Raw genomic sequence first — 57,671 nt, 5'->3', positions numbered from 1 at the left:
AAGGTTTGAACATCACCAATGAAACAACTCGCGTACATGGTCGTGCAACTGAACAGGTCTTAAACTACACCCAAACCGGTGCACGTTATGGATTAGGTGCACGTTACACCTTCTAAAACATAGCTCATTCAATTCTGTCCAATTGAATGAGCCGCTTTTCCCTTTAGGTCGTTTGAGGTGGCCACAACCACCTCTTTTTTTTACATGGATAATAAAACTCGGCAATAGGGATGTTGCCTATTTTTTTAAATTCGAAACAATCAAATTAACACTTGAAAGTGCTTACATTTTAATGAATTCTAAACTAACCAATGTTTTAACGTGCTTAGTGAGTTCATTAACCTGTGAGTATTACAGCACCATGCTGATGCCAAACATAAGCACCAAAACAAAATAACAAAGCAGTAACGGTAGGCAGAGTCCATGCAAAAAGCAGTAACCAAAATAGTCATCGTCGGTGGTGGCACCGCAGGTTGGATAACTGCGGGATTAATTGCAGCCGAACACAATGCTGATAATGGTCGTCTCTCCCCTTCTCCTAAATTAGACATCACCTTGATAGAATCTCCCGATGTACCCACTATTGGTGTAGGTGAAGGTACATGGCCATCGATGCGCTCAACCCTGCAAAAAATAGGGATCGATGAAACCACTTTTTTACTGCAATGCGATGCTAGCTTCAAACAAGGCTCACGTTTTATTGACTGGCAAATAGCATCTAACCACGCTGTTACAAGCAATATGCCAAATGGACTGCACAGTTATCTGCACCCTTTTACCCTACCCATTGGTGAACCACAATTTGCTATTGCCCCTTTTTGGCTACCACACAAAGATCAGGTCAGTTTTGCTGATGCGGTTTGCCAGCAAAATAAAGTCAGTCAACTGGCGTTGGCACCGAAACAAATTTCCACACCTGAATACAGCTTTATCAATAACTATGGCTATCATTTAAACGCAGGTAAATTCAGCCAATTATTACAGCAACATTGCACTAAAAATTTAGCGGTAAAGCATATTACCGACCACGTCACGGATATTGTTCTGGTGGATGAAACAACACAAACAGATTTACCAAAGGGTGATATTAGCCATGTGCTAACTCAGCAACACGGGCAAATTCATGCCGATTTATTTATTGATTGCACTGGCGTTAAGTCTTTGCTGCTGGGTGACAAGTTAGCCGTACCTTTTATTAACCAAAAACATGTATTGTTTAATGACTCTGCACTTGCGATACAAGTCCCCTACGCCGACGATAATAGCCCTATCGCTTCTTGTACTCATTCAACGGCACAAACAAATGGCTGGATTTGGGACATTGGTTTACCTACCCGTCGTGGTATTGGCCATGTTTATTCGTCATCACATACAGATGACGATCAAGCTTTGCAGCAACTTATGGCCTACCTAAAACCTGATTTAGGCACAAAAGCAGCCGACATATCGCCACGAAAATTGAATATCACACCGGGTCATCATCAGGTATGTTGGAAAAATAATTGTGTTGCTATCGGTATGGCAGCAGGGTTTATTGAACCACTTGAAGCCTCGGCCCTTGCGCTTGTGGAATGGACAGCAAAAGCCGTCGCAACCCAATTACCGCAGACCCGCGATACTATGGACATCATAGCCAAAAGGGTTAATCAACAATTTCAGCATCATTGGCAACAAATTATTGAATTTATAAAGCTACACTATGTGATTAGCAACAGAAGCGACAGCGACTATTGGCACGACCATAGAACGGCCAATTCAATACCCACTGCATTAACAGAGCAGCTGGCGTTATGGCAACACCAAGCCCCTAGTCAGCATGACTTTATCTATCGCGAAATGTTGTTTCCGGCGGCGAGTTATCAATTTGTGCTTTACGGCATGCAATTTGATACCCGACCTCAGGTTCAACTTAAACCGTCAATGAAGCAACAGGCACAACAGTTATTTACCGAAAACAGCCAAAGAGCCTCTCGTTTAAGCCAGGTATTGCCAACCAACAGAGCGCTGTTAAACCAACTAAAATTAAACGGATTTTCAAAAATATAGTACTCAGGGCTTTAATGAATTAGCACAATAGTCAACGCTCAAAATAACAATAAACATAAATAGGACAACAACATGACCCAACATGTATTACTGAACAGTGTGGAACACAAAGACCTAAAAGTGATCACTGACCGCTCAGCAAAGTATGGTGACAATGTATGGTATTCGGTCACCTTCCCGCTTGAATTTCGTAGTGTACAAGCTCACTACCCTATCTTTTTCCACAAGGATGCTACTACGGGTCAATTTTACGCTGTCGCATTATTTGGGTTTAGAAATGAAGATAACCTGTTTTTAACTGACAAGGGTTGGGAGGCATCCTATGTTCCACTGACATTACGCCGCCAACCATTTTTGATCGGTAAACAAGTGGTACGTGAAGATGGCATCGAACAAGAGCAACATGTCATTCATATCGATATCGACCATCCTAGAGTCAATAAAGAGCAAGGTGAAGCTGTATTTCACCCTTTTGGCGGCAATACCGATTACTTAGATGAAGTTGGCGATATGTTAGCTGCAATTCATCAAGGCTTGAATGATAGCAAAGTATTTATTGATGTATTACTTGAGCATGATTTGTTGGAATCATTCACTCTCGATATTGAATTAGATAACGGTGAAAAACATCAAATGATTGGTTTTTACACCATCAATGAAGAAAAGCTCAATATGCTAGCGGGCGCTGTACTGGCAAAACTTCATGAACAAGGCTACCTACAAGCTATTTACATGTCGATGGCGTCTCAATCTAACGTGCGCGATTTACTAGACCGTAAAAATGCACAGCACCAAAATAGAAAAGCATGATGGAGAAAGGGTTGAATACCAATACCACATCAGATACTGAACTCAGGATGCAAAATTGCGTACCTGAGTATACTGATTGCACACTTGATCAACTATATCAACGAATAGAATATGCCGACACACCTATGGTTTTTAAAGGTCTTTGCCGTCACTTTCCACTCGTTAAAGCAGGGCTTGAATCAAACAAAGTGGCAATGGATTATTTGTTACAACACTACGCAGGTCAGCCTGTCACCGCATATTATTTACCGCCAGAACAGCAAGGGCGTGTCTTTTATAATGAGCAGGTTGATGGCTTTAACTATCAAGCTGGACGACTCGATTTAGCACAAATATTCCAGCGTTTACAAACTGAATCACAACAACAAACCCCAGCAAGTGTGTATATGGGGTCAACCAATATCCAACAATATTTCCCTGGCCTTTTTGCAGAAAACTGCTTGCTGTTTTCACAAGTTAATCCGATGGCAAATATTTGGTTAGGCAATCAAACCCGCGTGGCAGCACACTTTGATTTCCCACACAATTTAGCCTGTAACATGGTCGGTAAACGCACATTTACTTTATTTCCCCCAGAACAAATTACCAATTTGTATATTGGTCCGATGGAATTTGCTCCCGGCGGCCAAGAAATCAGCATGGTCAATTTTGACCAGCCCGATTATAACCAATTCCCTAAATTCAAAGATGCACTTGCGGCCTCTTTTACCGCAGCACTCGAGCCCGGTGACGTGCTATTTATCCCAAGTATGTGGTGGCACCATGTACGAGGTGTTGACGATTTTAATGTACTCATTACCCATTGGTGGCGTGATACCCCAGCATTTTTGGGACGCCCCAATAATGCCCTATTGCACAGTATGCTCAGCCTGAGATCATTGCCAAAAGCGCAGCGCAAAGCCTGGAAAGCGTTATTTGATTATTACATTTTTGACCACGATGAAGTTGATGAAAGCCATATCCCTGATAATGCCAAGGGCATGCTCACAAAGCCGATTGATGAGTTAAATGCGCGAAAATTACGCGCCGACTTAACCAATAAATTAAAACGCTAACTGAATAAGAATAAACATACCCCAGAGGTAACCCTAATGAAGACAGCAATAAAAAAAGTAGTCATTGCCGGTGGCGGCACAGCAGGATGGATGGCCGCTGCAGCGTTAACAAAATTGATGGGTAAACACATTGAAGTAGTATTAGTCGAATCGGATGATATAGGCACTGTGGGTGTTGGCGAAGCCACTATACCAACGTTGCATATTTTTCACCGCCTATTAGGTTTAAAAGAACAGGACGTGATGGCGGCAACCAACGCCACATTCAAGCTAGGCATTAATTTTGAAAACTGGCACGACGTAGGAAAAGATTACCTGCATTCATTTGGTTTTTTAGGAAAAGACTGCTGGGCTTGTGGTTTTCAACACTTTTGGCTTAAGGGCAAGCAACAGGGTATGGTCAGCGAAATAGGCGACTACTGCACCGAACATTTAGCTGCTCGTCAAGGCCGCTTTGCCATATTACCGAATCAGGACTACAACCACGCTTATCATATGGATGCCAGCCTCTATGCGAAGTTTTTACGTAAAATGGCTGAGGCTAATGGTCTGACTCGAATTGAAGGTAAAATTACTGATGTACAATTGCACAACAGTAATGGCTATATCAAAGCGCTTCAGCTTGATAATGGCGAAATAATTGAAGGCGATTTATTTATAGATTGCACTGGCTTTAGGGCGCTACTGATAGAACAAACCTTAAATACTGGTTTTGATGATTGGAGCCATTACTTACCTTGCGATAGCGCGATTGCCGTGCAAACAAAATCAGTTAATACCCCATTGGCTTATACCCGCTCAATTGCACGTGAATCGGGTTGGCAATGGCGGATCCCTTTGCAAAGCCGTACAGGTAATGGTTTTGTATTTTGCAGTAAATACATGACAGATGAGCAAGCCATCGACACCTTAATGGCCAACATTGAAGGCGAACCCCTTAATAAACCAAGAGTGATCAAGTTTAAAACAGGATCACGCCGCAAACACTGGAATAAAAACTGCGTGGCTATCGGCCTATCATCGGGATTTTTAGAGCCTTTAGAATCCACCAGCATACATCTTATTCAACGTAGTATTGTGCGATTAATGCAGCAATTTCCTTCTCAGGGCATTGATGACACAGACATCAACGAATTTAACCAACAACTTAAGTTGGAAATGGATAATATTCGCGATTTCATTATTTTACATTACAAAGTCACCGATCGAGAAGACAGCCGTTTTTGGCGTTACTGTAAGAACATGCCTATTCCTGCATCACTGCAGCATCGTATAGATATGTTTAGCCAGACGGGTAAAGTGTATAAATACGGCAATGAATTATTTGGTGAAAGCTCATGGATCCAGGTGATGATGGGCCAAGGGATTATGCCAAAAGAGTATCATCCAATTGTGGATATGATGGAAAAAGAAGAATTAGCAAGTTTTTTAAATAACATCAAATCAACAGCAAAGCGTAAAGTAGAAACCTTACCGCCACATTTCGATTTTATTAATCACTATTGTAAATCAAACATTGTGTAAATAACCTTGAGTGAACAGCAATCAAGTTACTCATAACCAACAAGGATAGAGACCATGTCGTCCATTACGACTAACTCGAATCATGTTAATCAACAGCAAAACACCACTGACAGTATTATCAATGTCAGTGGTATAAAGCCCGAGGTTTATTCTATCGGCCAAGAGCAGACGCCTGTGATTATTATCGACAACTTTGCTGATGATTTATTCACGTTACTGGATATTGCTCGTCAACAGGTCCAGTTTACAAAAGATGACGGTTCATACTATCCGGGCGTACGCGCCCCACTACCTCAACGCTATGCTATTGAAGTCATCAATCAGGTGTTTCAGTTGATTTATGATGTCTATCGTGTTCCGCACCACTTAAGGATTAAACCGCAAATTTTATCGTTTTCGTTAATTAGCCAAGCACCTGACAGTTTAATGCCGCTGCAGCGTTTACCGCATTTTGACACACCAGAGCCGTACTATTTTGCTATATTGCATTATCTTAACGATGGACCTCATGGCAATACCGCATTTTTTAGGCACAAAAATACCGGTTTTGAACGAATTAATGAAGCCAGAATGGAGCACTACTTTACATCAGCAAAAGCATTTTTAACTGACCATGCTAAGGACACCCCCGAGTATTTTGTCAAAAGTGATCAACATTACGACATTTATCATCAAATCGAATACCGCCCTAACCGCCTAGTCATTTACCCGGGCAACATGCTGCATTCAACTTTAGTCGATTTACGCACAGATATTGATGATAACCCTAATACCGGCCGCCTCACTGCCAACATCTTTATAAATTTCAAATAACAAAGGGAAAAGTTATGATTAAGGCTTACAACGTTTTAACTAAAAACAAAATGAAAGCGCTTACAGTCAGCCTTGCTACCTTCTTATGTTCAGGTATGCTCAATACAGCATCGGCGGCTCACCCCAGTATTACCCCGCAAACAATACACAGCCTAAGCGTGCTACCTGACAGTGAAAAACAGCGTATTGGTGAGCGCATAGCAAATGTGGAAGCAGAAATAAAACGCTTATTACCCTTACTCACTTTAGAAGAAAAAATATCGCTAGTTCACGCTGCGGGTAAGTTTCATATACCCGCAATTGAACGCTTGGGTATCCACGAAATGTGGATGTCTGATGGCCCCCACGGCGTACGCTACGAAATTGATCGAGACTCATGGGCCCCTGCGGGTTGGACAAATGACTATTCCACATATCTGCCCCCCCTTACCGCCGTTGCTGCAAGTTGGGATGAACACATGGCAAGCTTGCATGGCAATGTATTAGGTGCTGAAGCACGTCACCGGAATAAAGACTTAATTCTTGGCCCTGGAGTAAACCTTGCTCGTCTGCCGCTATATGGACGCAATTTTGAGTACATGGGGGAAGACCCTTTTTTAGCGTCAAAACTTGTGGTGCCAACAGTAAAAGCGATTCAAGCTAATGACGTGGGCGCGACAGTTAAACATTATGCATTAAATACCCAAGAGCTTAACCGCATTGGCGTGAATGCCACACCCGATGAACGCACCTTACGTGAAGTGTATTTACCGGCGTTTGAGGCAGCGGTAAAACAAGCTAATGTGCATGCTATTATGGGGGCCTATAATGAATTCAGAGGCACAAACGCTAACCAAAGCGAACACTTAGTCAAAACCATTTTAAAAGGTGAATGGGGTTATCAAGGAGTACTGTTAACTGACTGGAATGTTGACATCAATACCTATGATGCTGCGATGAATGGTCTTGATATTGAAATGGGTACTGATGTTGCCAGCTTTGATGATTACTTTATGGCAAAGCCACTCTTAGAGATGATCAAAAATGGCAAAATACCTGAATCTGCTTTAGACGATAAAGTGACTCGTATCTTAAGGGTTCAATTAAGTATCGGCATGATGGACAAACAACGCTTATCTGGCGAACGTAATACTGATGCCCATCGCCAAGATGCACGCACCATAGCGACCAATGGGGTTGTATTACTTAAAAATGATAATCAGGTTTTACCTTTACAGGCCAATAAAATAAGCAACATATTGGTACTTGGGCCCAACGCCGATAAACGTCATGGCTTTGGTGGCGGGTCTTCTGAAGTAAAAGCATTGTATGAAATGACCCCGCTTGACGGCTTAAAAGCTAAATTAGGCGATAAGGTCAGGATAACCTTAATGCGTCCTGCTAGCAGCCAATTTATGCCCATTCCAAACGACTACCTCACCACGCGCCACTGGACAGGCACGCCATCTTGGCAAATAAATTATTATCAGGATGCTGCAATGACGCAGCTAGCAAGTGAATCCTGGATAGCCGACCCGCAATTTAATGCCAAAGGGCAAACACAGTCGCTAGAAATAAAAGCCAATATCAAACCTATGGCTACAGGTAATCACAGTTTCAACATTAAGGCAGATGGGCAGGTTGCGCTGTTTATTAACGACAAACCGTTAATTTCTCCATCAAAGGCACACGCAAATAAGGTCATCTCTAAATCCATGCCATTAGTGGCTGGAGAAACTTACGCAGTCAGTTTCCGTTACCAAGGCGATAAGCAAGCCACCTTAGGCTGGGAAACACCCAATAGCTTATATAACAGCGAAAGTGAATATTTAGCGGCAGCTAAAAAAGCCGATGCAGTGATTTATTTTGGTGGGCTTAGTCATGCTGATGATAGAGAGTCTATCGATAGACCAAACATGGTATTACCCGGACAGCAGGATGAAGTGATCTCCAAATTGCTTAGCGTAAACCCGAATACCATAGTGATGATGATTGGCGGCTCAGCAGTAGAAATGCCCTGGGCCAAAGAAGCTAAGGTATTACTTTGGGGGTGGTATGGTGGCATGGAGGCCGGCAATGCTTATGCCGACATTTTGTTTGGTGACGCAAATCCAAGCGGAAAAATGCCCATCACTCTGCCGAAAAAGCTGACCGACACGGCTCCCATAGCACTAAACGATTACAATGCTGAAACCTCACGGTATAGCGAAGGCGTTTTCATTGGTTATCGCTGGTTCGAACAACAAGACATTGAACCTGAATTTGCATTTGGTCACGGCTTGTCATACAGCCAATTTAATTATACTGACATGAGATTATCCAGTACCAGCATCCGCGGCAATAATAGCTTAAAGGTGTCGGTAAACATCACTAATACCAGTAAAGTAGATGGCGCTGAAGTGGTGCAGTTGTATCTACGAGATATGGATTCTAGTGTGCCCCGCCCCATAAAAGAACTAAAAGGTTTTGACAAGGTTTGGTTAAAAGCGGGTGAAACCCAAACGGCACAGTTCACTTTAACTCAACGAGACTTGTCGTTTTGGGATGTTAAAAGTAATAATTGGTTAGCAGAATCTGGGGAGTTTGAAGTCATGCTTGGGGCTTCGGTTAATGATATAAGATTAAGCAAAAAATTCGACTACCAAGCGACAAAATAAAGACGATTGAGAAATGCTATAGCCAAAAAAGCCGGCCTATTTGCCGGCTTCTTTGTAAGGTTATCTTATGCTATTTGGGCTAAGATTCATTTAATACTTTCTGCTCAGCATCAGCAATCATAGTGCTCAGCTTACCGGTTTTAACTAACGTTTTAATAGCGTTATCGATAATAGGAGCGAGTTCTTTACTATTGGGGTGAATATAAACATAAACGGGTTGCGTTTTTATGGTGGCAGATTGCACCGTCAAAGTATCCGCGTATCGTTTATTAATTGTCGCCATACCATCCATATAACTTGCAATGACAACATCGACTCTTTTCTTATTGAGTAAGTCCATCATCTTTTCTGTTGTTGCTGAATAAAATACTTTTTTAGGATTAAGCCCCAGATTTTGAGTATGTTTAACACCCGTTAATACGCCGACATTTAATTCAGCGATATCCGCCACAGAGGTGATGCTGAACTGAGTATCTTTTCGAGTAAAAAAAGCGGTTTTAATTTCATAATAGGACGTAGGCACTCGGATAAAGTCAGGATTATCTTCGCCATAACGCCATACTCGCATAATCTCACCACTTACCTGGCCATCGCGCATACTACGTTCGGCTCTTGGCGCAGGCAACATCTCAATATCGCACTGTAATTTTTGGGTAAAGCAAATTTCTTCTAATATGATTCTCCCAATATTTTGAATCGACGAGTCTGCCACCCCCACAAAATGGGTATTATTATCGTCACTAAAAGCTTGGGGACTCACAACCAGCACAAAGGCGAATAGCGCAGCGGTTAGTTTATTCTTACAATATCGATATGATTGAAATGGCTTAAATAATATAACCAATGCATCCTTCATCGGGAGGTCTCTTTTTGTTTCGCAACGTCATTACCTTTAGCGGTTGAAATACCTGCTGTCAAATTAAACCGCATAGCATCCTCAAAAGACCAGTCTACATTGATAAGTTCATCACGTTTTACCAAGGTTGTTATGCCAGCAACCTGATAGCTAAGTTGAAATAATACTGGAACCCAATCCCCTTCAGGTAATGCATCGGTTAACGGCTGAGGTGTATTATCGCTCATTATAAAACCAACAACATACCCTCCACTTGCCTGTTTAACAAGCACTGTTTTTTGTGTTTTCGGTTTACCGTCGCGATTCATTAAACCAGCGATATCTCGAATGCTGCCATAAACAGATTTAAACAACGGAAATTTCATGAGTTGGCGTTCTAACCAACCATATACCCAAACTATCGGACTTACGGAGAACAATAAACCAGCAATAAATACAATCACAGCAACTAAAATAAATCCTGCGCCAACGAACATAAAGGGGGCGCCAAGGCTGTTTAACAGCAATTGGCCAAGGCCATCGAGTGAAATAAACAGTGACCAAAATAACCAGATAGATAACACCATAGGTAATAAATTGGTTAGGCCACGCGCTAAAGTATTCTTCATAAAATGTCAGTTTCTTGATTGAAGTAAAAATTCCCCGTCATTAAAGCAAATAAAAACGCCTTAAGCGATAACTTAAGGCGTTTTAAACAGGATTACGAAAACTTGCCAATAATTGTTGCCAGTTTACTGATGTAAATCCTTTTCCATATCTTCGTATGATGTATGACGAACATCTTTACCCTTAACGTAATAAATAATGTATTCGCAAATGTTTTTACAGCGGTCACCGACGCGCTCAACAGCACGTGCGGCCCATAACACATCAAGTACACCCGGAATGGAACGCGGATCTTCCATCATATATGTCATTAACTGGCGAATAATGCCCTCGTATTCTTTATCTAACTTGGCATCTTCTTTGTGCAATTCAAATGCTTGCTCTGCATCCATACGGGCTAACGCGTCTAAAGTAGCATGTAATGTACGCGTGGCATGACGCCCCATACTTTCAATACTCACTAATAACGGCTCTTGGCTTTTAGCACGTTTATCAACAGCGGCTTTAGCAATACGTACACACGCATCACCAATACGTTCTAAGTCGGTAATGGTTTTTGAAATCGCTAAAATTAAGCGTAAGTCACTTGCTGCAGGTTGGCGTTTAGCAATGATGCGAGTACATTCTTCATCAATTGCCACTTCCATGCCGTTAACTTTATGATCACCATCAATAACGGTTTTTGCCAGTTCGGCGTCTAAGCCCGCTAAGGCATCAAGCGCTTGCTCTAATTGACGCTCAACTAAACCACCCATCGCCAACACGCGGTTACGAATATCATCAAGTTCTGCGTTAAATTGACCTGAGATATGTTTGTTTAAATTCATTTTTTCCATGTTAATAACCTTAAGCTAAAAATACTGAGTCGAGTTTATGACCTGATCTAAAATGGCGATCTATTCGAAAATTAACCATAACGCCCAGTAATATAATCTTCGGTTTTACGCTTTTTAGGCGTGGTAAATATGGTATTGGTATCGGCATATTCAACCAGTTCACCCATGTACATAAATGCAGTTTGATCTGATACTCGTGCCGCTTGTTGCATGTTGTGCGTTACAATCACCACGGTATACTTTTCTTTAAGTTCAGTGATTAACTCTTCAATCGTTAAGGTTGAAATAGGATCAAGTGCTGACGTTGGCTCATCAAGTAATAACACTTCAGGTTCAATGGCTATGGCACGTGCGATAACCAAACGTTGTTGCTGACCACCAGATAACCCAAAGGCATTATCGTGCAAACGATCTTTCACTTCGTCCCAAATTGCTGCTCCACGTAATGAGCGCTCTGCCGCTTCATCCAACTCTCGGCGGTTGTTCAATCCCTGTAACCGTAAACCATACACCACATTTTCATATATCGATTTTGGAAACGGATTCGGGCGTTGAAACACCATACCCACGTTACGTCTTAAGGCTGCCACATCGACTTTTTTATCATAAATGTTTTGACCATGAAGCAATATTTCACCATCAATTTTACAGGTGTCAACTAAGTCATTCATTCGGTTTATGCAACGTAATAACGTTGATTTACCACAACCACTGGGGCCAATAAATGCCGTCACCTGTTTTTTAGGGATCTTCATCGACACATTAAATAACGCCTGCTTTTCACCGTAGCGTAAATCAAGGTTACGAATTTCTAAGGCAGTATCCTGTGCGGGCAAGTTAGCTAAATCTACAGTATCTGTTTGCATGTTTGAACGATCAATCGAAATCATTTTTTCTTTCCTCAGGATATCGCTATTAGTGTTCTAGCGAACGGAATTTTTCACGTAAGTGGTTACGCACGCTAATTGCAGTTAAGTTTAACGCCACAATTACCGAGACTAATAAAAATGAGGTGGCGTAGACTAATGGACGCGCAGCCTCTACGTTAGGACTTTGAAAGCCTACGTCATAAATATGGAAGCCCAGATGCATGAACTTTCTCTCTAAATGTACAAATGGAAAATTCATATCGATTGGCAATGTCGGAGCCAGTTTTACCACACCAACTAACATTAAAGGCGCGACTTCTCCAGCGGCTCGGGCAACAGCAAGAATTAATCCGGTCATAATTGCTGGGCTTGCCATTGGGATCACAATGCGCCACAGGGTTTCAGCTTTAGTTGCGCCTAGCGCAAGACTACCTTGGCGAACCGCACTAGGGATCCGGCTTAAACCCTCTTCAGTTGATACAATAACCACTGGCAAGGTTAAAATAGCTAATGTCAATGCTGACCATATCACCCCTGGTGAACCAAAGGTTGGCGCGGGTAATGCTTCTGGGTAAAATAATTGGTCGAGTGAACCACCAAGCATATAGACGAAAAAGCCTAAACCAAATACACCATACACAATAGATGGCACACCGGCTAAATTGATCACCGCAATGCGGATCATCTTAGTTATAGGGCCTTTTTTAGCATATTCATGTAAGTATATCGCCGCGACTACCCCAAATGGTGTCACAATCACGGCCATTAACATCACCATAAATACGGTACCAAAAATTGCGGGGAATACGCCACCTTCCGTATTGGCTTCACGTGGGTCATGGCTAACAAATCGACCTAATCCCGTAAACCAGTGGCCAATTTTGCCGATAAACGACATGTGATTGACGTAGTTAACATCTAATATACTGTCTAACTTCAAGGTAACTTCTTCACCGCGCATGTCGCGGATAATCACCGAGTCACGTGCCGCTTTATCTCGTAACGCGAATAGCGATTTTTCTAGCACTAAATAGTCTTGATTCAGCTTGGCAATACCCGCTGCAATTTCGGCTTTACGTTCGGCCGTTAAGTTATTTTCTAATTCGTATTTGCGCTCTTTCAAGCGCAAACGTTCGATTTCATAGTTAATTGAGCCGATATCACTTTTCTGCAGATCTAGTGCTTCATTACTGATATCCACAGCACGATTGATATGCTCAATCAATGAGGTTTCTAGTGCCCCGCCCTCTAATGCTAAGCGCTGACCATCTTCAATTACCGCAATAGGATAACCATAAAAATTGCCGTTTTTGGTACGTTCAAACTTAGCCACATCCGCTGGTGTGCTGCGACTAACGATATCGGTTGCCAATATCCAACGAAAATCTAAGCCGACAAACTCACGGTTACCTGTTTTCACTAAGTAACGCGTCACAAACTCTCCTGGGGGTTGGTTAAATTGATGTCCCGCTGAAATCAAGCGCTCTGTGGGCACTTCTTCACGGTCATAGATTTCACCAATAAGCGTGCTTTTATTTCCCTGTTGATCCTGTAACTCCCACTGATAAACATCTGCAGGCCAAAAGTAACTTAGACCACGCCATGCAATCAGTAACAACAGTCCTAGTACGGCAATTAAGCTGATACTCACAGCACCGCCAGTCATCCATATCCAGGGTGAACCTGATTTAAACCACTTACCCATTGCATAAACCTCTTAAGACGACTGCTGAAATTGTATTGATAAATGTCATCATCATTCCTTAAAGTGAGCTGTAGCGGTCACGTAAACGCTGACGGACAACTTCTGCAATCGTGTTGAACACGAACGTGAAGATAAACAGAACAAATGCCGCTAAGAACAGCACACGATAATGTGATGAACCGATAGCCGATTCAGGCATTTCAACAGCAATGTTAGCAGCCAGCGTTCTCATCCCTTCAAACACACTCCACTCCAAAATAGCCGTGTTACCTGTTGCCATCAGTACAATCATGGTCTCGCCTACTGCGCGGCCTAATCCCATCATAATTGCCGAGAAAATACCTGGGCTGGCAGTTAATAACACCACACGAGTTAAGGTTTGCCAGTTAGTTGCTCCCAGCGCCAAACTGCCGTTAGACAAGTGACGTGGTACGGAGAAAATAGCATCTTCTGCGATAGAGAAAATCGTAGGAATAACCGCAAACCCCATCGCAATACCCACGACTAACGCGTTACGTTGGTCGAAAGTGATACCAAGGTCATTGGTAATAAATTGGCGGGTATTTCCATCAAAAAACATCACTTCAATGGTTGGGCTAATTGCAAACGACAACCAACCTACAAAGATAATAACTGGAATTAACATTAACTCTTGATAGGTTTCAGGTAAGCGTTGTTTCCACTTTTGCGGTAATTTACTCCAGCCAAAGGCGCTGACGAGAATCGATGTAGGCAGTAAAAACAGCAGTAATAAAATACCAGGCAAGTGATCTTCAATCAGCGGTGCTAACCATAACCCCGCTAGGAAACCTAAAATAACCGTAGGTAAGGCTTCCATAATTTCGATGGTCGGTTTAACAACATTACGCACTTTAGGCGTCATAAAGTAAGCGGTATAAATTGCGCCAGCAATCGCTAGAGGAACAGCAAATAGCATCGCATAAAATGCCGCTTTCATGGTACCAAACGCCAATGGCATTAAGCTTAATTTTGCTTCAAAGTCATCTGAACCAGAAGTTGACTGCCACACGTATTGCGGCTCAGGGTAACCTTCGTACCACACCTTTTGCCACATAGCGCTCCAAGAAACTTCTGGGTGGCTGTTTTCAACGGCAAACAGGTGTAATTTTTTGTCAGCTTCAATGATTAATGCGTTTGAGCGTGGGCTAAACGACATTAATCCCGGATTTGGTAGATCGAATTTCTCGTCAAATAACTCACGTTGACTGGTGGTATAAAGCAGTGTGAGTTCCCCCTCAGGGCTTAACACTGCAAAGCTTTTACGATAAAACTCAACCGCCATGGTGTCTATCGGCGCTAAATGATCAAATTCTCGAATGTGCTGATACAAACGGCCATTATCGCTGTTGACCTGAAAGTATTGACTGACAACCCCAGTGTTATAACTCACCAGTATTGAGCTTGCTCCTGCCAATAAATTAACTTGTTTAACAGTCGCCTCACCTCTTGTAACATCAACAACCTGTAATAACTCAACAGATTCGGCATCACGAATATCATAAACATACAGCTTATTAGCGGCAGGTAAAATCAATTGACGGTGATCGGGCGTCATTAAAGGTGTTAGTGATTTTGACGGCGCCTCTTCAATGACAGAATGATAAGCAGTCCATTCGACTTCTTCTGTCATCATATTTTCTTCGCCATCTTGGCGATTGATATTCCAAACACCATTTTGGTCTTGGAACACGAAACTCATGCGGCTATCTGAATAATCAAAAGCTAAGTGATACACTGCGCCATTGGGATTAATCAATAATGGCTTATCGTTTAAGTATTGCACTTTAGGGATGATTAAACGTTGGTTATCAGGATAAGTGACATTGAAATCAATACCAACAACGACAACCTCACCGCTGCTTAAGCCTAATGCAATGCGCTGCTCGTTTGGACTAGACTTCACACTACTAGTCACGGTAGTGCCTTCTGGGATCTTAATCGTATGAGATGAAATAAGCTGGTTAGTTACTGATGAGTAAAAGTCAATTTGACCATTATTGGCAACACGAAAAAGCACTTCATTTTGCTCGTCACTTCCCACCATTAATGTGGGTGAATCAGTATGCTGAAGCTCAACTTTTGTAACGGGTTGAATATCAGCACCATCAAAAATGGGTTTAATAACATAAAGCAGATAGAAAAAAATCAACAATAACGCGACAAACACCATAGTGCCGCCAACCGTTACGCCAATTTGTGCTGCCTTATCCTTAAATGCCCTACGGGTTGCATAGCGATCTACGAGTAGACTTTTAGCCGCAGAACCAGGCTGACTTACCTGACTTTCCATTAAGAACCTCTATATTTAATCATTCACTAGCATTAGCGCTTTGATTGTGTAAATTACTGTGTTAACAATAAATAATTCAAAACAACAAATCATTTATTATTAACCCAATGATAAGTGGCTGCGATTATATTACGTAAAGATGACAGTAGTGTTACAGTCAACGGTTTAATTTTTTGTAGGAGAAAACATTTATGATGCGATATTTAGTCACTCTGCAAGCACCTGATAGAAAAGGTTTAGTTGAACAAATTGCCAATGCGGTTAGCCGAAATAATGGTAATTGGTTAGATTCAGAAATGCGTCATATCGACGGTATATTTGCGGCAATATTACAATTAGAGCTTCCACTGGAAAAATGGGATGAACTGGTCGATGCCCTTGAATGCATAGAGGGTTTATCACTAACTTACTCGCAAGCTAGCCAAGTGGCACAACCCATTAAGCATGTAAGTTATCAATTAGTTGCCTATGACCGTCCTGGATTAGTATTGCAAATTTCCAATAGCCTTAACGCATTAGGGGTAAATATTGAGCAGTTTAGTAGCCAGTATGAAACCGCTGGTCATACCGGTGTCGCCTTGTTCAGAGCCAATATGCGCCTAGGGCTAACTGAACTGACTCAAGAAGAGCAAATTATCGAACAACTTTATAAAATGGGTGATGATGTTGTACTTGATAAAGTCAGTAAGGCAACGGCTTAGTCGCTAAATAACTGCTAAAATGAATTGAAAACACGATTTACCCTCGTAAATAAGTACTTATTAGGATAAACAAGACTATTTTCGAGGGTTCCTCTTTAACCTCTAGTTTACACCTAAAGCACAACATACTGTTAACCACACCAGTTTTAGTGTTTCCCCCCGCAATATAAGCTTAGGCAGAGCTATGCACTAAAACTGACTAACCTTGATTAAAACATCTCAAACACTGGTCTAATCACTATACAAAACATGTATTTATGATAATCTTCATTAGCCAACTAAAAGGACACTTAGTGCTGAGGAATACATGGAAAGACACATCTCCCAAATGATCATGACTTTAGTCGCTATTGCTACAGCACTTTTTTGTGGTTTATCGCATGCCAATGATGTTTTAACTGAGTTAAAAAACTACGCTAGTACCCATTCTGCTGAACAAAGCATTGCTCACCTCAATCAATTCGATTTGGATAACAGTGGTTTTTCAGCTGAAGATAAAGCCAAATTTTATTTTCAATACGGGCAGTTGTTTGAACAAACCCGCCAACTCGATTTATCAATAGCCAGCTATGATAAAGGCATTTCATATGTTGAATCGCTTCCTGTCACTGACATTCTTATCGACAGCCATCTTGAGCGATCTTTTGCCAATTACCTTAAAACCAATGACCCTGCGGTCTATTGTATCGACAGAGTCAAAGCACTTGATTACGCAAGGCAGCACAATAATATGGAGCTGCTCACCAAAACCCTTACCCAAAATGCTTTTTGCTATGAAGACGCGAGTAACTTTCATATTGGTATTGCATTACTCGATGAAGCATTAGCCATTGTCGATAAAAGCGATCATTTGAACGCTAACCGTAAAGCCATGATTTATAATGCCACAGGTAGCCTATATCGTAATATAGGTATGCACCAACAAGGTTATGATAATTTTGAAAAAGCCTATCAAACTTGGCAAACCATAAACGATAAACAAGACATGTTTAACATGTTACATAACATGTTTAGCCAGAGTATTAAATTGAGTAATTGGATACAAGCTCAAGCAAATATCGACCAACAGTTTCAATTAGCCCATGATGCTCCAGAATTTAAAGATTTATATTTTTTTGCCAATTTAAATGCCGGGAGATTAGGATTAAGAACCTACGATTTTCAGCAAGCTATATTTCATTTAAACAAAGCTATCGAACTCAAGCACACCACTCAAGAACATTACTTTGTTAGCAGCAGTTATTTGTTTCTCGCATTAGCCTATATGCGAAACGGTCAGGCCATACAAGCTGCCGAAATGGCACATGTATTTAAGCAAGATGGATCGTTTAGAGCTGACAAAAGTGAAATGATTTTAAAAGCCGATGCCATTATAGCTTTTGGCAATAAAGATTATTTAACAGCAACCAACTTGTTATTTAAATTGATTGATGAAGAGCGTGAAAAAAATCAAAGTATGTTAAATAATGAAGTCATTAACTCCGCATTAAAGCATCAAAACAACGTGACCGAATTTGAAAAACAATTGTTAGTAAATAAACTGGCAATCAATGAACTCAAATTAGCGGCCATTCGAGATAAAGAACACATCAACGATTTAACCCTCACCATCATCGCGCTACTGGCATCAACTCTGGGTATTTTACTGATATTTTTCCTCAACACTTATAAAAAGCGCTCTCAAACTGATTTTTTAACAAAAATTGCTAACAGAGGTTATACCTATATCAAAGGCGAGCAACTTGTTAAGCGCTGTATTAAAACGAATAAACCTGCATCGGTGATCATTTTTGATATTGATAATTTTAAAGAGATCAATGATAAGTATGGTCATCATATTGGCGACTTAGCCATAAAGTCGCTAGCAAATAAAGCCAAAAGCAGCATCAAAAAACAAGATTTAGTCGGTCGTATAGGCGGAGAAGAATTCTTAATTGTGCTACCCAATACCTGTGAACAAGAAGCGGTAGCGATTTCGGAACGCCTCAGAAACAGCATTGCCGAAAAAACCTTTATCTTCGGAGACATAAAAATTAACTTTACCATTAGCTTGGGCGTATCAGAAATTGAGCCATCGTCCTCTGCACTGCAAGATCTTGTAATGCAAGCGGATAAGGCCTTATATCAAGCCAAGTTTTTCGGTAAAAATAAAGTCTATTTAGCTAGACAATGTGCTTACCTCTATGAGGAACAAGCAAGATACTCGGTTAAATCATCACCAGTATTTCTTTAGAGGTCCAATATCAGGGTTAATTGCTTCCTATTTTCAGAATGAATTCTGTTAAACTAGGCTGCAAAGCTGATTATTGGAACGCGAATGTTAGGTACTCTGTCAAAACTTAAAACAACACTAAATGATGTCAATGAAGTGCAATATCAATTGCCCGTAGGTGATGCACTTGTTGCCCTTAACCCATTAATAGGTAAATCGCTAACTTTAACCCACACGGGTAATATTTTTTGTTGTAATTGTGGGAAAAAAACCAAAAAAAGTTATTCCCAAGGACACTGTTATGTGTGTATGCAAAAGCTTGCTAGCTGTGATATGTGCATAATGAAACCAGAAACCTGCCACTTTGATCAAGGCACTTGCCGCGAGCCGGAATGGGCGCAAACTCACTGCTTTGTTCCCCATTATGTCTATTTATCAAATACTTCAGGTATCAAAGTGGGTATTACCCGCCATAGCCAAATTCCGACACGTTGGATTGATCAAGGTGCCACCCAGGGACTCCCGATATTCAAAGTGGCGACACGTAAATTATCTGGATTAATCGAAATTGAATTAGCTAAATTCATTAATGATAAAACGCACTGGCAAGCCATGCTTAAAGGTCATAACGATGATGTGGATTTAGTGTCCCAGGCGGCAACGCTTATCCCTTTAATAGAACAAAAACTACAACAGATTGCGGCGCAATATGATGATGTTGTGATAGAGCGCTTAGACTCGAATATTCAGGCGATTCAATATCCTATTGAGCAATTCCCAGTCAAAGTTAAGTCGCATAATTTTGATAAAGTGGCAGAGGTCAGCGGTATTTTACAAGGCATTAAAGGCCAATATTTATTGTTTGATACAGGTGTAATTAATATTCGCAAGTTTGGATCATACGAAGTTGAAGTTAGCCACGACAGCATTTAATTCTGCAGGTTGCCAAATCGGTAAACAGTCATAAAGGTGTGCCTTTTTGCGATTGAAATACCAATCAGTATAACTGATGACATGATTATACTGATTGGTAATATTCAAAGACTACCTAGACGGAATCGCGCTCAACATCACTTTTGATAAATCATCAAATCGCTCCGCTCTTTTATCAACACTTTTATTATGGTCAGTAAATCCTTGAGCCAATACCCGCCAGTAAGGTTCTTTAACTAAAGGATTAAAAAACGCTATCAAGACAGAGCCTTTCTCGAGCTTGCTATCAACACCATGTGTTGACAACCCTGGCACTAACCCTGCTTTAGCTAATATCTCTGTATCACTCATTTCAGATTCTAATGCCATACCAAATCCAATCAGCATTTGCGGAGAGTCAGTCAAAGCCACTTGTTGATACCCCTTTGCAGCCATCACTTTATTAACCGATTGACGTAAATGGTCACGTAATGGTTCTTCATCTTGTTTATTTTTAGTATGGACAGAAAACATAGTTTGATGCCAAGCATAGGTTGCTGACACTAGCGAAACATCGCCACTGGTCACCATGGTGATTCGGTTTGCAAGGGCTGGCTCAAGGTCCTTGGTTGTACAGGCCGAAACGATAACAAGGCACAAACTGAAGATAACTCGATTTACATTTTTTAACATCAATAACAATCCTTTATAATGACATTTTTAAGATAGTGAACAAACATTTATAAAGCTTGACGCTGTTGGCTGATTAGGTATTTTTGCGATAAAGTTATCAATGAGAACTGCACAAATATAGTGCAGCCAATTCGTAACCATAAACAGTCACACACTGTAAAAACAAGCTTAAAATTTACACAGTTCCTCATAATAAGCTAACCCGTTCAATCCGAGATAACAACGTTTAATTCAATCCGCAAACTCGCTACACATTTTATTAGATTGTCATTAAGTAACCCGCTAGAATGCCTGCCATCATAATTTATTATTTGAGTAAGCTTACAGCACCATGGAACTGATCTTTGCCATTGCTTTATTTGCTTTTTCTTCAGGTATCACTCCTGGTCCTAATAACATCATGTTGATGACTTCTGGAGTTAACTTCGGTATTAAGCAAAGTGTGCCTCATCTGTTAGGTATTAGCCTAGGCTTTCCCGCAATGATCCTTGCGGTAGGTTTAGGTATGAGCGCGGTATTTCAAGCCTATCCTATACTGCACACAGTGATTAAAGTCCTTGGTATAATTTACTTATTGTATCTTTCATGGTTGATTGCTAATAGCAGCAGTAAAATGGAAGGGAAAAAAGTCAGTAAGCCTTTTAGTTTCATTCAAGCCGCTGCATTTCAATGGGTTAATCCTAAAGGTTGGATTATGGCAGTTGGCGCTATTGCTACCTTTACTTCGGTGAATCAAGCTCTTACCCCTCAAATTATCACTATTGCCAGCGTGTTTTTATGCGTAGCTTTTCCCTGTGCGATTGTATGGTTAAGTTTTGGCGTTGCTTTAAAACGTATTTTAAAGAATGAGCGTCAACAGCGTATTTTTAACGTCAGTATGGCAATATTACTAGTCGCATCCATTATTCCAATGGTCATTCCAAATCACTAATGCTTTAGGCCAAATTATGACTGATCTTCACCCTTGCATCGCGGAATCTGAAAACTGGGTCAAACAAGTAATTATGAAGTACAACATCTGCCCCTTTGCTCGACGGGAAGTTGAAAGCAGCAGTATACGATATCACGCATGTGAACAAACAAAAGTCAAAGCTGTGCTGAAAGCATTTATCGGCGAATGCAAACTGCTTGAAAAAACGCCAGAAATTGAAACAACGCTATTCATTTTACCGCGGGGGTTTGAAGGCTTTTATTCGTATCTTGATCTGGTTGATTCTGCCAACGATATATTAGTGCAACATGACTTTGAAGGTGTTTTTCAGATTGCCAGTTTTCATCCAGACTATTGTTTTGATGGCGAACCACAGGACAGTGCTGCAAATTTTACCAATCGTGCGCCCTACCCGACCTTACATATTATTCGTGAAGCAAGCATGGAATTAGCCTTGGCTAGTTATGATGACCCAGAATCAATTCCACAGCGAAATATCGCGTTTGCAGAGCGTAAAGGAACGGACTTTTTCATCAAATTACTTGAGCAGTGCAAGCGTTAATAGATTCTAATTAGTTATAGATTAACGAAAGTGATTATTAATCTTCAGAAACAACTAAGGGCTGCAAAGCAGCCCTTAGTTGTTATCAACGTCTCACTTCAACAGCTTAGAAAGCTTCATTCACATTAAAATAAAAGCCTGAATCACCTTTACCATAAGCCAAATCTAAGCGTAAATTCACTTTAGGCTTCACTTCTAAACGGTAACCAACACCCACGTTAGGCAGAAGATGGTCAAAGCTTAACTCATCAATTGAGTCTGCTATAGTACCGGCTCCTAACCAGTAAACCAGACCGTGACGCCCGGTTAAATGTTGACGGTATTCAACCTGCGCAAGTAACATTTGCTTATCGCGATATCGTCCTGTGGTGTAGCCACGTAGGGCATTACCGCCACCAATTTTAGATAAATGATCCCATGGCACATCACCATAACTAAAGCGCCCACGAACTTGCCAGGCTAATGTGTCATCTTCCAATATCGGATGATAGGCGCTATGTAACACGTTATACACTTCAAAATCATGATTACCGCCAAAGCTTTCACGATAAACACCAACCTCAAGCTGACTGATACTACCTGTTTGCGGATTAGTCACATGATCACGAGTGTCATAATTAATTAAAAAATTAAAGCCAGAATTGCGAGAGACCTCGTTTAATGGGTCAACATCGATATCAATTGTCGCAACATCCACACCATCTGCTTTTGCGTAAGTGTAATCAAAACCGGCACCGATAAAACTATGCGCTGCAATTCTTTGCAAAATCATAGGATTAATTTGAAATGTTTGACTGTTAAATTCAATGCGATTTAAATCTTCATTATTAAATTCATAACCAACACCGTAATACACATCGGGTACGTCATACACATTGGCATTAAAGTAGAGGCGTTGATTATCTTCATTGAAAAATGATTTATTTTCAATACCGACGCCTAAAGCGCCATTGATTGACGCTAAACCATTAATCACTAATGAAGATAGTTGACTGACCTTATCTTCACGATCTACTTGATATAAGCCTACAATAGAAACACCAATGCCTAAACTCATTTCAGGGTTATAAAAAGGCCCTGGCAGGTAACTGAAATCAATTCCGTCATCAGGATTAAACTCACCATCAGCTCCCAAGTTACTCAGAAGATCTTCAAACCAACCTTGAGACTCCACGCTTTCAACTTCAGCATGATCCACGGCATCGTTGAATATTGGTGATTCTGCAGGTTGAGCTGTCGGCTGCAATACTGTTTCAGATGCTTCATTTGCCTCAATAACAGGTGCCGCTATAGTCTGGTTAATGGCACCTAAACTGATACAGTTGATGGCCAAAAAGCTAATAAAAACCTGATTTAGTTTATTCATTTAGCTGCGCACCTATTTCTAGTTTAGATTCTGAAGTCAAAGTGGGTTGCTGCGCCGCTTCAACTTGTGATGGTTCTACTATTTTATGCGTAAGGTATGGTCGTTCAGCTAAATGCTGTTTGAGTAAAATATAATCCTGTTGTTGATCATACTTAGCAATTTCAACAAATTGTAAATGAGTGAAGCCATCGGCCCATAAAGCCTCTGGAACATGGGCAAATGAAGCCTTAAATTCTTCATCAACTGACACATGCTGAACAGCTATATCATCGAATTGAACACCAAACATCTCTGTTGCTAACGATAAATTGTGCGGTTTAACCGGCTGCTCATAAAGACTGGCTAATAGCGCCCAATCCTCGCTGCCTTGAACTTTATCTTTACTGACAATATAAGGTGATTGCTTATTGCCTAAAGCATAATGGCGTTGCAGTAAAACAAACTTATTTGGCAGCGCTTCATTTGAATCCCACCAATTGCCATCAATGGCTCTAAATAGCGCATTGGTTTGATCTTTTGATACTGGCTCAAGCCACTCTAACGTTGACGCTAACCAAGCAGTCATATGGTAATTGTATTGCTGTTTGGTCATTGCCAAATTGTTGGTCAGTACCGCTAACGCAATTTTGGCGCCCAACATGTTTGAGTACAAATCTTCGATAGAATAAGCAGATACCGCCTCAGTCCAAAGCGAAAAGCTGCGATAACCATGCCACTGTGATATTTCGTGAGCCTCTGCCATGGTAAAAGCTAAACGAGCAGCCATTGAGGCTGCTAGCTCCCAGCGCTCACTTGCCGTTAAATGAGATATATCAAACTCTTCAAGTTCAAAGGTTCGATGACCTATTTCCAAAGGGAGCTCAATTGATTGAGCCTGGCCTAATTTAGGCTTAATAAGATAAAATAACGCAAGGGCATTATCAGCGGTATCACGTACATGGGCTAAATCGATAAAACCACCCTTGCGGGTATAAATCATGCCATTATTTTCGGTGCTTTTGCCGCTATCAGGAGATGACTTTTCAAAACTATATGATCCAGCATCAAATGCATGAGCGCCAATTTCATCAAGCTGAACGGTGTTAGCATGGCGATAAAAAGGAATGGGTAACAAGCCCATCGCCACTTTTTGATCTGCGCCAAATGCACAGCATGGCCTAACACTCATAGGCATTGCTAGTGCAGCATGCTCAGGTAAAATGATATCTCGAACTAGTGCATTGTCGGGGATATCATCTAGTGCAGCCCCAACAGCCACTTCGCTTGGTAATGCTTGCATTTCCCATTCATTACGGCTACTACAAGCCGTTAGTGCTAACACAAAACCTAGAGAGGTTATGGCTAGAGGAAGGTTTATTTTCTTCATTGAATAAAAGCCCTGATTTCTTGAGTGATTTGTTCTGGAAAGTCATTACTAAGACCATGCGCGCCATTGGGTATCACCACAATGGGGGCATTAAGAAACTCAGCAAAGCGTCGTCCGTTGTCAATTGGGAACACCTTGTCATTCTCGCCCCAAATTAATAGTGTCGGTGGCATTGAATCTTTAAATTGCTGAGGATTTAATTGATCCCGATATGCCGGAAGAGTGTTAATTAACGACTCTTTTTGGCTTAAAAAGTCGGCAAAATAATACTCATATACTTGTTGGTCAACAAAGCCTGGCATCCATGGATAACTAACAAAAGTATTTTCAAGTAACCATCGAACTTGCTCACCGTCTTTAGGGACAAACACCTCTTGCGGTTGATTAGCACCAAAACGTTGGGTCATAGCCTGTAAATCGTCATCTGAAAAGAACAAACCAGGACTGGCTAAGATGATGGCTTTATCTACTTTGGGCTCATTAATCATTAAATCAAAACTGACAAAGCCACCAAAAGAAATCCCTACGACATTCACTTTTTGCAGTGCCAGATGCTTAATGAGTTGCTGGATAGCGAGGGTTTCGCTGCTGATGGTTGCCGGTGCGTTGCTAAAAGACTCACCAAACCATAATAAGTCAGGCACGATAACATGATAATCGTGACTTAAATCGCGCATCATTTCATACCAACTGGTCATCCCAGTGCCACCAAAACCATGTAGTAGTAAAATAGCCGGCGCAGCAGTGTCGCCGCCTTGCCAATAATGTAGCTCACCGCCGTCTTTTAGCGCGAGTTGTTGCCGTTCAAACCCTGCATTAGCGACTGTGCGTTGTTGATGGTGATCAACAACGCCAACAATGCTACAACCACTCAGTAGAATTGTGAATAAGCTAACACCGAAGAGTTTTTTCAACATTAAAATCTATAACCTATGCCAGCCATAAAGCTTTTACGTGTCCCTAAACCACCTTCGAGTAAAAGGTCAAAACCTTTACCAAGTGTTATTTGACCGCCAATCAAGCCATTCCATTTATCAGCCAAATGTTGGTTCACTTCAAATTTTCCGCTAGCGATAGGTACGCCGATGTCGGCCAAATTACCACTAAAGTTTTGTTGTACATTTTGATACATGGCACCAATCCATACCTGAGTGTTATGGTTAGCAATTTTGAATTGATAGCCAACACGCGGTGAAACGACTACAGAACTAATCTCACCATCCAAAATATCTAAATCTGTATTGGTGTAATTAACATCAAGTAAAGCAAACCAATTGCCAATCCCACCTGCAATCGTGCCACCTCCGCCATAGGTTAAGCCTTCAAAGTCTAAAATAAAATCAAATGGAGCTGATTCTACAGGTTTAAATGGTGGTGGTAGTGCAAGGTTTACCGTCACATTAGCAACACTGCTGCCTTTGGTTTTACCGATAACGCCATAAAAGTTTAAAAAAGGTAGCACCCACATATCGGCGCGAAACGTTGTGGTATTCGACTCTTGAATTGCCTCAGTACCGTTTATCGAAACGAGTTCATCAACAAGCCCTAAGCCGGAAAAGGTTACACTCTCAACCACCAAAGGCTGTTCCATGGTCATATAGGACGCGCCAAAACCAAACGGTAAAGGCAGCTCATACCCCCTGTCTATGGCTTCTTGAGCCCAAATAGGAAAAGTTCGCTCATACTTTTTGGGTACTTCAATTTCGCTATCGCTCGCAAAACATAGGCTAGGAATAAATACGATGGCTGAAGCCAAATAAATTTTATACATAAGTACCTTAATACAGCAGAATTGAAATTAAATAGGAACCAAAGGTGCCTATAAAAGGCTCAAATTTGTGTTTATTGTTATGAAATTTGATTCAATAAGTGCTATCTAAGATTAACCAAAGCTTAAATTAAGTGAATTATAACCTAATATCAACATCCGGCTATTCATAGTTGAGATTTTTAGAAAATATTTAGCTATAAATAACAGAGGCATAAGCTGATGTTGTTGGCTTCGAAAATGATTTTTTATAAGAAAACACTTTTTAACACACAAATAAACAACATCTTCCGCATCAAAAAGCCAAACACTTTACTGAGACGTTAGTTAATAAACATAATAAGCTAATAACGCAGTAAAAATGACCGACAAACACTGTCAGAAGGGTTCGGCTAAAGCGAATTAAGCTTTAGTTAGTTATCTTATTAAGTGACTTTTCAGTACCACTGATTAAAACCACAACCCTATGATATTATTATGAAGAGCTTACACTGGTTGATTTAATCACAAAGACCTGTTTTCGGTGGTAAGCCAATAGAGATGCTTGCATCATGAATAAGATACATATCGCTGGATTAATAAGTATCTGGACATAATGATAATTAGAAGCAAAGGTGCAAATAATCAGAGCGATATATGCTTTTAATTACGGGTAAACTTACTTTTAAACCAGTCAATAGTGGCAATTTGTTTGGTTTGCGACAAACCAAAATAAATACAAATCCACGGAGAAATCAGTAAAAACCACGGCAGTCCTGCGGTTGAGCGCCCGCTAAATAGAAGGTATAGAAAGCCGCCATACATTACGATGACGCCTAATATGCCTACCACCAGCATAACCTTTTTAATCCACAGCTCTAACATTGAAATGTTCACTTTTCGCCCTTTTTTAAATGTATCAATACTCACAGCAAAAAGCCGAGCTAAGCTCGGCTTTGTGTAACGATAATACCACGCTTAAGATTACAAGCGAATACCGCCATCAATTTCAAATACACGACCGTTTACATAGTCATTTTCAATAATAAAACGCACAGTAGAAGCTATTTCATGAGCTTCACCTAAACGTCCTACTGGTACCATTTTCTCTAAACGCTCTAACGCTTCAGGCTTCATGGCTGCGGTCATTTCGGTAGCAATAACACCAGGAGCAACTGCCGCTGCGCGAATATTGTAACGAGCTAACTCTTTAGCCCAACCTACTGCCATTGCCGCTACTCCCGCCTTTGAAGCAGAATAATTGGACTGCCCCATATTGCCGGCTTTGGCTAAGCTCGAAATGTTGATGATCACGCCTTGCTGTGCGGTTTCAATCATGACTGCAGCGGCTTCACGACCACATAAAAAGGTGCCGGTTAAATTAACGTTGATCACTGACTGGAACTTTTCAAAAGACATACGGTCAACCACTTTACCGTCTTTAGCCTTAACCATTAGTCCATCACGTAAAATACCAGCGTTATTGATTAACACATTAATATGACCAAAGTCTTCACGAATAAAATTAAAACCCGCTACTACATCTTCTTCGTCGGTAATGTCAAACGCATAGCCTTGCACTTCAGTCGTGGCACCTAAATCAGCACACGCTTGCTCAAGTTTTTGTTGGTCTACATCGATAAGCGCCAATTTTGCACCTTGGGCCGCTAAATCATGCGCCATGGCAAGACCCAATCCACCCGCGCCACCTGTGATGACGACAACCTTATCTTTTAATTCCATTACCGGATCCTTTTACTTTTTATTTTGATTTGCAAACTGTTCAAAAATGCTCGAGAAATCAAGACGACCATGGCCTTGTCGAGCATGGTTAACATACAAACTACGCGCTAATGCGCCCATTGGTGTACTTGAGTTTGAAGCTAACGCTGCCTGTTGTGATAAGCCTAAGTCTTTCACCATTAAGTCAACCATAAAGCCGCCTTGGTATCCTTTTGATGATGGCACATTATCCATCACATTTGGACAAGGGTTATATTTTTCCAGCGTCCAGTTTCCGCCGCTGCTGACTTTCATGATATCAGACAATACTTTGGGATCTAAACCGTTATCTATGCCTAATTGCAAAGACTCGCTAGTACCGACCATCAACACTGAAAGCAGCATGTTATTACAAATTTTAGCAATTTGTCCTGCGCCAACCTGACCAGCATGGAAGATATTTGCGCCCATCACAGTTAATACCTTTTGTGCTTTAGCATAAGCGACATCACTGCCGCCACAAATAAAGGTTAACGTACCGGCTGCAGCACCTGCTGTGCCACCAGATACTGGAGCATCCATAAATTCAATGCCATTTTTTGCCGCTTTAGCACCGACGATTTGTGCCGTTTGCGCATCAATGGTTGAGCAATCAATTAATAAGGTGTCTTTGCCGACAACATCTAATAAACCTTTATTATTGTCATCACCAATGTAGATACTTTGAACATGCTTGCCCGCGGGTAACATAGTAATGACATAGTCGGCTGATGCCGCTGCGCCACACGCTGTTTTGGCGCTTAATGCGCCTTGGTCGGTTAAGGCTGCTACTGCCTGTGGATTTAAGTCAAACACAGTTACCGTTATGCCAGCTTTAATTAAATTGGCCGCCATTGGGCCGCCCATATTACCGAGTCCGATAAATGCTACTGTTGCCATGGTTAATTCCTTTTAAAAGTCTTTTAATGGGTGATGATGAGCTTGCCAAGGTGACGTTAATAATGCGGCAAGCGCATCATCGGTGACTTGTGTTACATCATTAAATCGCCATTGTGGATTACGGTCTTTATCAATTAACAGTGCGCGCACTCCCTCACAAAAATCGCCATGGGCGCAACAATTTACACTGACGCCTAGCTCCCATTTAAAACAGTCGGCTAAACTTAATTCAGTGCCTAATTGTGCCAGGGCAAACACCAAGTGCCAGCTTAATGGGCTGCCTGCTAAGGCGGTTTTTTGGGCGCGCTTTAGCCAGTCTAATTCTGTTTGCAAGCTGGATAATTGATAATGCACATCTTCAATATCGCCAGACATTAATAAATCGATTTGCTGTTGAAATGCTTCTAGTGGGCTGTCACCAATTTCAACGCTAACGTTATCTTGCATGACATTTAATAACTGCGTCAGCGCCTGATGGTTCACCTCAGCTTTATCATTCCAATGAATGTCAGCTAAGGCATCAAATAAAGGCTCTTTATCATCGCTGGCTAAAAAGTGATTACCAACATTGACGTATAAAGCATCTGCAGCATTCATGTTGTAGGCTGTTAACCCTAAAAACAGGCCAATTTTACCTGGCATGCGATTTAAAAAATAACTGCCGCCCACATCAGGATATAAGCCGATAGTGACTTCAGGCATAGCAATTCGGCTACGTTCAGTGAGCACGCGATGAGAACCGCCGGCCATTAAACCTAAACCGCCGCCCATCACAATACCATCTCCCCAAACTAAAACAGGTTTACCGAACTGATGCAGTAAATAATCTAGTTGGTATTCTTGGGTGAAAAAATCACAGGCTTCGTCGGTCATTTTATGCGGATTAGCAATTGAGGCATGGTAAATAGCCCGAACATCACCACCCGCACAAAACGCTTTATCACCGCTGCCATCAAGCACTACCAAGGCAATATTCGCATCAGTTTGCCATTGTTTTAGCTGCTTGGTCATGGCCTGCACCATGCTAATGTTCAATGCATTAAGGGCTTTTTCAATATTTAAGGTCACAACCCCAATCGACTTGCCCGATAATGTGCCAAGGGTTTGAAAAATTACATCTTGAGTCATTAGGCATTCTTCCAATTCGGTTTACGTTTTTCAAGAAAAGCATTTACGCCTTCAGCTTGATCTTGGGTATCAAACAAACCCACAAATAATTCACGCTCTAACGGCAACGCCTGTTTGCGAGGCATAGTCCGTCCGGCTTGAATAAGGGTTTTACACACTGCCACACTACTCGGTGATTGCTTAGCCACTTTTGTAGCTAATGCAAGTGCCGCATCGAGTGCTTGCCCCTGTTCAACGACCTCTTCAACCAACCCGATTTTTTCAGCTTTAGCTGCATCAATGCGCTCACCACATAAAATCATCCGTTTTGCCCAGCCTTCACCCACCAAAGCGGTTAAGTTTTGGGTACCACCCGCACAGGGTAATAACCCTACCGTCGCTTCTGGCAATGCCATTTGCGCATGTGCTTCAGCAATACGAATATCACAAGCTAATGCCACTTCTAATCCACCACCCATGGCATAACCATTAATGGCGGCAATTGATACGCCTCTAAATGCACTGAGGGTTTCGAATGCCTCACCAAAATGTTTGGCCATGGTAGCCGCATTGCCTTTGTCGCCATCGGCAAACAAATTTAGATCGGCACCAGCAGAGAAAAACTTCTCGCCCTGACCAGTGATCACTAAGGCATAGATATCTTTATTGTCATTCAGTTCAAGTACTTTGGCTTTCAGTGCTTGTAAACTGGCCGCGGTCCATGTGTTGGCCGGCGGATTGTTCATTTTTATAATGGCAGTGTTGCCATCAATACGTACCCAAATGGCATCTGTTGCTGTGGTATCGGTTGTCATGATGTAAACCTTAATCGTCTGCTGAAATTATCTCGTCTGCGCTAATTCGCCCCTATTGATGAATAGAATGGGCTAACGAATAGGATGGGCGTTTTCATCCAGCAGACGACGGGCAATAATTAACCGCATAATTTCATTGGTACCTTCAAGAATTTGATGCACGCGTACATCACGGAAATGACGCTCAAGTGGGTATTCTCGAATGTAACCATAGCCACCATGAATTTGCAGCGCCGCATCACAGACCTGAAAACCAACATCAGTGGCAAAGCGTTTTGCCATAGCACAATATGCACTTGATTCTGGGTCTTGGGTATCCAGTTTAAATGCCGCTAAACGCACCATTTGCCTTGCAGCAACTAAATCAGTAGCCATGTCGGCTAATTTGAATTGCAATGCTTGAAACGCCGCTAACGGTTTACCAAACTGCTTACGCTCGTTCATGTATTGGGTGGCACGATCAAGTGCTGATTGTGCTGTACCAATTGAGCAAGTGGCAATATTAATCCGCCCGCCATCTAAGCCTTTCATGGCAAAAGTAAAACCTTGGCCTTCTTCGCCTAACAGATTGGCAACGGGAACTCGCACGTTTTCAAAACTAATTAGTCGTGTAGGTTGAGCATTCCAACCCATTTTGTCTTCGGCTTTACCGTAGGTCACACCGACAGCATCCGCCGGAATAGCGATAGCAGAAATCCCTTTAGGCCCAGCTTCACCCGTTCGGCACATCACCACTAACAACTCGGTTTCACCGGCGCCTGAAATAAACATTTTTGAGCCGTTAATGATGTAATCATCACCTTCGCGCACAGCTTTAGTTTGCAATGAGGCGGCATCACTGCCGGCACCTGGCTCTGTAAGGCAATAAGAGGCTAATAGCTGGCCGGTTGTTAAGCCTTCAGACCATTGACTGCGTAGGGTTTCTGTTCCCCAGGTAGTGACCATCCAAGTAGCCATATTATGAATTGTTAACATGGCGGTTGTGGCGGTACAGCCGTAGGATAACTCCTCAAATATGATCGAGGCATCTAAACGAGATAGCCCCATGCCACCTTCTGACTCTGGCGAGTACAATGAGCAAAAACCTAACTCGCCCGCTTTTTGGATAACATCTTTAGGGAAGTGATGCTCTTCATCCCATTTAGCGGCAAACGGGGTTAATTCATCGGCTGCGAATTGACGGGCAAGATCGGCAAACTGGCGTTGATCTTCATTTAAATTAAAATCCATTGAGGGGCTCCTACTTTGTTCTGACTGATGACTCTTGGGTCATTTATTGGCAGGCGAACACAAGTGTAGCCTGCCATAAGGTCTTGTTTTCTTATTACTTGAATCACTACTTGAGATTGATACTCATATTTGGACCAGATACCGCGTCGGTTTCAAACCAACGTGAAGTAATGGTCTTGGTCTCAGTGTAAAAACGTACGGCTTGCTTGCCATACGCATGCTGGTCGCCATAGAAACTGCCTTTCCACCCCGTAAATGAGAAGAAAGGTAAAGGCACAGGAATTGGCACATTAATACCCACTTGACCGACTTCAATTTCATGTTGGTATTTACGTGCAGCACCGCCAGATGCCGTAAAGATTGAGGTACCGTTTCCGTAAGGGCTGTTATTCACTAGCTCAATGGCATCGTCTAAGCTGTCTGCTTCCATACAGCATAAAACTGGGCCAAAGATTTCTTCTTTGTAAATGCTCATGTCTGTTGTGACTTTGGTAAACATGGTTGGGCCTACCCAGTTACCCGACTCATATCCTGCAACAGTAAAATCGCTGCCATCAAGTAAACATTCAGCGCCTTCTTGTTTACCTTGTTCAATCAGGCTTAACACGCGCGTTTTAGCTGCTGGGCTGATAACAGGACCATAGGCCGCTTCAGGGTCATTCCACAAACCTGGACGCACTTTAGCCAGCGCTTCTTTTAACTCAGGGATCCACTCTTTTGCTTTACCCACAAATACCGCAACTGAAATCGCCATACAACGCTGGCCCGCCGCGCCCACTGATGCGCCCACTAAGTTATTAATCACTTGTTGTTTACTGGCATCTGGCATGATCACACAGTGGTTTTTAGCACCTGCAAATGCTTGTACGCGTTTAAGGTTATCGGTACCCGTTTTGTAAATATATTGGCCAACGCCCACTGAGCCGACAAATGAAATCGCTTTAATGGCAGGATCGCGCAGTAAAATATCAACCGCCACTTTATCACCGTGAATCAACTGTAATACGCCTTTAGGCGCGCCAGCTTCAACAAACAATTCAACAAGACGTTGTGGGGTCATTGGATCTTGTTCTGAAGGCTTTAAAATAAAAGTATTACCGCAGGCTATAGCAAGAGGGAACATCCATAACGGGATCATCGCAGGGAAGTTAAAAGGCGTAATACCTGCACACACTCCTAATGGCTGGGTGTAGCTGTAGGTATCAATGTTACGAGCGACGTTTTCAACGGTTTCGCCCATCATTAATGAGGCAATGTTACAAGCATGTTCAGCCACTTCAATACCACGCCACACATCACCTTTGGCATCTTCGAACGTTTTGCCGGTTTCTTGCGCCAATATGGTTGCAATTTGATCATGGTTTTCTTTTAACAAATGCTGATAGCGCAACATCACTCTTGCACGTTCTGACACTGGCACTTCTTTCCAGGTTTTAAACGCTTCTTTTGCACTGTGAATGGCTTGCTCAACTTCAGCTGGTGTTGCCGCATTGATTTTAGCAATAACACCATTATTGATAGGGTTAGTGACATCGATATTGTGAGTGCCTTTACCAACAGTGAACTCGCCATCAATATAATGTTTTACTTGTGTGGTCATAATATTTCCCTTCGAACCAGATTAAATCGGGGTAAGCATTAATGGCGATGATGTTGTATTTGTCCCAATCACTATGTGTCGGGTTATTGCTCATTAATGCTTGTCTTGTTGAACGTTAGTTTGTCGCTTTATACTTCAATCGCCATAGCAACGGCTTCACCGCCGCCAATACATAATGACGCAACACCACGATGTAATCCGCGGGCTTTTAATGCATGAATGAGTGTCACTAACAAGCGCGCACCTGAACAACCAATAGGATGACCTAATGCACATGCACCGCCATTAACGTTGACTTTATTGGCATCTAATCCGAGTTCAGAAATAGCTAACATGGTGACCATGGCAAAGGCTTCATTAATTTCAAATAAATCAACATCATCTTTTGTCCAATCCACTTTACCAAGCAATTTGTTCATCGCGCCGACAGGTGCTGTAGTGAACATGGCTGGCTCTTGTGAGTGGGTAGTGTGACCTTTGATGGTAGCTAAAACAGTTAAGCCTAAATTGGCAGCATTTTCTCGTGTCATCAGTAATAAGACCGCTGCACCATCAGAAATTGAACTAGAGTTAGCCGCAGTGATCGTACCGTCTTTGGTAAAGGCAGGACGTAAACTTGGAATCTTTTCAGGACGGGCATTACCTGGTTGTTCATCGGTGTCGACAACAACATCACCACGACGATCGCTTACCGTAACAGGAGTAATTTCAGCCTTAAAAGCGCCGGAGTTAATCGCGTTGTTGGCTTTTTCAAGTGAGCTAAGTGCAAACGCATCCATTTGCTCACGGGTTAAGCCATAATCATCTGCCGTTTTTTGTGCAAATGTGCCCATTGCACCACCGGTATAAGCATCTTCAAGGCCATCTAAAAACATATGGTCCATCACTTTGCCATGACCCATACGCATCCCGCTTCGCGCTTTATCAAGAAGGTACGGGGCCTGACTCATGCTTTCCATGCCACCAGCGATAACAATATCGCTGCTACCGGCTTTAATTAAATCATGGGCTAGCATCACGGTTTTCATTCCTGAGCCACAAACTTTATTTACCGTAGTAGCACCAACAGAAAGCGGTAGACCAGCCCCTAATGTAGCTTGACGAGCTGGTGCCTGGCCTAAACCCGCTGGCAACACACAACCCATTAACACTTCATCAACGCTAGAAGAAGCAATACCACATTCGGCAAGTAAACCTTGAATAGCGGCAGCCGCCAAGGCTGGGGATTTCACTGATGACAATGCACCTTGGAAGCCACCCATTGGGGTACGCTTTGCTGCAACAATGACGATATCTTGTGCCTGATTGGCCATTCCAGCTTGCTGTGGACTCATAACTACTCCAATAAAAACTAATTATCACAAAAAAACATGACATCACTTTGACGTTTACGCGAACGTAAAGCAAGTAATAATTAGTCTAAGAAGTAGATGATTTTTAGTCCATGTGTCAGTGAAGATTTACACCTATAAATAGGCTCGTATGCTGGTAGATATGAAGCTAGGCAAGTTGCGAGGAATAAGAGGGGAAAATTAAACACTTTCAACATAGAGTTGTACTTGATTGCGGCCTTGATTTTTAGCCCGGTACATTGCAAGGTCTGCTTTTTTAGCTAAATCACTAAACAATTGCTCACTGACTTTATCATCTATATCTATATTGGTATCGGCAGACTCGTCGAGTACAGCTACGCCTAAGCTTATCGTGAAACTAACGGTAACCTCACCAAATTGAAAAGCTTGATCTGCAACAACCCTTCTCATTCTTTCAGCTATTTGCATTGCATCAGACTGACTTGTATTGGGGAACACACATAAAAACTCTTCACCGCCGATTCGACCAATGATGTCACTACGCTTTATGTAACTTTGGCAACGCCCCACTGCAGCCACAATGGCTTTATCACCAATATCATGGCCAAATTTGTCATTGATGTGCTTAAAATGGTCAATATCAAATAGGACTAAACTGAATGGCTGTTGATTTTCATGGCAATAAACTAAGCGTTTGTTGCCTTCAATAAAGGTATGGCGACGGTTTGCTATACCGGTTAAAAAGTCGGTTTGCGAACGGCGAATGAATTGTTTTCTCGAATAAATTAGAAATACCACGACTACACTTAAACTAACAACAATCACAATAAAGGTTATCATGGATAATGTTGTGATATTTTGCTTGGCCATTTGATTGCTTAAATTAAGCTTGTTAATAGCTAATTCTTTTTCAAGTAACACATTTTCATATTTTGCCATTTTGACATTATGATTTAATGAGGTCAGCACCACATCATTTGCAACAGCTTCTTCCATTCGATTTTTTTCTATATTGATTGCAGTAAACAAATATTTTAGAGCGCGATAATGGTCCCCTTTTGAATATGAGTAAACCGCCCTAACCTGCTCAATGATCAAGGTTGATTGACTATTGATGTTATCCGAATTCAAAAAGGTCTCAGCCACATGTCCTGCGGTGACAATATCCTGGTGGTGAAATAAACTCAGCGACCATAACCCTAAATTTTGAGTGACGAAAAATGTTTCTTTGGTATTAACAGAAAGACTATCAGCAGCTTCAAACGCTTGAATTGCTGAATTAAACTCCTGCCGCTCAAAATGATAGCGCCCTCTATTAAAATAATAAAAAAACTCAAAATCTTTATATTCTGGCGCATTGGATTGTAATGTTTGCATCTTAGCAAGATACTCATCAGCAGTTTCCCACTTTGCCAACATAATGGCTTCACCGACTAAATTATGCAGCATGGCAAACATATTTTGAACGTTATTGCTTACTCGCCAATGCTCATATACTTGTAAAAAGTATGTTTCAGCTTGCTTATGTAAATGATTCTCTCGGTAAATTGACGCTGTTGCATCTAGAATCAACGCCAGTGTGTCTGCAGCAAGTTGGTGGGCTTTTGCGATATCTAACGCTTTGTCTAAATGCATTAAACCAATATCGAAATTGCTGGCTTGGTTAAAGCAATACGCAACCTGAGTTAATGCAGTTGCCAATAATATTTGCTCAGGTTGCTTAAGAGCCAATTCAACTGCAGTGATCCTATCTGGGCAATATTGTTTTTGATCATTCGTTTGTAGAAAAATTAAAGAAGATCTATCCAAATAACTTTCAATTAGCAAGGTCGATTTAGGCGTATCTGACAGCATGTCGATGATTGTCGAATAACTTTGATATGCTGCTTCAAAAGCATTGTTGGCTTGCTGTGCTGCAGCTAGATAGTGAAGTAGTTGTGCTTTGTCAGTCATTGACCATTCGTTGCTACGGGTCAGTTCTCGGCTAATATAATCGATTCTTTTGTTAGGCTCATTAATCCGCGTTAATTGTTGCTCGATCATCAGTAAATCAGGTGATTTAGCCGCAAAAGTGACTGTCCCACACAACAAGTAGGAAAAAAGAATTAACGCTTTAAAAAAGATACTGCTAAAAATTAACGTTTTAATAGTCATATTCCCAAATAGAACGATTAAAAAAACTGGAACATTTTTATTAGTACTCTATAAGATAGCGTTAATTCTGCTTTATTGACACCGAAAATAGATATATTTAATCGCTATCATTATTTTGATTGCTTACTTTCCCAAGGTGTCATCTTGCTCATATCCGATAGGTCATATGGTGTTAACTGGTACACATAATAGTTAAGCCAATTACTCACAAGTAAACTGCCATGACTGTGCCAGCGGGCTATTTGCTCTTGGTTTGGGTCATCATTACGATAATAATTTAATGGAATATTGGGGTTTAAACCTTGGGCTAAATCACGTTGATATTCATCATTCAAAGTGCCTTTTTGATATTCAGGGTGTCCCATCACGAATAGATTTCGGCTATCACGGCTTAAAACAATATAAGCTCCCGCTTCAGCAGATTCGGCTAAAATTTCAACGTCACTGTGACGACGGATATCTTCAATATTAATTTCAGCAAAACGTGAATGTGGTGCATAAAATTCATCGTCAAAGCCCCGTAATAGTGGATGCGGTTCACTGGCTCGTACATGGTTGAACACACCCGAACGTTTTTGGGCTAACAAACCTCGATTAATACCATACAAGTGGAATAATCCGGCATGTGCAGCCCAACATAGAAACAATACCGACGTGACATGCTTTTGAGACCAATCAATAATTTCTTTAATGTGATCCCAGTAGACAACATCTTCAAAATCAATTTGCCCTAAGGGCGCACCGGTAATAATTAGCCCATCATAATTATTGTGCTTAACGTCTTCAAAGTCGCGATAAAAGGTATTCATGTGGTCAACAGAGGTATGCTTTGACTCTTTATCATGAATACGCAACAAATCGACTCCAACTTGCAGTGGCGTATTGCCTAATAAACGCAATAACTGGGTTTCTGTTTCAATTTTATTGGGCATCAAATTCAAGATGAGTACCCGCATTGGGCGAATATCTTGATTCGCTGCACGCGTTTCTGACATCACAAAGATATTTTCTGACTCTAAAATACCTGCTGCGGGTAAATCATCTGGAATTCGAACCGGCATGCTACATCCTTACCTAATTATTAATCGACAAATACCGTTGAAATTATCGCTTTACCCTATCCACAACCACAGTCAACGCTTGTGGATTTGAAACATCAACAGGATAAGATTGCGTATTGATGAACCACAACTCATCAGCAACAGTGATCCGGGCACTAATGGCATAACGATGACCTGTTTTGAACGCCTCTGTTGGTAAGACAAACTCGAAAGGTGTGACACCGGTAACCGGAGTTATTTCATATTCAGCCAGGATTTCTGCCTGAACATCTTGCAGTGACACATCTTGTAATTGGATTTGGATCACAGAATTTGCAGGTAATGCTATACGTTGTTTATACAGCACTTCACCTACTATCTGAGTATTTTGAGGAACAGTTTGGCATCCTGATAGCGCCGCAACCATCGCTATAACGCATATTATCTGTTTAATCATGGTTCATCTGCTTTAGTTGAATGACGTCGCATTATAATACATCAAGACGTCTAGAAGTCTACACTTCCAGTATTGAAAAATTTTCGTGCTTGTTATCCGTAAGCGATATTCCTATCATAACCTTTCGATTTCACATAATGAGTGTCAAACCTCCTCATGACCACTATCGCTACCGCTATGATTATTGGTGCCAGCTCTCAGCTAAGTAAAGAACTGGCGCGCCAACTTGCGGCTCAAAACGTAAAATTATTGTTGTTTGTTCAAGAACCAGACGCATTGACCGAATTTGCCAATTCGCTATCCGTTCCAACAGCCGTTTTTCCACTTACGATTACTGATCCCACAAAACTGAACGAGCAAATTAGTCAGGTATGGCAAAGTGAAAATGGTGCCCACTTAGTGATAGTCAATACAGGATTGAATAGTTACGATGCATCGCTACCATGGCAATTAGAAGAAGATATTATTGAGGTCAACGTCAGAGGCTTTGCGGCTATATGCAACTGTGTGTTTAAATTAATGACAGAGCAGCGGTACGGTCAATTAGCGGCAATTAACTCCATCGCCGGTCAACGTGGCGGGCCAAGTGTTGCTTATCACGCATCTAAAGCCTTTGCTGAAAATTATTTTCAAGGTTTGAGTATGCACGCGCAGCGTTTAAAGCTGCCTATTACCATTAGTGATATTCAATTAGGCTTACTCGATAAAGCCGCAATGCAACAAAACCGGTTTTTATTGCCGCCTTTGGAGAAAGTCGCCAAACAGATATTAACCGCGCTAAAGCAAGGAAAACGTCGTGCTTACGTAACCAAACGCTGGCGAGTAGTAGCTTGGTTAAACCGAATGTTACCTGAATATATTTATAATACCCGTCACTGGAAAACCAAGAAAAAAAAGGATTAGCCAACCGATAGCAGGTCATTGAATCTTTATTTGATGCATAACGCTGTAATTATCGAGATTGTGCGATTGTGCGATTGTGCGATTATAAAAAATACGGATTATAACATTAGATCCATATGCTCTATACAGTCTGATGCCAGATGTTGATATTAGATATCAGGGGCAGTATTTTATGCTTTATTTCAATTTACCTGAACACTCAATAGCATTCAAGCTGACAAAAAAATAGGAGCCAGTGGCTCCTATTTCTTTAAGGTGTTTGATTAACAATGATTAAAACTTGTAACCAACACTGACCATGTAAACCCATGGGTTAATATCGGTATCAATCGATACAGCATCTCCACCAAGCGTAAAGTTTACATCAGTTGAAATGTCAGCATACCAAACAGAAGCGTTCACTAACCAATCTTTATTGATGTTGTAATCTAAACCAACTTGAGCAGCAAAACCCCATGAAGTTGATAAGCTTAAGTTATCAAGACCGAGATCTTTTGCTTCTTGGGTAAAATCATTGTCAAAAAAGTTAGTAAAGTTAACACCAACACCCACATATGGACGAAGCTTAGATTGTGCATCACCAAAATAATATTGCGCAACCAGTGTAGGTGGTAAATGCTTAGTTTCAGCTATTTTACCTAATGCACCTAAAGAAACATCATGGCTGAATGGTGTTGCCGCAAGTAGTTCAACTCCCCAGTTATCAGTAATCATATAACCAAAGTTTAAACCTAACTGAGTGTTATCATCTACACCAAATTCAGCAATACCAGCAACAACTGGGCTAGATTCGTCAGGCGAAACCATAACTGCACCCGCTCTAAAAATGATATCACCAGCTTGGTGAGCGACAGCAACTGAAGATACACCAGCAGATAATAAACCTGCAGCAACTAAACCTAGGGTTAATTTTTTATTCATTTTCATACTCCATGAGGGCAACAACTGGATGCTTTTCTGTTACATCCTTAACAATTGACGCCACTCTGCCTGAAAATTTAATTAACAACATTGATCTGGATCAAGCTAACCAATTACACCTTTAGAGGTATTCATTTAGTAAGCTTTTCTTTGATGTAGATCACGCATTTGTTGATCTAAAAATCAAAATTCGGTGCCTATTGAATATTGAAAAATATAATAAATTGATAACCTTACTAGGACTAAATCGAAACGAACAATATACGATGCAGCACGATTTAATGGTGGAGCAACAAGAGCATTCACCAATATCCAGATAAAGGCAGTCGCCTTAAATGAGCCGGTAAAACTGTCATGCCAACCCATAATAAAATACCCCTAAATAACATAATTTAGGGGCATCAAATTAGCTGACTATTAAGAGGTGAACTTACTTAATGAGGTTTGGTCGAGTTAAAAAGTATTCAGAGAGGCGAATGGATGATGCCTAATCATCTATATAAAAGCCATTCAACAAGGCGTAAACCGTTTTAGCCGCCCCTTTCGAACGGCATTTGTTGACCAATTCAATTTCGATATTAGAATGTTATATAAAGTTACTTCACCACAAGGTCTCTCCCCAGAGCAATGCCGACAACTGGAAGTAACAATAACCTCGAAACAGTCACAGGGCCGAATAACGGCGTAAATTTAACCCTGCAACAGATACTCTTCCGCTTTTTCAATACTGCGCGGTTTACCCACTAACATTAAAATATCATTGCGGCGCAATACCCAATCGTCTGGTGCTGGTTCAATTTCAGCGCCTTTTCTGCGCACAGCTCGAAGCTCGACATCCAATTGTAGCCATGGAATATCGGCCACTTTTTTACCCACGCTGCTAGCGCTAGTGCTCAGAGACACAGCATGCAGTAAATCTAATGTAAAATCGGTTTCAGTTCCTGAGAAAAATCCATGTAGATATTGGTAGTGGTTGCGTCTTTCAGATTCAAGGCGTTTAATGATCCGTGCTAAAGGTACGCCACACTTATAAAGCACTTGCGACACTAACATCAAGCTGCCCTCAAGTGACTCAGGTATTACCTGAGTTGCCCCAGCTTCTTTTAGCTCAGTTAGGTTAGAGTCGTCTCGAGTACGCACTAGAATTTTTGCATCTGGCGCTAACTTCCTACTAAGCGCTAAAGCTTCTTCAGTTTGACGCTCTTCGGCAAAAGTTACCACCACCATGCTGGCTTGACGAATACCCACACGTTTTAAAATCCCCATTTTACAGGCATCGCCAAAATATACAGGCTCGCCAGCGGCACGTGATTCTGTCACTCGGGTAGGATCGAGATCTAACACAATATAATTAATAGCTTCGGTTTTTAAAAAGCGGGCAATCGTTTGACCCACTCGACCATAGCCTAAAATAACCACAAAATCATCGTCTTCACTTGTGGGTAATACAACCGTTTGATCGGCCATTTCTTTTGAAGGTTTACCGCCTTTAAATTTCTTAGCTATATCGACACTATTTCGTATCAACCAGGGAGATAAAGACATTGAAATAACCGCCACAGCAACCAGTATGGTGCTGACTTCTTTATCTAATAATTGATAATTAACCGCTAATGCTAATAGCACAAAACTGAACTCGCCAACCTGACCTAAACTGATAGCGGTACTTAACGCTACTTTGGCATGTTCGCCAGCAAGTTTGAGCAGGCCATAAACAATCACAATTTTTAGAACTACCACGGCAATTAAAGTGACTAATATTTGCCACCAATATTGCAGGACCAAATTAAAATCGAGCAACATACCAATGGATATGAAGAATAACCCCATCAGCAAGTCTCTGAATGGGCGAATATCGGCTTCTAACTGTCTACGGTACTGGCTTTCCCCTAGTAGCATACCGGCAATAAATGCACCTAATGCCATCGACAGTCCAAGCCATTGGGTAAATGCGCCAGTAACTAAAGCCACCACAAGGGTAGAAAGGACAAAAAGTTCATTGGAGCGAGAACGAGCAACTTCATCAAAAATTCGTGGCAAGACCCATTTGCCAAATGACATTAATCCTAAAAATGCCAATATCCCGGTAAGTAGCCCGTAAAAGATGCCGTTTAAACTCATTGGGGTACCATCACTTGCGAGTAAAGGTAATAAAATAAGCATGGGGACTACGGCTAAATCTTGGAATAGCAAAACACTAATGGATAATTCACCATGGCGGCGTCTTAACCAACCTTGCTCATTCATCAATTTGAGCACAATAGCAGTCGATGACAGCGCAATGGCTGAACCAATGACGACTGCGGCGACAAGATTTTGACCTAAAAAATATGCAATTCCACCGGCGATAAATGTCGTCACAATAACTTGCGCACTGCCTAAACCGAATACGGTTCTTCGCATTGACCATAACCGCGGCACAGAAAACTCTAACCCTAAGGTAAACATCAATAACACGACGCCAAGTTCCGCCACAAAATGAACTTGCTGCTGTGTGAACCAATGCAAACCGCTGGGGCCACTGATCACTCCAGTAAGCAAGTAAGCCAAAATAGCAGGTAATCCCAAACGGCCTAGCACCGCTATCGAAACGATGGCGATGACCAACATAAACAAAATATGAATAAACATATTGTGTTCCATAGGCAAAACTCCTTGTCAAAAAATCGTCGAGATACTGCTACATCTTATTACCAAAACGGCACAAAAGTAACAAGCTCCTAAAAAATATGATAAAAAAAATTTAGGCACACAACTTGCTTAACATGTGTATCGTGCTGTAACGTTTTGGAGTAACCCTATGGACTTTGCTATTGCAACCGAACTTTTCCCTGAAGATTATTGGTATCGTTCTAATGCCCATCTGCATATGGAGCCAGAGCTTGATCTTGTCCAAGTGATCCAACAACTACACGCAAGTTTAGATCCACGGACAGTTTTTGCCTGTTATGGCAAAGTCATCGGTCAGTATTTGCCGATCAAAGCATTACAATTATTTGTCGGTGAACACAAGTTTAGCTGGGGTCGTCATCACGGTATTGAGCTGACCCGCAGTATCAAAACTGAATCTGATACATTACGTTTGCACTACTATCTTGCTGTGCCACTTAGCCCTATTCAAATGAAACAGCTTAATCATATTGAAGCATTGGTATTACAACCGTTTCAGAATGCAATGAAGTATCAGCAAATGTCTAACCAAGCAATGTTTGATGCGTTAACGGGTTTGGGTAATCGTTATTACTTTCGTAAAGTTATCCATAAAAGTATTGCTAGAGCAGAACGGCGCCAAGATCATGTTTCATTGATTGTTATCGATTTAGATAAATTTAAGCAATTAAATGACCAGTTTGGTCACACTGTTGGCGATAACGTACTGACCAGTTTTGCCTCATTAATCAACGACTCCATTCGCGACACAGACCAGGCATTTAGAATTGGTGGTGACGAATTTGTGATTATTACTGAAGGTAACGCTGATGCAGCAAGTATTATTTGCCAACGCATCATTGAAAGTTTGCCATTACACTCACATCTGACAGATTACGGGGTTAAGTGTAGTTTAGGTATTGCGCAATCGCGCACTAATGAGGTTTTTAATACCCTGTATGAGCGTGCCGATAAGGCTATGTATCAAGCAAAAGCAGCGGGTAGAAACTGTTTCAAAGTATGCGAAGATAAATAGCTTAAGCTAGGATGATAGTAAAAAATGGCCACAACATCCCGTTATGGCAAACAAAAACACGTTTAGTGATTAGTGATTAAAGAAAAAAACAACACAGCGACTAAGTAGCCTAACCGCTGGTTAATATATCAATCTGCAACCCCAGAGCATTGTCTTGTGCAAGGTAGCGTTTGTCTACCCACAAGCCTAATGCACCAACCAGCTCGTCACCATAAAAAAGCAGCGGAATATGATCTCGACGCCAAGGGGCGATGGATAGCTCTTGCCAAAGTTTTTTTAATTCTCGCGGTTTTTGCCGAAAGTGCTCAGCAAATTGTGGCTGACACTTGGTGTTGCCCTTCGCAGAAAACCGAATGGATACTTGATAAATATTATCGGGTAACTTTAGCCTGATACCAGTATGTGACTTTACAAGATTAACGTGCCAGTTAAATGGCGTAAAAAGCAAATGTGTAGCATTGATATGACATGAAGGATTGCTTAAAGCCAATACAGCATTGTGCTGCACCTCTGCGTTGACCTCTTCATTAACATTAGTGGCATTAAGCCAGCCTTGTAACTTTTCAGTTAAACGTAATGGCAAATCATCAGCGAGTGTTAGATGCTCACTCGGCATGGCATATAGATACTGTCCAAATCGTTTTACGACAATCCCTGAGTAATAAATATTGAGATTAGCATCTTCTTTAGCCGTTAATGCCTGACTGAGGATTTGGTTCAACTGCACCTGCGATGGCAGAGATAAACCAAGGTGTGTTAAATAACCACGTAACAGCAAAGCTTGCCAGGCGAGCGGAGCTTTGGCTAAAAGGCTTAATGACAGTCCAGTACCATTGCACGCCATATTTGTCCCTTGTGACACCTTAAGCATTGCAGGTAAACGCGAACTGACTTCATGTTCGATAAGTTGTTGTTGCTCGTTGATTAGTTCTGCACTTCGGCTTGCAGTAAGGGCTATACTAGGCCAACGGCTTTTAAGCAGCGGAATAATATTGAGGCGTAAAAAGTTCCGATCGTAACTGTCGTCTTGGTTACTTTCATCTTCTATATGCGTCAGAGCATGTTCAGCGGAAAATTGTACAATCTCGTCACGAGAAACCTGTAACAATGGTCTCAGTTTATAGTAAGGGGACACTGCTGAGCCCGCTAATTGATACTCTCCCATCGCAGCTAACCCTTTAGGCCCCTGACCGCGTTTTAGAGCTAATAACAATGTTTCTAATTGGTCGTCTTGATGATGCGCCGTCAGTAATATATCTCCGCTGCCAAGATGTTGTTCTATCGCGTGATAACGTGCTTCTCTGGCAACAGCCTCAAGGCTTTGGCGAGGCTTTAGGTCAAGCTTTACCCGCTCAATAATAATGGGAAGATTATAGTCTGCCGCTTTTTGTTGACAATGGGTTACCCATTTATCAGCATGACGGCTTATGCCGTGATGAACGTGCACTAGCACACAAGCGAACTGCGGAAAGATTTTAGCAAACTCACTTAACCCGTAGGCTAATACCTCTGAGTCTACGCCGCCGCTGTAAGCTAATACTATCTTGGCTTGACACTGTGTAGCCGTTGCATTCGCGTGCAGAGCCAAATGTGGTAAACACAAACGGCGAATATGACCGACAAGCTGTGATTTATCCATTTACGCTGTTATTCACGATTAATTAAATACAATTTTGACATTACTTGACCCAAGTTGCGTTTCTAACGCTAGCATCAAATCATCGGATGGATTGACACGCCATTCATCGCCTAATGTTAATCTTCCGCAAGCGCCTTCTTTAGTGTAATTAATCACTACCGGTACAGCACCGCTTTTCCAAGGTTGTAAGGCTTCTTTAAACTGATTGAGCCATTCTGGTGATAACATCTGGGTTTGAATATTCAACTCAACGGCTTTAGCAAAATGACTTCTGGCTTCGCCTATTTCAATAATGTTTCGGCCATTCATCCTGTTACCGCCGGCAAAGTCATCAAAACTGACATCGCCTTCACAAATTAAAATACGGTCTTTTTCCAATAAATGGCCAAATTTTTCAAACGGTTCAGTAAAAAGCATGACCTCTAAACGGGCGCTTTTATCATCTAACGTGACTAAGCCCATTTTGGAGCCTCGCTTAGTGATCATGACCCGAGTCGCCACCACCAAACCAGCGGCTTTAACGGTTTTACCCCGCTCAGTCGGGTGAATGTCTTTTAAACGCCCCGAAGTGTATTGCTTAAGCTCTGCTAAATATTGATTTATCGGATGCCCTGTTAAATATAGCCCTAAGGTATCACGCTCACCTTCAAGCCAAATTTTATCAGGCCAAGGCGTACATTCAACAAACTGCTGTTTGTTATCATCGGGCTCATCATTGAGCAAGCCGAACATGTCATGCTGACCAATCTCTTGCGCTTTGGCATGTTGAGCAGCGGCTTTGATGGCCTCAGGCAAGGTTGCCATCATAGATGCGCGATGCGGGCCAAGATTGTCCAATGCACCAGCGCAAATCAGTTTTTCTATTACGCGTTTATTCAGCTTCTTTAAATCGATACGGGCACAGAAATCGAATAAATCGATAAAAGGTCCATCTTTACGCGCCTCGAGAATTGAGTCGACAGGTCCTTCACCAACCCCTTTAATTGCGCCAATGCCATAAACAATATTAAGATCATCATCAACGGTGAACTTAAAGAGTCCCTTATTCACATCCGGCGGAATTAACGGTAATCCCATGCGCTCGCATTCATCTACCAGGGTAACAATTTTATCTGTGTTATCCATATCGGCAGACATTACCGCCGCCATAAATTGCGCAGGATAATGGGTTTTTAACCACAAGGTTTGGTAAGAAACTAATGCGTAAGCAGCTGAATGCGATTTGTTGAAACCATAACCAGCGAACTTTTCAACCAAATCGAATATTTTCATCGACAGGTCGCCATCAATACCGTTTTCTATCGCACCCTCTTTAAAGATACTGCGCTGTTTGGCCATTTCTTCAGGTTTTTTCTTACCCATAGCACGACGCAGCATATCTGCCCCGCCTAGGGTATAACCTGATAGTACCTGCGCAATCTGCATCACCTGTTCTTGATACAAGATAATGCCATAAGTGGGCGATAACAGCTCTTTGAGGGATTCATGTTGATATTGTGCGTCAGGGTAAGACACTTCTTCTCGGCCATGTTTACGCTCAATGAAGTTATCAACCATGCCTGATTGCAAAGGACCTGGACGGAATAGTGCAACTAACGCAATCATATCTTCAAAACAGTCTGGCTGTAGACGCTTAATCAGATCTTTCATACCGCGAGATTCGAGCTGGAACACCGCGGTAGTTTCATATTTTTGCAATAATCTAAAACAGGCAGGGTCATCAAGCTTAATAGCTTCAATGCGAACAGGATCTTTACCCGCTTTGGCCAGACGCGGATTGATCATCTGCAGCGCCCAGTCAATAATGGTTAAAGTGCGTAAGCCCAAGAAATCGAATTTAACTAATCCCGCTGTTTCAACGTCATTTTTATCGAACTGAGTAACAGGGTTTAAGCCTTCAGCATCACAATATAATGGTGAGAAATCAGTAATACGGGTTGGCGCGATAACCACACCACCGGCATGTTTACCTGCATTTCGAGTAACACCTTCTAAGCGTCGACACATGTCGATAAGCTCTTTAACATCTTCATCTGCGGCGTAGGCTTCAGGCAGCGCAGGTTCGACTTCAAACGCTTTGGCAAGGGTCATACCCGGTTCTGCTGGGATCATCTTTGTAAGACGTTCAACAAAACCATAGGGATGGCCTAATACTCGGCCTACATCACGCACAACCGCTTTGGCGGCCATGGTACCGAAGGTAATAATTTGCGATACCGCTTCACGGCCATAGAGATCTGCTACATGGTCAATCACCTCATCACGTCTGTCCATACAAAAGTCGACGTCGAAATCGGGCATTGAAACACGTTCAGGATTCAAAAAACGCTCAAACAGCAAATCATATTCTAATGGATCAAGGTCAGTAATCTTTAGCGCATAGGCCACTAAAGACCCCGCACCTGAACCACGACCTGGACCAACCGGAATACCATGATCTTTACCCCATTGGATAAATTCCATTACGATTAAGAAATAACCAGGGAATCCCATTTGATTAATAACTTTAAGCTCAATCTCAAGACGCTCGTCGTACTCGCCTCTTCTTTCCAATCGAACAGCCGGATCAGGAAATAAAAACTCTAGACGCTCTTCAAGGCCTTTTTCCGATACTTCGACCAAAAAGTCTTCAATAGACAAATCACCGGTAGGAAAATTAGGCAAAAAGTATTCATGCAAGCGAATAGTAACGTTACAGCGTTTAGCGATTTCTACTGTATTACTGATAGCTGAAGGAATATCTTTAAAAAGATCGCACATTTCATCTTCACTACGAAGATACTGTTCGGCACTGTAGGTTTTAGGTCGGCGGGGATCCGCAAGGGTGAAGCCATCATGAATAGCCACCCGAATTTCATGTGATTCAAAGTCATCCGGCTTTAAAAAAACCACCTGATTCGTTGCGACTACAGGAATTGACATTTTTGATGCCAATTCAACCGCCATGTGCAAATAGCGTTCTTCATCGGGGCGGTTAGTGCGGATAAGCTCGAGATAATATCGATCATTAAAGTGTGTTTGGTAGAAGTTGACCAACTCATCTACCTGCCCCTGGTTTCCTTTTAATAAGGCTTTACCGATATCGCCTTCTTTGGCTCCCGATAAAATTAAAATCCCTTTGTTATAGGTGACAAGCCAAGATTGATCGATAACCACTCGGCCGTTAACTTGACCACGTAGGTAAGCTTCACTGATAAGCTGAGTTAAATTTTGATAGCCATCATTATCCATCGCGATAATGGTTAAGGCACAAAGCTCCTTGTCAAACCCCGGTACTTGCATCCAAAAATCAGCACCGATAATAGGCTTAATGCCCACCCCGTGCGCGCCACCATAAAACTTTACCAAACCACAAAAATTATTTTGGTCGGTCAAAGCTAATGCCGCCATACCCTGCGCTTCCGCCGTTGCTAAGATAGGTTTTACCTTAGCAACACCATCACACATGGAAAAATCACTGTGAACGCGTAAATGCACAAAACGAGGATCGGACATAGATAAAATTCTTATTATTCGATGATAAAAGAGATGCAAAAATGCAATTGAAAATATCGGCTAGATTAACAAACATTCAAATCACTGCCAATAACTTAGCTGTCACGGTAAGAAGATGACTTTGACAGTGATATAAAACTGAAACCTTACCACGGTGACAATATTAACTTTAAAAGTAAACTATCGCTGATTTAATCTATCGGCAACAGGTTTAAAGCTTTTACGATGCTCATCTAACACACCAAATTCCGCTAGGGCGTCAAAATGTGCTTTAGTTGGATAACCTTTATGCTTTGCAAAACCATACTGCGGGTGTTTAGCGTCAAGCTCAAGCATTTCTTGATCTCTTACCACTTTGGCGATGATTGATGCCGCGCTAATGGCGCTCACCAAACCGTCGCCTTTGATAATGGCATGTGATTGAATACCAAAGTCTGGTACACGATTTCCATCAACAAGCACCCTTTGTGGAGTGATCCCTAGTCCTGCCACTGCACGCTGCATGGCTAGCATGGTGGCGTGTAGAATATTAAGCTCATCTATTTCTTGCGGACTAGCACGTCCCACACTGACCGATAGCGCATTCTCATATATCGTCAGATATAGGGCGTTTCGGCGCTTTTCGGATAACTTTTTAGAGTCATTTAAGCCGTCAATAGGACGACGGGGATCTAATATAACGGCTGCAGTAACAACGTCACCGACTAATGGTCCGCGGCCAACCTCGTCAACGCCCGCGATGCACCCTTGTGATAATAGAGCCACTTGCTCAGGGGTAATATTCTTAATCACTGTTGGTAAAGCGAAGTTAGTCATTGGGATCTCGTTAACTTAATTAAACTTCAATTAACGCGACAACGGCATCGGCTGCGCGCTCACTGGCATTACATTTGAGTAATTGGTGCAATTGTTCGAAGCGAGTGCTAAGGGGAGAAAAGTCTTTATCCAACTGATTGATAACTGCATCTGCGATTAATTGAGGCTGACAATCAGCTTGAATTAATTCTGGCACAATGGTTTCATTCGCCAATAAATTGGGTAACGAATAATTAGAAATTTGCATCATGCGCACCGCTATCGCGTAAGTAATCGGACTAACACGATAAGACACTACCATAGGACGCTTTACTAACATGGCCTCTAAAGTTGCTGTGCCAGATGCTAATAAAATACAGTCAGCAGCAGCCATCACTTCTCGCGACTGACCATCGATAATATCGATAGCTAAATCAGGAGCATATTTTTCCAATGCTTCAATAAACTGTTTACGTCGTGCCGCGTTAACAACAGGAGTCACAAACTTAATGTCGGGATAGGCATCTTTAACCAACTTAGCCCCTTTGAGAAAAGGCTCAGCAAGTTGCGCTAACTCGCCACCTCGAGAACCGGGTAAAACCGCAAGGTATTCTGCTTCAGCATCTAACCCCAATTGTGTGCGTGCTGCTAACTTGTCGCTTTGCATCGGGATATCATCAGCGAGCGTATGACCGACAAAAGTACAAGGAACATCATGTTTATCATAAAATGCTTTTTCAAATGGTAATAATGACAACACCATGTTAGTTGCTTTAGCAATTTTAAAAATACGTTTTGGTCGCCATGCCCATACCGAGGGGCTAACATAATGAACCGTTTTAAAACCTTTATTTTTTAACTTAAGCTCAAGGCCAATATTAAAATCTGGTGCATCAATACCAATAAAACAATCAGGTTTAATAGCACAAATCTGCTCAATCAAACTGGCACGAACTTTTAATAATCGGGGCAAACGAGACAGCACTTCCACTATTCCCATCACAGCCAGTTCTTCCATCGAAAACCAGGATTGAAAGCCTAAAGCTTGCATGCGGGGTCCACCAATGCCAACGAATGTCGCATCTGGATAGCGCAATTTAAGCGATTTTATTAATCCGGCACCAAGAATATCGCCGGAGATTTCTCCGGCGACCATGGCAAATATTGGGGGAGTAGATTTGCTCATTTTTAACTATCGAATAATCCCACGTGAAGAGGTCGTAATAAAATCGACCATAGATTGCACATATGGGTCATTTTCAGCATCGACAGCTATCTCGGCCAACGCTTCATCAATAGTTAGATTTTTGCGGTATAAGGCCTTGTAGGTTCGACGAATAGCATGTTGAGTTTCTTTGCTAAAACCGCGACGCTTTAACCCTTCAACATTTAAACCACGAGGAATGGCTGGGCTGCCAGCTGCCATGACGAATGGGGGTACATCTTGAAAAATTGTCGATGAACCTGCAGTAAACGCATGCGCACCAATATGCACAAACTGATGCACACCAGTCATGCCACCAAGAATCACATGATCGCCAACATGAACATGGCCAGCAATAGAGGCATTATTTGCCATAATGACATTGTTGCCAACAACGCAGTCGTGGGCAATATGCACATACGCCATGAACAAATTATTCGAACCAATACGGGTTTCACTATTATCTTGAACAGTGCCGCGATGAATGGTGACTGACTCGCGAATAATATTATTATCACCCATGATTAAACGTGTCGGTTCACCAGCGTATTTTTTGTCTTGACACTCTTCACCAACTGAGGCGAATTGAAAAATGCGATTACCTTTGCCTATCACCGTCGGGCCTTTAACCACAACATGTGAACTGATCCAGGTATCATCACCAATTTCAACATCGGCACCAATGTACGTCCAAGGGCCTATGGTGACATTATTACCAATTTTTGCATCAGGGTGAACAAATGCTAGTTTATCAATCACTTTTGAATCTCTCTTCGGGCACACATAATTTCAGCGGAACAAACGACTTCGCCATCGACAAGAGCTTCACCAACGAAAACACCAATTCCGCGACGTTCTTTAATCATTTTAACGTGAAAATGAATTTGATCTCCGGGTTCTACAACTCGTTTAAAACGCGCTTTATCAATACCAGCAAAATAATACAACACATCTGGTGAAGGCTCTGTACTCATGGTTTTAAAAGCAAGTAGACCCGTAGCTTGCGCCATTGCTTCTAAAATCAATACACCAGGCATAACAGGTGCTACAGGGAAGTGGCCTTGAAAGAAAGGTTCGTTAATTGTCACGTTCTTTATCGCATGCAGTTGTTCACCAACTGTGTAATCTAATACGCGATCTATGAGTAAAAATGGATATCTATGTGGAAGATATTTAAGGATTTCTTTTATATCCATTGTATTTAATTGGTTCGACACTCTTGATTCCTTAACTCAAGTGAATGAGTTTTATAGCTAACAGTTATTCAGATTCTGATGATTTTTCGAGTTTTTTAACCCGATTAAATAGATCATCTAAATGGCGGAACCTGACTGTGTTTCGGCGCCACAACTTGTTTTCCATGGCGACTGTGGCTGAAGAATAAACGCCTTTGTCTCTAATCACACTTGTCACATTAGTCGCACCACTAATATGAGTACCATCTGCGATAGACAAATGACCAGAAATAGCGCTATGGCCACCTACAATACAGTATTTTCCAATAACCGCACTGCCCGCTAGAGTAGTATTACCTGCAATAGCAGTGTTTTGTCCAATAATAACATTATGGGCAACTTGCACTTGGTTATCGATGATAACGCCATCGTGGATTTCAGTATGCGATAACGCACCACGGTCAATGCTGGTACAAGCACCTATTTCGACATTATTACCAATTCTAACACCGCCAGTTTGTGGAATTTTAATCCAATTACCGCGCTCATTGGCATAGCCAAAACCATCAGAACCAATAACGGTTGAGGAATGAATAATACAATCAGAACCAATATACACATTATGGTAAACAGTAACATTAGCCCATAAACGCGTATTTTTACCAATGATGCTGGATTCCCCCACGACAGTACCCGCACCAATTTGCACGTTATCACTGAGAATTGCATTGGCACATATAACCGCATTGGCACCAATCGACACATTTTCACCAAGCTTGGCTGACGTATCAATTTGGGCACTAGGATGTATACCGATGGCTGCTTTGGGGGTCGTATCAAGATGCTGGGCTAAACGTGCAAATGCCACGTAAGGGTCAGCGACAATGACAGCTATTCCTTGATAAAATTCTGCTTCTTTCTCACTCAATAATATCGCGCTCGCTTGAGTTGCCTCAAGTTGAGCGCGATATTTACTATTGGCTAGAAAAGAAATTTGACCTTCTGCCGCATCTTCAAGTGTTGCTACAGTATGGATGATAACCGAATCATCCCCACGAATAGTTGCATTTAGCAGCTGGCCAATCTCTTTTAAAGTCATTTGTTGCATAGTACCTTTGCCTTAACGTTCGGGCTTATTTACCTTTACTTAATGCTTCAACCACTTTGCCGCTAATATCAGCATCAGGCTTAACAAAAATTACCGCACCACGCTGTAATACCATGTCATATTTTTCTTTTTCAGCAATGGTATTAATCACTTTTTGAACTTGTACTAGCAGTTTATTTTGCTCTTCACCTTGACGACGACGCATATCTTCATCAAGTGCTTTGCCTTTTAATTGAAACTCAGACTTCAACGATTCCATTTTACGAACCATGTCAGTTTTTTGAGTATCACTCATTAACGCACCATCACGTTGCTGCTTTTCAACCATTGAACGCATTTCTTCCTGCATTTTTTGGACTTCAGCAACACGATCACCAAATTCAGCTTTTAATGATGTTGAAATTTGTTCACGTTGTGGTAACTGTTCAAATACTTCGCCCATATCCACTACGGCAATTTTTTCAGCGTGCGCCATCATAGGTACAGCTAAAAAAGCTAATGTTACTAATGCGCGATTGACCATCTTTTTCAAAGTAGACTCCTTGTTAATAGACACTTGTTCAGCAAAACTTGCCGAGTGTATTCGTTTTAGAACGTTTTGCCAATATTGAACGAGAAAATCTCTGTTTCATCGTCTTCGTATTCTTTAAGCGGCCAAGCCAAACTAAACACCATCGGCCCCATAGGAGAAAGCCACTGGACACTCATCCCCCAAGAAGCACGTATTCGACTAGGATCACTAAAGTCTTCAAGCTTATTAAATTCATCAGCAGGAAGGTTTCTATATGAATCATAGTCAAACTCAGTATCCCATACGTTACCCGCATCAACGAAGAAACTGGTACGAACAGAATTGGTATATGCTTCATCCAAAAATGGTGTTGGCACAATTAACTCAAGGCTAGCGGTTGCGATGGCATTACCACCGATTGAACGGCCTTGGTTAACATAAATTTCATTCGGGTCACTAGGCAAACTACAACCATCTCCTGACGGATCTGGTGCACATGGCTCGGTACCACGCATTAAGTAAAATGAACGAGGACCGACTGAGTTTGATTTAAATCCGCGTAATGAACTGCTACCACCTGAGTAATAGTTTTCCCAAAACGGTAGAATTTGATCATTATCGTTAAACTGTCCATAGCCATTTGCATAGCCTAAACGCGCTCGCGTCAAAATCACGAAGCTGTGTTTACGTGTTAGTGGGAAATAGAAGTTAGTGTCGAAATCTGTTTTAAAATACTGCAGATCAGAACCTGGCACAGTCATTTTTCCGCTTAAACGCTGTGATGAACCATCCGTTGGGAATGTTCCGCGGTTTAATGTACTTCTATACCAACCGGCGTTTAATTCGAAGTTATCAAAGCTTAAATCAGCATTAGGATCTTCACTATCACGGTATACATTATAAAAGCGTAGCGCTTGCTCATAAGCAGAAATTTCAGAAATCGCGTTATGACGATAACCAATACCACCGTTTAAACGATTATTTTCGTTAATAGGGAAACCCGAATTAACTGCTACACCATAAGATTTATTCTTATAGCGTTCAAGGTTAGCCTCATTCGCATCAAATTCGTTCCAATAAACACTGCCACCTAAACTCACGCCGTCTTTGGTGAAGTAAGGATCGGTATACGAAATATTGGCACTTTTCGAATACTTGTTAGTGTTGATGCTAATACCCGCTTGGTTACCTGTACCTAAGAAGTTATTTTGTTCAACACCAAACTGTAAACTCACACCAGATTCAGTACCGTAGCCTACACCAGCATTAAATGATCCAGAAGGCTGCTCTTTAACACTAACAGCGACATCCACTAAATCATCACTACCTGGCACCTGAATGGTTTCAGTATCAACGGTTTCAAAATAGCCCAATCGATTTAAACGCGCTTTAGATTGTTCAATTTGAGCTGAGTTTAACCAAGCACCTTCCATTTGACGAAGTTCACGACGCATGACTTCATCTTTAGTCACCGCGTTGCCAGTAAAGTTAATACTGCGCACATAAACACGTTTACCTGGTTTAATATTAATGTTAAGGACAACTTCTTTGTTCTCATCATCAATTTCAGGATAGGTTTTCACTTCAGGATAAGCATAACCAAAACGCCCCAGATATTTACTGTACATTTCTTCGGTGAAAGTCACATCTGCACCGTTGTACATGTTACCTGATTTGATAGGTAAAATGGCTCGCATTAACTCTTCACGACCCATTAAGTCGCCCGTTAAGTTAATGTCTTTAACTTTATATTTTTCACCTTCGTCGACGTTGATGGTAATATAAAGCCCTTTACGATCAGGTGTCATAGCCACTTGTGTAGAAGTAACATCAAAACGAATATACCCTTGGTTATGGTAATACGTTTTAATGGTTTCTAAGTCAGCCTGAAGTTTTTGCTTTTGATAGCGGCGCTCACCAAATACATCCCACCAGGCAACAAAGTCTTTCAACTCAAGCATGCTGATTAATTCAGAATCACTGAAAACAGTGTTCCCTACTACGTTAATTTGACGAATTTCAGCGGCTAAGCCTTCGGTAAAATTAAATTTTAACTCCACACGATTACGCGGTAAATTGATAACTTGCGCTTGAACCTTAGCGCCGTATTTACCCACACCGTAATAAAAGTCTTGTAAGCCTTTTTCGATACCAGAAAGCATGGTGCGGTCCAAAGACTCACCAATTTTAACACCTGAGCCATCAAGACTTTCTTGAAGCTGCTCATCTTTAATATCTTTGTTGCCTTCAAACGTCACCGCACTAATGGTAGGACGTTCTTTAACTGTAACGTACAACACGCCAGCCTCATGGCTTACGCTAATGGTTTCAAAGTTTGTTGAACCATATAAGCTTTTTATCGCCTGTTGTAATTTAACTTGATCAACTGTGTCACCGACTTTAACCGGCAAGTTTAACAATGCAGCTCCTAATGCTACACGTTGTAGACCTTCAACTTGAATGTCTGTGACTTCAAATGGCTGGAAAGTATTTGCCCAACCGTTCCCTGCAAAAGACGCGCCGACGAATAACATCGATGCAAATAGTTTATTCAATCTCATAGAGCACTTCTAATTATTAGTCTGTCCTTGCTCAGAGTCGGGCAAAATCGTTGAAAAGCGCGACGCTCATCAACATTAGCAGCAAAGCTGCGCCAAACCTGAATCCAATTTCCTGCACCTTTTCAGGAACAGGCTTACCCGTAATCACTTCAATAAAGTAATACAGCAAGTGTCCACCATCTAGCACGGGTAAAGGCATTAAATTGATAATACCTAGGTTCACGCTAATTAGTGCGATAAATCCAAGAAAATACACCAATCCATAATTTGCGCTCGCACCAGCTCCTTGCGCAATCGAAATGGGTCCACTTAGATTTTTCACCGACACATCGCCGGTAAATAATTTACCTATCATTTTGAAACTAACCACCACAAGCTGCCATGTTTTATCGACTGCGGCGGACACGGAATCTATCATGCCATATTCTAAATCAAAGCGCATATTTTCAGGCCATTGCGCTGCGGTGGGGCTAATACCAATAATACCGATTGTGTCACCATTGTCATTGGTTTGAGCCTGTGGCACAACCTCAATCTGCAACAGTTCGCCTGCTCGCTCAATATCTACACTAAGCGGCTTATTAGCAGATGTTTGTACCACATCGACAAAGCTATTCCAATCTTTGTAAGGCTGTTGATTTATCGATAAAATTGTATCACCAATCATTAAACCTGCTATTTGTGCCGCACTATTTTCTGATATTGCTGCAATAACAGGATTAATTCCAGGTCTGAATATC

48 protein-coding genes (2 of these 48 running past the window's edge) are annotated in these 57,671 nt (G+C 41.6%); 14 read left to right on the top strand and 34 right to left on the bottom strand.

The features are described 5' to 3' along the window. From ORI98_RS10070 to ORI98_RS10040, 7 genes are all read left to right on the top strand, one after another. Nucleotides 1–116 carry the end of a TonB-dependent receptor gene (locus ORI98_RS10070; RefSeq protein ID WP_306135131.1) on the top strand. 2,884 nt of this gene lie to the left of the window's left edge, so only the last 116 of its 3,000 coding nucleotides appear in the window; its start codon lies beyond the left edge, outside the window; its stop codon occupies nt 114–116. A 307-nt stretch (nt 117–423) separates the two neighbouring features. After that, nucleotides 424–2,046 (top strand): tryptophan halogenase family protein, encoded by a 1,623-nt coding sequence (locus tag ORI98_RS10065; protein WP_306135130.1) that lies wholly within the window; start codon nt 424–426, stop codon nt 2,044–2,046. 72 nt (nt 2,047–2,118) lie between these two features. Next, entirely contained in the window at nt 2,119–2,856 is a 738-nt protein-coding gene (locus tag ORI98_RS10060; RefSeq protein WP_306135129.1) for a SapC family protein, read from the top strand. Between the two features lie 11 nt (nt 2,857–2,867). Then, entirely contained in the window at nt 2,868–3,911 is a 1,044-nt protein-coding gene (locus ORI98_RS10055; RefSeq protein WP_306135128.1) for a cupin-like domain-containing protein, read from the top strand. 36 nt (nt 3,912–3,947) lie between these two features. Further along, the gene (locus tag ORI98_RS10050; protein ID WP_261296790.1) at nt 3,948–5,435 is read left to right on the top strand and encodes a tryptophan halogenase family protein; all 1,488 of its coding nucleotides are present in this window, start codon (nt 3,948–3,950) and stop codon (nt 5,433–5,435) included. 54 nt (nt 5,436–5,489) lie between these two features. Further along, complete coding sequence (locus tag ORI98_RS10045) at nt 5,490–6,248, top strand: DUF6445 family protein (protein WP_306135127.1); 759 nt, start codon at nt 5,490–5,492, stop codon at nt 6,246–6,248. Nucleotides 6,249–6,262: 14 nt separating this feature from the next. Beyond that, a complete protein-coding gene (locus ORI98_RS10040; RefSeq protein WP_306135126.1) occupies nt 6,263–8,884 on the top strand; it encodes a glycoside hydrolase family 3 C-terminal domain-containing protein in 2,622 nt (873 codons plus the stop codon). 79 nt (nt 8,885–8,963) lie between these two features. Here ORI98_RS10040 and ORI98_RS10035 read toward each other — a convergent pair whose 3' ends face one another. The 6 genes from ORI98_RS10035 to ORI98_RS10010 form a co-directional block, all read right to left on the bottom strand. Next, complete coding sequence (locus ORI98_RS10035) at nt 8,964–9,740, bottom strand: ABC transporter substrate-binding protein (RefSeq protein ID WP_306135125.1); 777 nt, start codon at nt 9,738–9,740, stop codon at nt 8,964–8,966. Next, a complete protein-coding gene (locus ORI98_RS10030; protein WP_261296794.1) occupies nt 9,737–10,348 on the bottom strand; it encodes a DUF502 domain-containing protein in 612 nt (203 codons plus the stop codon). The genes ORI98_RS10035 and ORI98_RS10030 overlap by 4 nt, the downstream gene beginning before the upstream one ends. Before the next feature lie 123 nt (nt 10,349–10,471). Beyond that, nucleotides 10,472–11,182 (bottom strand): phosphate signaling complex protein PhoU, encoded by a 711-nt coding sequence (phoU, locus tag ORI98_RS10025; RefSeq protein ID WP_261296795.1) that lies wholly within the window; start codon nt 11,180–11,182, stop codon nt 10,472–10,474. Between the two features lie 71 nt (nt 11,183–11,253). After that, nucleotides 11,254–12,072, bottom strand: coding sequence for a phosphate ABC transporter ATP-binding protein PstB (gene pstB / locus ORI98_RS10020; RefSeq protein WP_261296796.1), 819 nt, complete (start codon nt 12,070–12,072; stop codon nt 11,254–11,256). Between the two features lie 25 nt (nt 12,073–12,097). Next, nucleotides 12,098–13,756, bottom strand: coding sequence for a phosphate ABC transporter permease PstA (gene pstA, locus ORI98_RS10015; protein ID WP_306135124.1), 1,659 nt, complete (start codon nt 13,754–13,756; stop codon nt 12,098–12,100). A gap of 58 nt (nt 13,757–13,814) precedes the next feature. Next, nucleotides 13,815–16,067 carry an ABC transporter permease subunit gene (locus ORI98_RS10010; RefSeq protein ID WP_306135123.1) on the bottom strand — a complete coding sequence of 751 codons (2,253 nt, stop codon included), beginning with the start codon at nt 16,065–16,067 and terminating at the stop codon, nt 13,815–13,817. A gap of 191 nt (nt 16,068–16,258) precedes the next feature. On the opposite strand from ORI98_RS10010, the gene ORI98_RS10005 reads away from it, so the two are divergent. The 3 genes from ORI98_RS10005 to ORI98_RS09995 all read left to right on the top strand — a co-directional run bounded on the left by ORI98_RS10005 (nt 16,259) and on the right by ORI98_RS09995 (nt 19,913). Then, the gene (locus ORI98_RS10005; protein WP_261296799.1) at nt 16,259–16,768 is read left to right on the top strand and encodes a glycine cleavage system protein R; all 510 of its coding nucleotides are present in this window, start codon (nt 16,259–16,261) and stop codon (nt 16,766–16,768) included. A 307-nt stretch (nt 16,769–17,075) separates the two neighbouring features. Then, a complete protein-coding gene (locus tag ORI98_RS10000) occupies nt 17,076–19,001 on the top strand; it encodes a GGDEF domain-containing protein (RefSeq protein ID WP_306135122.1) in 1,926 nt (641 codons plus the stop codon). A gap of 84 nt (nt 19,002–19,085) precedes the next feature. Beyond that, nucleotides 19,086–19,913, top strand: a complete 828-nt coding sequence (locus ORI98_RS09995; RefSeq protein WP_306135121.1) for a DUF2797 domain-containing protein — start codon at nt 19,086–19,088, stop codon at nt 19,911–19,913. Nucleotides 19,914–20,024: 111 nt separating this feature from the next. On the opposite strand, the gene ORI98_RS09990 is transcribed toward ORI98_RS09995, so the two are convergent. Continuing rightward, nucleotides 20,025–20,585: a DUF4136 domain-containing protein gene (locus ORI98_RS09990; RefSeq protein ID WP_306135120.1), complete on the bottom strand. Its 561-nt coding sequence runs from the start codon at nt 20,583–20,585 to the stop codon at nt 20,025–20,027. A 331-nt stretch (nt 20,586–20,916) separates the two neighbouring features. Here ORI98_RS09990 and ORI98_RS09985 point away from each other — a divergent pair, with 331 nt between their 5' ends. Both ORI98_RS09985 and ORI98_RS09980 read left to right on the top strand, forming a co-directional pair. Beyond that, nucleotides 20,917–21,516, top strand: a complete 600-nt coding sequence (locus ORI98_RS09985; RefSeq protein WP_261296803.1) for a LysE family translocator — start codon at nt 20,917–20,919, stop codon at nt 21,514–21,516. A gap of 16 nt (nt 21,517–21,532) precedes the next feature. Next, the gene (locus ORI98_RS09980) at nt 21,533–22,078 is read left to right on the top strand and encodes a DUF1415 domain-containing protein (RefSeq protein WP_306135119.1); all 546 of its coding nucleotides are present in this window, start codon (nt 21,533–21,535) and stop codon (nt 22,076–22,078) included. A 106-nt stretch (nt 22,079–22,184) separates the two neighbouring features. Here ORI98_RS09980 and ORI98_RS09975 read toward each other — a convergent pair whose 3' ends face one another. From ORI98_RS09975 to ORI98_RS09905, 15 genes are all read right to left on the bottom strand, one after another. Continuing rightward, on the bottom strand, nt 22,185–23,444 hold the full coding sequence (locus ORI98_RS09975; protein ID WP_306135118.1) for a BamA/TamA family outer membrane protein: 1,260 nt from the start codon (nt 23,442–23,444) through the stop codon (nt 22,185–22,187). Continuing rightward, complete coding sequence (locus ORI98_RS09970) at nt 23,437–24,810, bottom strand: DUF4056 domain-containing protein (RefSeq protein WP_306135117.1); 1,374 nt, start codon at nt 24,808–24,810, stop codon at nt 23,437–23,439. The genes ORI98_RS09975 and ORI98_RS09970 overlap by 8 nt, the downstream gene beginning before the upstream one ends. After that, nucleotides 24,807–25,727 (bottom strand): alpha/beta fold hydrolase, encoded by a 921-nt coding sequence (locus tag ORI98_RS09965; protein WP_306135116.1) that lies wholly within the window; start codon nt 25,725–25,727, stop codon nt 24,807–24,809. Before ORI98_RS09965 ends, ORI98_RS09970 begins: the two co-directional genes overlap by 4 nt. Then, complete coding sequence (locus tag ORI98_RS09960) at nt 25,727–26,581, bottom strand: virulence protein (protein WP_306135115.1); 855 nt, start codon at nt 26,579–26,581, stop codon at nt 25,727–25,729. Before ORI98_RS09960 ends, ORI98_RS09965 begins: the two co-directional genes overlap by 1 nt. A gap of 639 nt (nt 26,582–27,220) precedes the next feature. Further along, complete coding sequence (locus ORI98_RS09955; RefSeq protein WP_261296945.1) at nt 27,221–27,442, bottom strand: hypothetical protein; 222 nt, start codon at nt 27,440–27,442, stop codon at nt 27,221–27,223. A gap of 99 nt (nt 27,443–27,541) precedes the next feature. Further along, nucleotides 27,542–28,300, bottom strand: a complete 759-nt coding sequence (locus ORI98_RS09950; RefSeq protein ID WP_261296807.1) for an SDR family oxidoreductase — start codon at nt 28,298–28,300, stop codon at nt 27,542–27,544. Between the two features lie 12 nt (nt 28,301–28,312). Next, nucleotides 28,313–29,218 carry a 3-hydroxyisobutyrate dehydrogenase gene (gene mmsB / locus ORI98_RS09945; RefSeq protein WP_306135114.1) on the bottom strand — a complete coding sequence of 302 codons (906 nt, stop codon included), beginning with the start codon at nt 29,216–29,218 and terminating at the stop codon, nt 28,313–28,315. A gap of 12 nt (nt 29,219–29,230) precedes the next feature. Then, nucleotides 29,231–30,346, bottom strand: a complete 1,116-nt coding sequence (locus tag ORI98_RS09940; protein ID WP_306135113.1) for an enoyl-CoA hydratase/isomerase family protein — start codon at nt 30,344–30,346, stop codon at nt 29,231–29,233. Then, nucleotides 30,346–31,140, bottom strand: a complete 795-nt coding sequence (locus tag ORI98_RS09935) for an enoyl-CoA hydratase (protein ID WP_306135112.1) — start codon at nt 31,138–31,140, stop codon at nt 30,346–30,348. Before ORI98_RS09935 ends, ORI98_RS09940 begins: the two co-directional genes overlap by 1 nt. Before the next feature lie 72 nt (nt 31,141–31,212). Then, entirely contained in the window at nt 31,213–32,370 is a 1,158-nt protein-coding gene (locus ORI98_RS09930; RefSeq protein WP_261296811.1) for an acyl-CoA dehydrogenase family protein, read from the bottom strand. A gap of 106 nt (nt 32,371–32,476) precedes the next feature. Beyond that, entirely contained in the window at nt 32,477–33,970 is a 1,494-nt protein-coding gene (locus tag ORI98_RS09925) for a CoA-acylating methylmalonate-semialdehyde dehydrogenase (RefSeq protein ID WP_261296812.1), read from the bottom strand. A 128-nt stretch (nt 33,971–34,098) separates the two neighbouring features. Beyond that, nucleotides 34,099–35,283: an acetyl-CoA C-acyltransferase gene (locus ORI98_RS09920; RefSeq protein ID WP_306135151.1), complete on the bottom strand. Its 1,185-nt coding sequence runs from the start codon at nt 35,281–35,283 to the stop codon at nt 34,099–34,101. A gap of 219 nt (nt 35,284–35,502) precedes the next feature. Beyond that, complete coding sequence (locus ORI98_RS09915) at nt 35,503–37,437, bottom strand: tetratricopeptide repeat-containing diguanylate cyclase (RefSeq protein ID WP_306135111.1); 1,935 nt, start codon at nt 37,435–37,437, stop codon at nt 35,503–35,505. Between the two features lie 110 nt (nt 37,438–37,547). Next, entirely contained in the window at nt 37,548–38,498 is a 951-nt protein-coding gene (gene metA / locus ORI98_RS09910; RefSeq protein WP_306135110.1) for a homoserine O-succinyltransferase, read from the bottom strand. 43 nt (nt 38,499–38,541) lie between these two features. Continuing rightward, a complete protein-coding gene (locus ORI98_RS09905) occupies nt 38,542–38,934 on the bottom strand; it encodes a YbaY family lipoprotein (protein ID WP_306135109.1) in 393 nt (130 codons plus the stop codon). 156 nt (nt 38,935–39,090) lie between these two features. On the opposite strand from ORI98_RS09905, the gene ORI98_RS09900 reads away from it, so the two are divergent. Then, a complete protein-coding gene (locus tag ORI98_RS09900) occupies nt 39,091–39,837 on the top strand; it encodes an SDR family oxidoreductase (protein WP_261296825.1) in 747 nt (248 codons plus the stop codon). A 273-nt stretch (nt 39,838–40,110) separates the two neighbouring features. On the opposite strand, the gene ompW is transcribed toward ORI98_RS09900, so the two are convergent. Together ompW and ORI98_RS09890 are read right to left on the bottom strand one after the other, a co-directional pair. After that, entirely contained in the window at nt 40,111–40,758 is a 648-nt protein-coding gene (gene ompW / locus ORI98_RS09895; RefSeq protein ID WP_261296826.1) for an outer membrane protein OmpW, read from the bottom strand. 690 nt (nt 40,759–41,448) lie between these two features. Next, nucleotides 41,449–43,401 (bottom strand): monovalent cation:proton antiporter-2 (CPA2) family protein, encoded by a 1,953-nt coding sequence (locus ORI98_RS09890; RefSeq protein WP_306135108.1) that lies wholly within the window; start codon nt 43,399–43,401, stop codon nt 41,449–41,451. 157 nt (nt 43,402–43,558) lie between these two features. Here ORI98_RS09890 and ORI98_RS09885 point away from each other — a divergent pair, with 157 nt between their 5' ends. Next, nucleotides 43,559–44,443 (top strand): GGDEF domain-containing protein, encoded by an 885-nt coding sequence (locus tag ORI98_RS09885; RefSeq protein WP_261296828.1) that lies wholly within the window; start codon nt 43,559–43,561, stop codon nt 44,441–44,443. Nucleotides 44,444–44,552: 109 nt separating this feature from the next. Here the strand turns inward: ORI98_RS09885 and tilS are convergent, their stop codons facing one another. The 10 genes from tilS to rseP form a co-directional block, all read right to left on the bottom strand. Continuing rightward, nucleotides 44,553–46,082: a tRNA lysidine(34) synthetase TilS gene (gene tilS / locus ORI98_RS09880; protein WP_306135107.1), complete on the bottom strand. Its 1,530-nt coding sequence runs from the start codon at nt 46,080–46,082 to the stop codon at nt 44,553–44,555. A gap of 18 nt (nt 46,083–46,100) precedes the next feature. After that, nucleotides 46,101–49,577 carry a DNA polymerase III subunit alpha gene (gene dnaE / locus ORI98_RS09875; protein WP_306135106.1) on the bottom strand — a complete coding sequence of 1,159 codons (3,477 nt, stop codon included), beginning with the start codon at nt 49,575–49,577 and terminating at the stop codon, nt 46,101–46,103. A gap of 180 nt (nt 49,578–49,757) precedes the next feature. Further along, nucleotides 49,758–50,393, bottom strand: coding sequence for a ribonuclease HII (gene rnhB / locus ORI98_RS09870; RefSeq protein WP_306135105.1), 636 nt, complete (start codon nt 50,391–50,393; stop codon nt 49,758–49,760). Between the two features lie 19 nt (nt 50,394–50,412). After that, nucleotides 50,413–51,558, bottom strand: a complete 1,146-nt coding sequence (gene lpxB / locus ORI98_RS09865) for a lipid-A-disaccharide synthase (RefSeq protein WP_306135104.1) — start codon at nt 51,556–51,558, stop codon at nt 50,413–50,415. A gap of 6 nt (nt 51,559–51,564) precedes the next feature. Then, on the bottom strand, nt 51,565–52,335 hold the full coding sequence (gene lpxA, locus ORI98_RS09860; RefSeq protein WP_261296833.1) for an acyl-ACP--UDP-N-acetylglucosamine O-acyltransferase: 771 nt from the start codon (nt 52,333–52,335) through the stop codon (nt 51,565–51,567). After that, nucleotides 52,332–52,793 carry a 3-hydroxyacyl-ACP dehydratase FabZ gene (gene fabZ, locus ORI98_RS09855; protein ID WP_261296834.1) on the bottom strand — a complete coding sequence of 154 codons (462 nt, stop codon included), beginning with the start codon at nt 52,791–52,793 and terminating at the stop codon, nt 52,332–52,334. The genes lpxA and fabZ overlap by 4 nt, the downstream gene beginning before the upstream one ends. Nucleotides 52,794–52,836: 43 nt before the next feature. Next, nucleotides 52,837–53,859: a UDP-3-O-(3-hydroxymyristoyl)glucosamine N-acyltransferase gene (gene lpxD, locus ORI98_RS09850; RefSeq protein WP_306135103.1), complete on the bottom strand. Its 1,023-nt coding sequence runs from the start codon at nt 53,857–53,859 to the stop codon at nt 52,837–52,839. Between the two features lie 25 nt (nt 53,860–53,884). After that, nucleotides 53,885–54,382, bottom strand: coding sequence for an OmpH family outer membrane protein (locus ORI98_RS09845; RefSeq protein WP_306135150.1), 498 nt, complete (start codon nt 54,380–54,382; stop codon nt 53,885–53,887). Nucleotides 54,383–54,447: 65 nt separating this feature from the next. After that, entirely contained in the window at nt 54,448–56,931 is a 2,484-nt protein-coding gene (bamA, locus tag ORI98_RS09840; RefSeq protein WP_306135102.1) for an outer membrane protein assembly factor BamA, read from the bottom strand. A 31-nt stretch (nt 56,932–56,962) separates the two neighbouring features. Continuing rightward, nucleotides 56,963–57,671, bottom strand: partial view of a sigma E protease regulator RseP gene (rseP, locus tag ORI98_RS09835; RefSeq protein ID WP_306135101.1) — the 3' portion only. Its footprint extends 662 nt past the window's final position; the window shows 709 of its 1,371 coding nt (coding positions 663–1,371); its start codon lies off the right edge, out of view; it ends in the stop codon at nt 56,963–56,965.

The organism is Shewanella sp. ULN5, assembly GCF_030731885.1.
Lineage (GTDB): Bacteria > Pseudomonadota > Gammaproteobacteria > Enterobacterales > Shewanellaceae > Shewanella > Shewanella holmiensis.
This window is presented reverse-complemented; position numbering and strand designations above follow the sequence as displayed.

Bases quoted from the DNA above. Each gene is read 5' to 3' on its own strand.
- ORI98_RS10065 (WP_306135130.1), top strand. From the start codon at position 424: ATGCAAAAAGCAGTAACCAAAATAGTCATCGTCGGTGGTGGCACCGCA.
- ORI98_RS10060 (WP_306135129.1), top strand. From the start codon at position 2,119: ATGACCCAACATGTATTACTGAACAGTGTGGAACACAAAGACCTAAAA.
- ORI98_RS10050 (WP_261296790.1), top strand. From the start codon at position 3,948: ATGAAGACAGCAATAAAAAAAGTAGTCATTGCCGGTGGCGGCACAGCA.
- ORI98_RS10045 (WP_306135127.1), top strand. From the start codon at position 5,490: ATGTCGTCCATTACGACTAACTCGAATCATGTTAATCAACAGCAAAAC.
- ORI98_RS10040 (WP_306135126.1), top strand. From the start codon at position 6,263: ATGATTAAGGCTTACAACGTTTTAACTAAAAACAAAATGAAAGCGCTT.
- ORI98_RS10035 (WP_306135125.1), bottom strand. From the start codon at position 9,740: ATGAAGGATGCATTGGTTATATTATTTAAGCCATTTCAATCATATCGA.
- ORI98_RS10030 (WP_261296794.1), bottom strand. From the start codon at position 10,348: ATGAAGAATACTTTAGCGCGTGGCCTAACCAATTTATTACCTATGGTG.
- phoU (WP_261296795.1), bottom strand. From the start codon at position 11,182: ATGGAAAAAATGAATTTAAACAAACATATCTCAGGTCAATTTAACGCA.
- pstB (WP_261296796.1), bottom strand. From the start codon at position 12,072: ATGATTTCGATTGATCGTTCAAACATGCAAACAGATACTGTAGATTTA.
- pstA (WP_306135124.1), bottom strand. From the start codon at position 13,756: ATGGGTAAGTGGTTTAAATCAGGTTCACCCTGGATATGGATGACTGGC.
- ORI98_RS10010 (WP_306135123.1), bottom strand. From the start codon at position 16,067: ATGGAAAGTCAGGTAAGTCAGCCTGGTTCTGCGGCTAAAAGTCTACTC.
- ORI98_RS10005 (WP_261296799.1), top strand. From the start codon at position 16,259: ATGATGCGATATTTAGTCACTCTGCAAGCACCTGATAGAAAAGGTTTA.
- ORI98_RS10000 (WP_306135122.1), top strand. From the start codon at position 17,076: ATGGAAAGACACATCTCCCAAATGATCATGACTTTAGTCGCTATTGCT.
- ORI98_RS09995 (WP_306135121.1), top strand. From the start codon at position 19,086: ATGTTAGGTACTCTGTCAAAACTTAAAACAACACTAAATGATGTCAAT.
- ORI98_RS09990 (WP_306135120.1), bottom strand. From the start codon at position 20,585: ATGTTAAAAAATGTAAATCGAGTTATCTTCAGTTTGTGCCTTGTTATC.
- ORI98_RS09985 (WP_261296803.1), top strand. From the start codon at position 20,917: ATGGAACTGATCTTTGCCATTGCTTTATTTGCTTTTTCTTCAGGTATC.
- ORI98_RS09980 (WP_306135119.1), top strand. From the start codon at position 21,533: ATGACTGATCTTCACCCTTGCATCGCGGAATCTGAAAACTGGGTCAAA.
- ORI98_RS09975 (WP_306135118.1), bottom strand. From the start codon at position 23,444: ATGAATAAACTAAATCAGGTTTTTATTAGCTTTTTGGCCATCAACTGT.
- ORI98_RS09970 (WP_306135117.1), bottom strand. From the start codon at position 24,810: ATGAAGAAAATAAACCTTCCTCTAGCCATAACCTCTCTAGGTTTTGTG.
- ORI98_RS09965 (WP_306135116.1), bottom strand. From the start codon at position 25,727: ATGTTGAAAAAACTCTTCGGTGTTAGCTTATTCACAATTCTACTGAGT.
- ORI98_RS09960 (WP_306135115.1), bottom strand. From the start codon at position 26,581: ATGTATAAAATTTATTTGGCTTCAGCCATCGTATTTATTCCTAGCCTA.
- ORI98_RS09955 (WP_261296945.1), bottom strand. From the start codon at position 27,442: ATGTTAGAGCTGTGGATTAAAAAGGTTATGCTGGTGGTAGGCATATTA.
- ORI98_RS09950 (WP_261296807.1), bottom strand. From the start codon at position 28,300: ATGGAATTAAAAGATAAGGTTGTCGTCATCACAGGTGGCGCGGGTGGA.
- mmsB (WP_306135114.1), bottom strand. From the start codon at position 29,218: ATGGCAACAGTAGCATTTATCGGACTCGGTAATATGGGCGGCCCAATG.
- ORI98_RS09940 (WP_306135113.1), bottom strand. From the start codon at position 30,346: ATGACTCAAGATGTAATTTTTCAAACCCTTGGCACATTATCGGGCAAG.
- ORI98_RS09935 (WP_306135112.1), bottom strand. From the start codon at position 31,140: ATGACAACCGATACCACAGCAACAGATGCCATTTGGGTACGTATTGAT.
- ORI98_RS09930 (WP_261296811.1), bottom strand. From the start codon at position 32,370: ATGGATTTTAATTTAAATGAAGATCAACGCCAGTTTGCCGATCTTGCC.
- ORI98_RS09925 (WP_261296812.1), bottom strand. From the start codon at position 33,970: ATGACCACACAAGTAAAACATTATATTGATGGCGAGTTCACTGTTGGT.
- ORI98_RS09920 (WP_306135151.1), bottom strand. From the start codon at position 35,283: ATGGCCAATCAGGCACAAGATATCGTCATTGTTGCAGCAAAGCGTACC.
- ORI98_RS09915 (WP_306135111.1), bottom strand. From the start codon at position 37,437: ATGACTATTAAAACGTTAATTTTTAGCAGTATCTTTTTTAAAGCGTTA.
- metA (WP_306135110.1), bottom strand. From the start codon at position 38,498: ATGCCGGTTCGAATTCCAGATGATTTACCCGCAGCAGGTATTTTAGAG.
- ORI98_RS09905 (WP_306135109.1), bottom strand. From the start codon at position 38,934: ATGATTAAACAGATAATATGCGTTATAGCGATGGTTGCGGCGCTATCA.
- ORI98_RS09900 (WP_261296825.1), top strand. From the start codon at position 39,091: ATGACCACTATCGCTACCGCTATGATTATTGGTGCCAGCTCTCAGCTA.
- ompW (WP_261296826.1), bottom strand. From the start codon at position 40,758: ATGAATAAAAAATTAACCCTAGGTTTAGTTGCTGCAGGTTTATTATCT.
- ORI98_RS09890 (WP_306135108.1), bottom strand. From the start codon at position 43,401: ATGGAACACAATATGTTTATTCATATTTTGTTTATGTTGGTCATCGCC.
- ORI98_RS09885 (WP_261296828.1), top strand. From the start codon at position 43,559: ATGGACTTTGCTATTGCAACCGAACTTTTCCCTGAAGATTATTGGTAT.
- tilS (WP_306135107.1), bottom strand. From the start codon at position 46,082: ATGGATAAATCACAGCTTGTCGGTCATATTCGCCGTTTGTGTTTACCA.
- dnaE (WP_306135106.1), bottom strand. From the start codon at position 49,577: ATGTCCGATCCTCGTTTTGTGCATTTACGCGTTCACAGTGATTTTTCC.
- rnhB (WP_306135105.1), bottom strand. From the start codon at position 50,393: ATGACTAACTTCGCTTTACCAACAGTGATTAAGAATATTACCCCTGAG.
- lpxB (WP_306135104.1), bottom strand. From the start codon at position 51,558: ATGAGCAAATCTACTCCCCCAATATTTGCCATGGTCGCCGGAGAAATC.
- lpxD (WP_306135103.1), bottom strand. From the start codon at position 53,859: ATGCAACAAATGACTTTAAAAGAGATTGGCCAGCTGCTAAATGCAACT.
- ORI98_RS09845 (WP_306135150.1), bottom strand. From the start codon at position 54,382: ATGGTCAATCGCGCATTAGTAACATTAGCTTTTTTAGCTGTACCTATG.
- bamA (WP_306135102.1), bottom strand. From the start codon at position 56,931: ATGAGATTGAATAAACTATTTGCATCGATGTTATTCGTCGGCGCGTCT.